This is a genomic window from Pantoea sp. NSTU24, assembly GCF_050157905.1.
Taxonomy (GTDB): Bacteria; Pseudomonadota; Gammaproteobacteria; order Enterobacterales; family Enterobacteriaceae; genus Pantoea.
In genome coordinates this window covers 2114171-2169801 of the sequence record NZ_JBKIWZ010000001.1, presented here as the reverse complement: position 1 = coordinate 2169801, position 55631 = coordinate 2114171, and the positions used below count along the sequence as shown (strand labels likewise).

Below are 55631 nucleotides of genomic sequence, written 5' to 3'. Positions count from 1 at the left end.
AGCCATCGCCCATAAACACGTAGGTGTGGTGGTCAACGATCTCATGATCCGGACGGTTAAACTGCGCCGCCAGGGTACGTTCAGCAATCGCTAAACCGACGGCGTTAGCCAATCCCTGGCCCAGCGGGCCGGTGGTGGTTTCCACGCCAGGGGTGTAGCCGATCTCCGGGTGGCCTGGCGTTTTGGAGTGCAGCTGACGGAAATTTTTCAGCTCTTCAATCGGCAGGTCGTAACCGCTCAGGTGCAGCAGGCTGTAGAGCAGCATTGAGCCGTGGCCGTTGGAGAGGATAAAACGGTCGCGATCGAGCCAGGCGGGATTGGTCGGGTTATGCTGAAGGAAGTCGCGCCATAACACTTCGGCGATGTCGGCCATGCCCATCGGAGCGCCGGGGTGGCCTGAGTTTGCTTTCTGTACCGCATCCATACTGAGTGCACGGATCGCGTTTGCCAGTTCTCTGCGTGAGGACATAAAGTTCTCCCTTATTAAGCATCAGGGCGGGAAAGTCCCGCCCGACTAAAATGAAGACTACAGGCGTGCGGCAAGCACATCTTCCAGCTTCTGCTGGTCAACGGCGAACTGACGGATGCCGTCAGAGAGTTTTTCCACCGCCATCGGATCCTGGTTATGTTCCCAGCGGAACTCTGCTTCGGAAAGCGGCGACGGCTGATGGAAGCCTTCCGTAGAAGGCGACAGTTTGCGCTCCAGCGGTGCATCGCTGTTCTGCAGCTCTTCCAGCAGGTTTGGCGAGATTGTCAGGCGGTCGCAGCCGGCCAGCGCCACAATCTGCTCCACTTTACGGAAGCTGGCGCCCATGATGATGGTGCTGTAACGGTGCTTTTTGTAGTAATCGTAGATACGACGCACGGATTTCACGCCCGGATCTTCATCCGCCACGTAGGGGTCCATCGGCTTACGTGAGTTATACCAGTCGTAGATACGGCCGACGAACGGGGAGATCAGGTAGACGCCCGCTTCAGCACAGGCACGCGCCTGGGCAAAGGAGAAGAGCAGCGTCAGGTTACACTGGATACCGTTCTTCTCCAGCTCTTCCGCCGCGCGGATGCCTTCCCAGGTGGAGGCCAGCTTAATCAGCACGCGGGAGCGATCAATGCCGTGCTCTTCATACATCCGAATCAGTTTTTCTGCTTTGGTCACACACATGCCACGATCGAAGGAGAGGCGCGCATCCACTTCGGTCGAAACACGGCCGGGTATGCTTTTCAGGATCTCCATACCGAGATTGATCGCCACTTTGTCGCTGGCGTTGATGATCTGCGTCTCTTTGCTGCCGCCCTGCTTTTTCGCGTACTCAATCGCATCGTCCATCAGGTGCTTATACCCTTCGAGACCGGACGCTTTCAGAATGAGTGACGGATTGGTGGTGGCATCTTCGGGGTGATACTGACGAATTGATTCGATATCACCACTATCAGCCACCACGGTGGTGAACTGTTTTAGGGCTTCTAGCTGGTTCATCTCTAAACTCCTTGAAAAGAAAAGTGACAGCGAACAGGGAGCACTTCAGGCCTCGCAGCCGGTCTGTGGCGGATTCTGCTACCGGTAACGTGAACCCATAACATTGCAACAGCGCGTTTCTGATGAAAATGCGGTTTCTCTGATTGTTGCGCGGCGAGGCGGTGCGAAGAAGCCGTCATGCGGTGTAAACCGTGGGGTGCGCCATATTCCATCCTTAAGCATAGCAGTCAGGACAAATGACGCAGGCAACACTGTAGCAATCCGTGCCCTGTTATTCGGGGGACGAAGCAGGGGAGAGCGGTAAGCGCAGCGCGGGGTCAGGCCCGCGCTGCGGCGGCAAAGGTGCTCAGAGGGGCAGGTTAAGCCAGTTTTTCACCGGCAGGAAATCGCGATAGAGGGCGGCTTCAGGCGAGCCTGCCTCAGGCTGATAATCATATTCCCAGCGCACCAGCGGCGGCATTGACATCAGGATTGACTCCGTACGGCCGCCGGTCTGCAGACCAAACAGCGTGCCGCGATCCCAGACCAGATTGAACTCGACATAGCGGCCACGGCGATAGAGCTGGAACTGGCGTTCGCGTTCGCCAAATGGGTGATCTTTGCGGCGCGCCACAATGGGTCGATAAGCATCGATAAAGCCACGGCCCACCGCCTGCATAAAGCTGAAGCTCTGCTCGAAGTCAGGCGTATTGAGATCGTCAAAGAACAGGCCGCCAATGCCACGCTGCTCATCCCGGTGCTTCAGGTAGAAATAGTCGTCACACCACTTTTTATAGCGCGGATAAACCTCCTCGCCAAAAGGCTGGCAGAGATCGGCGGCCGTCTGATGCCAGTGCAGCGCATCCTCTTCGAAGCCGTAAAATGGGGTCAGATCGAAGCCGCCGCCAAACCACCACACCGGATCGGCGCCCGGTTTCTCGGCGATGAAAAAGCGCACGTTGGCGTGGCTGGTGGGCACGTAGGGGTTGTTCGGGTGGATGACCAGCGACACGCCCATCGCTTCAAAGCTGCGACCGGCCAGTTCAGGACGGTGTGCTGTCGCCGAGGCCGGCATCTGATCGCCATGCACATGGGAAAAGTTTACGCCCGCCTGTTCAAACACGGCACCGTTGCGCAGGACGCGGCTCTGACCGCCACCACCACCGGGACGCTGCCAGCTATCCTCGGCAAACTGCGCACTGCCATCTTCAGCCGCCAGCTGGTTACAAATCTCATCCTGCAGGGCGAGCAGGAACGCTTTTACGCGGGAAATATCAGCCATCTTTTCGCTTATTGTCGGTTTAGTCTGAGCGGATTATACGCCAAACCGCGCCGCTTGCATGAGTGCGGCGCGAGGCAGGGCGCAAACCGGCCCGCCGCATCAGGCGTTGCGCCGGTCAAACTCATCAAAGTAGTTAACGATGCCGCTGGCAATCGCAGAGGCAATTTTCTGGCGGAATGCGGTGGTGCCGAGCAGCTGCTCTTCGCGCGGATTGGTAATAAAGGACGTTTCAACCAGCACCGACGGAATCGACGGCGATTTCAGCACTGCGAAGGCCGCCTGCTCCGTGTGCTGGCTGTGAAGGTGATGCACCGGACGGATCTGATCCAGCACATGCTTGCCCAGCGTCAGGCTGTTCCTGATGGTGTCGGTCTGCACCAGATCAAACAGAATCTGCTGCAGATAGTGATCCTGCTGCTGCGCTTTCACGCCGCCCACTTTGTCCGCGTCATTCTCGCGCTGGGAGAGATAACGTGCCATCGAGCTGCTGGCTCCGCGATTGGAGAGCGCAAACACGGAGGCGCCGCTGGCCTCGGGACTGGTAAAACCGTCAGCGTGGATAGACATAAACAGATGCGCGCCGTGCTGATGGGCGATCTCCACCCGCTGATAGAGCGGAATAAAGTGGTCGCTGTCGCGGGTCAGACGCACTTCGATACGCGGGTGGTTCTGAAGCTGGCGCTTCACGTTGCCGGCAATTTCCAGCACGATGTGTTTCTCTTCCGAGCCCTCTTCGCCAACGGCACCCGAATCGATGCCGCCATGGCCGGGATCGATCATCACGATGCGTTTACCCTTTTCAGGCGGGGAAGCCGGGCGCGGATGACGCGGGTGCTCTGTAAGAGCTGACGGCTCCCGGGCCTGAACTGCGCGCGGCGATAAAACGGCCAGAGCCAGTCCGGAAAGCAGTAACTGACGACGGTGAATCAAACGTTTAAGCAGATGCATGTGCGGGTCCGGTAACAAAAATCCTGCCGGTGTTATAGCCTAAGGCTCCGCTGCCTGCGATCACAGAACCATTTCAGGGCATTACTTTGTATTGCAGGCCGCAAACAGAAAATTTGCGCTTTTTTATTTGCTGCCCGTCAGACCAGGGTTGCGTGCAGCAGAGAATGCGTGATAATCAGCAAATTGTGCTTATTTACAGGTAAAGAAGATGGAAATCCGCGCCTTCCGCCAGGAAGATTTTGAAGAAGTGATCACCTTGTGGGAACGTTGCGATTTGTTACGGCCATGGAACGATCCGGAGCTGGATATCGAACGCAAAATGCAGCACGACCCCGATCTCTTTCTGGTCGCGGAAGTGGGCGGGGTGGTCGTCGGCACGCTGATGGGCGGTTACGATGGTCACCGCGGTGCGGCGTACTATCTGGCCGTGCATCCCGACTATCAGGGGCGTGGCTTTGCCAATGCCCTGATGAACCGTCTGGAGAAGAAGCTGATTGCGCGCGGCTGTCCGAAGCTGCACCTGATGATTCGGGAAGAGAACGATCAGGTGGTGGCCTTCTATGAGAAGCTCGATTATGAACCGGTGGATGCGCTGCTGTTTGGCAAACGCCTGATCGAAGATCGTGAGTACTAAACCGTCACCGCGCTATCTGCCGGACGAATATGACGCCAGAGGGCAGCTGCGGCTGCCGTTTCTTTTCTGGCTGATTCTGTTGCTTCAGGCGCGGACATGGCTGCTGCTGGTGATGGCCGGCGCGTCGCGTCAGCAGGGCAACGATCTGCTGACGCTCTTCTATCCGGATCGTCAGGCATTCTGGATCGGCCTGGCGCTGGGCCTGCCGGCGCTGGCCGGGCTGCTGCTGACCGGCTACCGTCTGCGCCTGCCGCGATTCTGGCAGCACTGGCGCAGTGTGCTCCTGCTGTCGCTGCTGGTGAACCTGATCTGGCAGGCCATGCAGTTTGTTCAGGGCGACCTGCTGAATTCGCCGCTGCCCCTGATGCTGACGCTGTTCGACCTGCTGGCGCTGCTCTGGCTGCATTTCAGCCAGCGCTGCCGCGACTGCTTTCTGCCCGAACATCATCTTAATTAAACTTTTTGGCGCTTTGCGACTCCAATCAGTTCCGCCTTTCCGGCCTCGTAATAACAGGAGTTTTCATGAAAGCTGTTCGTTCCACGTTACTGCTCGCCGCTGTGGTGTTGAGCGGCTGCGCCAGTTCGGGTTCCGGCGCAGACAGCAGCCAGCAGGTAAGCTGGTGGAATCCGCTCAGTTATCACTGGTCCTCGGCGCTGCCGTGGAACTGGTTCGGTGGTTCATTAACCGTGACTGAACAGGGTGTGGGCGGCCTGACAGGCTCGACCGCCATGAAAGAGGATGCGATCAATGCCGGGCTGAACGGCGACTATACCCTGCGTCAGGGGATGCGCAGCCAGAATGGCCAGGTGGTCTCTTTCTGGCAGGCGCTCAGTGACGGCAAAGTGAAGCTGGTGATTGAGGGACAGTCGCAGGTCGAGCGGATTGAGGTGATGGACAGCGCGATTGTCAGCCACGACGGCAGTAAAGTGGGTGACGCTTTCAGCGATAAGTTCACAAAAGCCTTCAGTAACTGCACCCTGGCCAGCGGCGCTGATGCGCGTGACGTGGCCTGTCGTGCGCCCGGCAGTCTGCACCTGACCTATCTCTATCATGGTGACTGGCATGGACCAGAGGGACTGATGCCTTCTGACGATACGCTGAAAAACTGGAAAATCAGCAAAATTATCTGGCAGCGTTAAGTGCCCGCTCGGTCAGCGCGCCACCCGTGTGGTGGCCGCTGACGCATCCCCGATCCTGTTCCCCACACCGCCTGTCACCGCCATCGGCTTTTGCTGAATTCAGCATAAACTCTGCCGCCGTCTTATGCTTTTTTCGACTTTGAAATCATCAAACGATATATAAAACCGTTACTCGTTTTCGCTGAGTTATAAATAAACTGATGCTTCAGCGGGTGAGATCCGCATCAAACTTTTTCAGGGTGCCAAATGACATTACAAGCGATGAATAAAGTCGTGAGCGGTATCGCGTTGTCGCTGAGCCTGGCTGGCGCAGTCAACGCCACTGAACTCCTTAACAGCTCTTACGATGTATCGCGGGAGCTGTTTGTTGCCCTGAATGCCCCCTTCGTTAAACAGTGGGACGCCACGCATCCTGCTGATCCGCTGACCATCAAGATGTCACACGCCGGATCGTCGAAACAGGCGCTGGCGATTCTGCAGGGACTGCGCGCGGATGTGGTGACCTATAACCAGGTCACGGATGTGCAGGTGCTGCACGATAAAGGCAACCTGATCGCCGCAGACTGGAAGAGCCGTCTGCCGAACAACAGCTCGCCTTTCTACTCCACCATGGCGTTTCTGGTGCGCAAAGGCAATCCAAAACAGATTCACGACTGGTCCGATTTAACCCGTGGCGATGTGAAGCTGATTTTCCCCAACCCGAAAACCTCCGGCAATGGGCGCTATACCTATCTGGCCGCCTGGGGTGCAGCGGATAAAGCGGACGGGGGCGATCAGGCTAAGACCCGCGCCTTTATGGCGCAGTTCCTGAAAAACGTGGAAGTATTCGACACCGGCGGCCGCGGCGCGACCACAACCTTTGCCGAGCGCGGGCTGGGCGATGTGCTGATTAGCTTTGAGTCGGAAGTAAATAACATCCGCAACCAGTACGGCAAAGATGAGTATGACGTCATCGTACCGAAAACCGATATTCTGGCGGAGTTTCCGGTTGCCTGGGTGGACAAAAACGTGGCCCTCAACAAAACCACAGCGGCCGCCAGTGCCTATCTGAACTACCTTTACACGCCTGAAGCGCAGAACATCATCACCCGCTACTACTACCGCGTGAATAACCCTCAGCTGATGTCGGCGCAGAAAGATCGCTTCCCTCAGACAGAGCTGTTTCGGGTAGAAGAGGCGTTTGGCGGCTGGGACAAGGTGATGAAGACCCATTTCGACAGTGGTGGCGAGCTTGACCAACTCTTAGCGGCGGGGCGCGAATAATGTTTGCAGCCAGCCATAAACGTGTTCTGCCTGGTTTTGGCCTCAGCCTCGGCACCAGCCTGCTCTTTACCTGCCTGATTCTGCTGCTGCCAATCAGTGCAGTCATTATGCAGCTGTCACAGATGACGCTGCAGCAGTACTGGGATGTAGTGACCAACCCGCAGCTAGTGGCAGCCTATAAAGTGACGCTGCTGTCGGCTGGCGTCGCCTCTCTGTTTAATGCGGTGTTCGGCATGCTGATGGCGTGGATCCTGACCCGTTATCGCTTCCCGGGCCGCGCGCTGCTGGATGGCCTGATGGATCTGCCGTTTGCGCTGCCGACCGCCGTGGCGGGTCTGACGCTGGCCGGCCTCTTCTCCGTCAGCGGCTGGTACGGACAGTGGTTCGCCCATTTCGACATCAAAATCTCCTACACCTGGATCGGTATCGCCATTGCGATGGCTTTTACCAGCATTCCGTTTGTGGTGCGTACCGTTCAGCCCGTGCTGGAGGAGTTAGGCCCGGAGTATGAAGAGGCGGCCGAAACCCTGGGCGCGACGCCGTGGCAGAGCTTCCGCCGCGTCGTGCTGCCGGAAGTGGCGCCGGCGCTGCTGGCAGGCACGGCGCTCTCGTTTACCCGCAGCCTGGGGGAGTTTGGTGCGGTCATCTTTATTGCGGGCAACATTGCCTGGAAAACGGAAGTGACCTCGCTGATGATTTTTGTCCGGCTGCAGGAATTCGACTACCCGGCGGCCAGCGCTATCGCGTCGGTTATTCTGCTGGCCTCGCTGATTCTGTTGTTTGCGATTAACACATTACAGAGCCGCTTTGGCCGTCGTCTGGGAGGTCACTAATGGCTGAGGTTTCGCAACTCAATCACGCGGCGCGTCAGCCGGTAAACTGGAGCAAATGGCTGTTGATTGGCATCGGGGCGCTGGTCTCGATTCTGCTGCTGGTGGTGCCAATGATCTCCATCTTCTGGGAAGCGCTGAATCACGGGCTGATTGCGGCCCTGAGCAATCTCTCCGACCCGGACATGCTGCACGCGATCTGGCTGACGGTAATGGTGGCGCTGATCACCGTGCCGGTTAACCTGGTGTTCGGCACGCTGCTGGCCTGGCTGGTGACGCGCTTTACCTTCCCGGGACGCCAGCTGCTGCTGACTCTGTTCGATATTCCTTTTGCCGTGTCGCCGGTGGTGGCCGGTCTGATGTATCTGCTGTTCTGGGGCGTCAACGGCCCGGCGGGCGGCTGGCTGGATGCCCACAATATTCAGATTATGTTTGCCTGGCCGGGTATGGTGCTGGCGACGGTATTTGTGACCTGTCCGTTTGTGGTGCGCGAACTGGTGCCGGTGATGCTGAGTCAGGGCAGTCACGAAGATGAAGCAGCGGTGCTGCTGGGCGCATCCGGCTGGCAGATGTTCCGTCGTGTGACGCTGCCGAACATTCGCTGGGCGCTGCTGTATGGCATTGTGCTGACCAACGCCCGTGCGATTGGTGAATTTGGTGCGGTCTCGGTGGTTTCGGGATCGATACGCGGTGAGACCTATACTTTGCCGCTTCAGGTTGAATTACTGCATCAGGACTACAACACGGTAGGCGCCTTTACTGCGGCCGCGCTGCTGACCCTGATGGCTATTGTGACGTTGTTTCTGAAAAGCATTCTGCAGTGGCGCTTAGAGCAGCAGCACAAACGTCTGCAACAGGAGGGAAATCATGAGCATTGAGATTAACAAGATCAACAAATCCTTTGGTCGCACCTCGGTGCTGAACGATATCTCTCTGGATATTGCCTCGGGTGAAATGGTGGCGCTGCTTGGCCCATCAGGCTCGGGTAAAACCACGCTGCTGCGCATTATTGCCGGGCTGGAGCATCAGAACAGCGGCCAGATCCGCTTTCATGGTAATGATGTCAGCCGCCTGCATGCGCGCGATCGTCAGGTCGGATTTGTGTTCCAGCACTATGCGCTGTTCCGCCACATGACCGTTTTCGACAACATCGCATTTGGTCTGACCGTTCTGCCTCGTCGTGAACGCCCTTCTGCGGCGGAGATCAGGCAGCGTGTCACCCGTCTGCTGGAGATGGTGCAGCTGGGCCATCTGGCAAACCGTTTTCCGGCGCAGCTTTCGGGCGGCCAGAAACAGCGAGTGGCGCTGGCGCGTGCGTTAGCGGTGGAGCCGCAGATCCTGCTGCTGGATGAACCTTTCGGTGCGCTGGATGCGCAGGTGCGAAAAGAGCTGCGCCGCTGGCTGCGTGAGCTCCATGAAGAGCTGAAATTTACCAGCGTGTTCGTGACCCACGACCAGGAAGAGGCGATGGAAGTCGCCGATCGCGTGGTAGTGATGAGTCAGGGCAACATCGAACAGGTCGGTACGCCAGACGATGTGTGGCGTGAACCGGCGACACGCTTTGTGCTGGAGTTCCTGGGCGAAGTGAATCGCTTTGATGGCGAGATCCAGGGATCGCAGTTCCACGTCGGCGCGCACCACTGGCCGCTGGGCTACACCTCTGCCCATCAGGGTGCGGTTGAGCTGTTCCTGCGTCCGTGGGAGATCGACGTGTCGCGCCGCAGCAGCCTGGAAACGCCTCTGCCGGTTCAGGTGCTGGAAGTCAGTCCGCGCGGCCACTTCTGGCAGCTGGTGGTGCAGCCTGCAGGCTGGCAGAGCGAACCGTTCTCGCTGGTGTTTGAAGGCGAGCAGACGGCCCCGATTCGCGGTGAGCGTCTGTTTGTGGGATTACAGCAGGCGCGCCTCTATAAGGGCGATAAGCCGCTGCGCGCAGTTGCCTTTGCGCAGAGCGCCTGATATTTTCACCTCAACAGCGGGCGGGAGTCTCACTCCCGCCTTTTTTTCGCCCCGCGTTTGTAACAGGCCAGGAACCACACCGTGACGACTCTTGAGAACACCATCGGCAATACGCCGCTGATCAAATTGCAGCGCCTGACGCCCGCCAACGGCAGTGAGGTCTGGCTCAAGCTGGAGGGCAACAATCCGGCCGGTTCGGTGAAAGATCGCGCGGCCTGGTCGATGATTCATCAGGCAGAACGGCGCGGAGAAATTTCACCTGGCGATCGGCTGATCGAAGCCACCAGTGGCAACACCGGCATCGCGCTGGCGATGATCGCGGCCATGAAAGGCTACCGTCTGCGTCTGCTGATGCCGGACAACATGAGTCAGGAGCGGCAGGATGCAATGCGGGCCTATGGCGCGGAGCTGATTCTGGTGCCGCGGGAGCAGGGCATGGAAGGCGCTCGCGATCTGGCGCAGGCGATGGCCGCACGCGGTGAAGGCCGGGTGCTGGACCAGTTCAACAATCCTGATAACCCACTGGGCCACTATCAGACCACCGGCCCGGAGCTCTGGCAGCAGTCGAACCAGCGCATGACCCATTTTGTTTCCAGCATGGGCACCACCGGCACGATCACCGGCGTCGGACGCTACCTCAAAGAGCAGAACAGCAGCGTGCAGGTGATCGGTCTGCAGCCCAGTGAAGGCAGCAGCATTCCGGGCATTCGCCGCTGGCCGTTGGCTTATCTGCCGGGAATCTACCGACCCGATCTGGTGGATGATGTGCTGGACATGACGCAGAAAGAAGCGGAAGAGACGATGCGTGAGCTGGCACGGCGCGAAGGGATTTTCTGCGGCGTCAGTTCAGGTGGCGCGGTGGCAGGGGCGCTGCGTATTGCCCGGGCCAATCCGGGCAGCGTGGTGGTGGCGATCGCCTGCGATCGCGGCGATCGTTATCTTTCAACCGGGCTTTATCATCAGTAACCCCGACTGAGACGGCAACAGACCTGTGCGCGTTTACGGCCCACAGGTTTTTTTTCGCCAGAATTGGCTGCGATGGAGATAATGAATCTGTAAGGATCGCGTAAATCCGGCTGCGTCAACGTCAGCTACAGGACAAAATAGCGCCAGTTCTGCTGAGAGATGACCATGAAAATTTTGCTTGTTGATGACGATGTTGAATTAGGCACGATGTTAAGCCAGTACCTGATTGCAGAAGGGTTCGACGCCCAGCTGGTTTTAACCGGCAACGCCGGAATAGAAGGGGCGCTGTCGGGCGCCTTCACCGCCCTGATTCTGGATATCATGCTGCCTGATATGAGCGGCATTGACGTGTTACGTCAGGTGCGCCAGAAAAGCCGCATACCGGTGATTATGCTGACCGCAAAAGGCGACAATATCGATCGGGTGATTGGTCTGGAGATGGGGGCGGATGATTATATGCCCAAGCCCTGTTATCCGCGCGAACTGGTCGCGCGTCTGCGTGCCGTGTTACGCCGTTTCGAAGAGCAGCCGCCGCAGCCAGAGTCGAAAGACCCGCTGCGCTGGGGCGAGCTTTCGCTTAATCCGGCTACCCGCATGAGTGAATGGCAGGGCAGACCGTTTGACCTGACGGCCTCAGAATTTAACCTGCTCGATCTGCTGATGCGGGCGCCGGACAGAGTGGTTTCAAAAGATGAGCTTTCAGAGAAGGGGCTGGGTCGCCCGCGTGAAGCCTATGACCGCAGTGTTGATGTGCATATCAGCAATATCCGTCAGAAGCTCAGTGCACTGACGGCAGACAGCGTTAACATCGAAACCGTCCGCAGCATCGGCTACCGCTTACGATGAGAAAAACTTACAGGGGACGCATGTTCTGGAAGATCTTTATCGGCTTCTGGATCGTGTTTGTCATTATGAGCCAGCTGATCTGGCTCGGTTTTACGCTTTCAGGTAAACGGCATGAGCCGCCGGAAATCGTCGCGATTCGGCGCATCGTCGATCTGCAGATGACCTCTGCCGCGTCGGTGCTGGAACGAAACGGGCCTGAGGCGTTGACAGCGATGCTGTCAGACTGGAATGAAGGCGACCGGCAGTTTTTCCACGTCACCCAGCAGTCGCCACCTTTGCCCACTGAGACGCGCATTAATCAGGCAATGCACGGGCGTTTCCCTGAAGAGGTGGTGCGCTGGGTGAAAGGCGCTGATGGCAAATTCTACCAGCTGCGCTACGACCTGGACGGCATCCGTAAAGACAGTACCATGACCAGGATGCAGCGCCGGTTTCTGAATATCCCTGAGCCAATGTTTATCTTTGCTGGTTCAGTGGGGCTGCTCTTCAGCCTGCTGCTGGCCTGGAATCTTACGCGTCCCCTGCGTCAGCTGCGTGAAGGCTTTTCCCGTGTCGCCGACGGAGATTTGCGTGTTCGACTGTTTCCGGTTATGCGCAGGCGACGCGACGAGCTCTCTACCGTTGCCGAAGCCTTTGATGCCATGGTGGAGCGGCTGGACACTCTGGTGCGCGCCCGTGAAGAGCTGCTGCACGATATCTCGCATGAGCTGCGTTCTCCTCTGGCGCGACTGCAGCTGGCCACCGGACTGGCGCGTCAGATGCCCGAAAATGTCAGCAGTTCCCTCGACCGCATTGATGAAGAGGCGCGCAGGCTGGATAAAATGATCGGTGAGCTGCTGACGCTGTCACGGGCCGAACATGAAAGCATCCCGGATGAGCAATATTTCGATCTGACTGGTCTGCTGCAGGCGGTGATCGCCGATGTTCGCTATGAAGCGCAGGTTCCGGGCGTGCAGGTAACGCTTCAGGTTGACGAGTGGGCAGATTATACCGTTCGTGGAAATGCAGAGCTGATACGACGCGCAGCAGAGAATGTGCTGCGCAACGCGCTGCGCTTTTCTCCGCCGGGGGGACAAATTGAGGTGCATCTGCGTCCGGATCAGCAGTGGCTGGCGATTCAGGTGCGCGATCAGGGTCCGGGCGTCGATGAGGAGAAACTCTCCAGCATCTTTGACCCATTTGTCCGGGTTAATTCACCGCTGATGGGAAAGGGATATGGACTGGGGCTGGCTATCGTGCGCAAAGTGATTCTGGCACATCATGGTGAAGTTGAGGCCGGAAATCATCCTGAAGGGGGACTGGAGCTCACACTGCGTCTGCCACACTGGCGGCCCTGAGAGGGCACAGCAGAAACAATAACGGCACCCGAAGGTGCCGTTATGCTACAGATAAACGCTTACTTTCTGATGCGAATCACCGGGGTTTCACCCACGGTCACCTGGCCAGACAGCTTGATCAGTTCCTTAATCTCATCCATGTTGGAGATCACAACCGGCGTCAGGGTTGATTTTGCTTTCTCTTCCAGCAGTGGCAGATCGAACTCGATAACCACATCGCCTTTCCTGACCTTCTGGCCTTCTTCAGCGATACGCTTGAAGCCTTCGCCTTTCAGTTCAACGGTATCGATACCGAAGTGTACGAACAGCTCAATGCCGTTGTCAGATTCAATCGAAAAAGCATGATTGGTTTCAAAAATCTTGCCGATAGTTCCATCAACAGGCGCAACCATTTTGTTGCCGCTGGGCTTGATGGCAATACCGTCGCCCACGATTTTTTCTGCAAACACCACATCTGGTACGTCTTCAATATTCACGATTTCGCCTGACAGAGGCGCTACGATATCAATCGTCCCAGCGCTATCCGTTTTTTCGCCAAAAAGTTTAGAAAACAAACCCATGATCTTCTCCTAAGCAGTAATTTGGGGCCAGCATCAGGCAGATTAGCAGAGCGTTTTTTCCTTAATGAACTTGTTAACCAGATTCATTAAATCTTCCGCTGTCGGTTGAGCCAGTGCCTGCTCTGCCAATGCTTTCGCATCTTCAAAGTTAGTATTACGAATAATTTTCTTGATGCCAGGGATAGAAATGGCACTCATGCTGAACTCGTCCAGCCCCATTCCCAGTAACAGTAGTGTAGCACGTTCATCACCTGCCAGCTCACCACACATGCCGGTCCATTTACCTTCAGCGTGAGATGCATCAATGACTTGCTTAATTAAGTTAAGCACAGACGGCGTCATCGGGTTGTACAGGTGTGAGATCAAATCATTACCACGATCGACCGCCAGAGTATACTGCGTCAGATCGTTTGTGCCGATACTGAAGAAGTCGACTTCCTTCGCCAGATGATGTGCGATGACGGCCGATGCGGGGGTTTCCACCATGATACCGACTTCAATACTTTCATCAAAAGCTTTGCCTTCTTCACGCAACTGCGCTTTCAGCAATTCCAGCTCGGCTTTCAGGCTGCGGACTTCTTCTACTGAGATGATCATCGGGAACATGATGCGCAGTTTACCAAAAGAGGAGGCGCGCAGGATGGCGCGCAACTGCGCATGCAGAATCTCTTTGCGGTCCATAGCGATACGGATTGCGCGCCAGCCGAGGAACGGGTTCTCTTCTTTCGGCAGGTTCATGTAAGGCAGATCTTTGTCCCCGCCGATATCCATGGTACGCACGATGACGGCCTGTGAACCCATTGCTTCGGCGACGGCTTTATACGCCTGGAACTGCTCTTCTTCGCTTGGCAGTGAGTCGCGGTCCATAAAGAGAAATTCGGTGCGGTAGAGACCCACGCCTTCTGCGCCATTACGTTCAGCACCGGCGATATCACGCACGGTACCGATGTTGGCGCAGACTTCAACCTGATGACCATCCAGCGTGACGGCTGGCAGATCTTTCAGCTTGGCTAGCTCATGTTTTTCCGACAGATACTGGTTCTGTACGGCTTTCAGCTCTTCCTGAATCGCTTCTGAAGGATTGACGTGAATCGTGTTGTTGACGCCATCCAGAATCAGGAAGTCGCCGTTTTTGATTGTGGTGGTGACGTTGCCGGTGCCGACAATGGCCGGGATCTCCAGCGAGCGCGCCATGATAGAGGTGTGTGAAGTACGGCCACCCAGGTCCGTAATAAAGCCCAGCACCTTTTTCAGGTTAAGCTGTGCAGTTTCTGACGGCGTTAAGTCTTTGGCCACCAGAATGGATTCTTCCTGAATCGCGCTCAGGTCAACGATATGCAGACCGAGAATGTTTTGCAGCAGACGCTTACCGATGTCGCGAACATCTGCCGCACGCTCTTTGAGGTATTCGTCATCTAACTCTTCCAGGGCTTTCGCCTGGCCATCAATGACCGAGTAGGCAGCGGCATCGGCTGACGCGTGATCTTTTTTGATCAGGTCGATGATTTCCTGCTCCAGCTCTTCATCTTCCAGCAACATAATGTGGCCTTCGAAGATCGCTGCTTTCTCTTCACCCAGGGTTTCACCCGCTTTGACGCGAATCGCTTCCAGTTGTGTAGCCGCTTTGCTACGGCCATCAAGGAAGCGCTGAACTTCCTGCTCAACCTGGTCATCAGAAATTTTCTTGCGATTGATGACGATTTCGTCTTCTTTCAGCAGCAGTGCTTTGCCGAAAGCGATACCTGGTGATGCTAAAATGCCTGAAATCATAACGCTACCTTTTAATCACGATGGCTGATGGGACTCTTTGCGGTGCCATTGTCGCGGGACACGTACTCTACGAAAGCAATAACGCGGACAGGTTGTCCGCGATCAAGATGTTTGCACTCAATGGCGCAGAGGAGTCGATTTGCTGGAGAGCTGAGCGGAGATTACTCCAGTTCAGCCATCAGTTTGACCAGATGTTCAACGGCTTTCTGCTCATCTTCACCTTCTGCAGAAAGTGTCACGACGGTGCCCTGAGTCAGACCCAGAGTCTGCAGTTTGAACAGGCTTTTCGCACTGGCTGATTTACCGTTAGAGGTCACAGTAATTTCTGACTGGAAAGCTTTGGCTTCTTTAACAAATTGCGCCGCTGGGCGAGTGTGCAGGCCGTTTGGTGCAGTAATGGTAACTTCTTGCTGGAACATTCTATTTCCCCAACGTTATCAGAATGAGTTTTATGGATCTAAAGTCTAGCCTGGAGCCTCTACTTTAGCCTGTGTCGGTGCGCGGGTATAGCATCCTGCTGACCAAAGACGCATCTGCGTCAATACGACAATCCGTTGCGTCTCAAAACCGATTCTACACGTCACCGGTTAATTATGCCGTGATTCGCCGTTTCACTGAATCCGTAAATCGATTCAGCTTGATCCACTTCAAACGCGGATTAATTTCAGGCATCGAAATAATTGGCAGTCTAAATACCAGAGCGGCATCACTGAAATCAATCTGCCGGGTGATGAAAGTGAGATCTGCGCCACAAAAAAGCACCCTTGCGGGTGCTTTTTTATTCATTTTAAGACTTTCGCCGCGACTAGGGCTGCAGCTCTTTTTCGGTGAAAAGATCGGCAAACAACGCAGTGCTCAGGTAGCGTTCACCGGAAGAGGGGAGGATGACGACAATATTCTTATTGGCGAAGGTTTCATCTTCCTGCAGCTTCAGCGCAGCGGCTACGGCAGCACCGGATGAGATACCCGCCAGAATACCTTCCTCTTCCATTAACCGGCGCGCCGTGCTGATTGCCTCTTCGTTGGTAATCGCCACGACGCGATCCACCAGGTTCAGCTCCAGGTTACCCGGAATAAAGCCTGCGCCGATGCCCTGAATCTTGTGCGGGCCCGGTTTAATCTCCTCACCCGCCATCGCCTGGGCAATCACCGGAGAGTCGGTTGGCTCAACCGCAACAGTAATCAGATCTTTTTTGCCTTTGGTGTTTTTAATGTAACGACTGACGCCAGTCAGCGTACCGCCCGTGCCGACACCGGCGATAAAGACATCAACTTCGCCATCGGTGTCTTCCCAGATTTCAGGCCCCGTGGTTTTTTCATGAATTTCCGGATTAGCCGGATTACTGAACTGCTGTAGCAGGACATATCTGTCCGGATCGCTGGCCACAATCTCTTCCGCTTTGCCGATAGCGCCTTTCATGCCTTTAGCACCTTCGGTCAGCACCAGCGTCGCGCCCAGTGCTTTCAGCAGCTTGCGTCGCTCCACTGACATGGTTTCCGGCATGGTCAGCGTCAGTTTATAGCCGCGTGCGGCCGCGACATAGGCCAGGGCGATACCCGTGTTACCGCTGGTCGGCTCTACCAGTTCAACACCAGGTTTCAGAATACCGCGTTTTTCTGCGTCCCAAATCATATTGGCACCGATACGGCATTTAACGCTGAAGCTCGGGTTACGGGATTCAACTTTCGCAAGGATGCGGCCGTTACCGATGCGGTTCAGTCGAACCAATGGCGTATGACCAATTGTCAAAGAGTTGTCTTCATAGATCTTACTCATAGCCTGCCCTTAACTGTATGAATTATTGGGAACCCTATGAGCATACCTGTTCTGCCTGGGGGCGGAAGGAAAGAAATCGTATATCTATATGTCACCCGGCAATAAGCCTCTCTGAAAAGAGCATAAGGCGTACTGCGGATTTCAGCGCACATCACGGCGAGCCAGCTGCGACCGATAACGATCCACCCACATGGCTGTCGCACCACAGACCGCTACCGGCATGATGACCAGATTCAGCACCGGGATCATCGTGAACAGACTGGTCAGTGCGCCAAACTGCATGTTGGCGGTTTTGTGCTGACGCAGGGCGTTACGCATCTGCCGGAAGGGAACTTTATGGTTGTCGAACGGATAGTCGCAATACTGGATAGAGAGCATCCAGGCGCTGAACAGGAACCAGAGCACAGGCGCAATAGTCTGACCAAAGCCGGGAATAAAGTAGAGCAGCAGCAGGCCCAGCGCACGGGGCAGGTAGTAACCCAGCTTCTGAAGTTCCCGCTTCATAATGCGCGGAACATCTTTCACCATTGCCGCCCAGCCATTGTCAGGCAGTGGCTTGCCGGTCAGACGTCCTTCAAGTTGCTCTGCCAGCAGGCCACAGAAGGGAGCGGCGATCAGATTGGCCAGTGTCGAGAAGAAGTAGCTGAACACCAGCACAATGGCAATGACGGACAGCGGCCACAACAGATAACTCAGCCATTGCAGCCAGTCGGGAATATGCGCCATCAGGCGTGGGATCCAGTCGCCCAGCCGATAAAACAGCCAGACGAAGGCCCCGCCCAGCATAATGATGTTGATCAGCAGTGGCATCACGACAAAGCGCCGGAGGCCAGGCAGACGCACCAGTTTCCAGCCCTGGTTAAAATAGTGCATGCCATTAAAATCTGAGACGGAATTCTCACGGGCCATAAAGCCATTTCTCCTGAAGGTGTGAAGGCGCGCTCACTATAACCTGGCTTTTTCTCCAGACCAGATGCCGTTTGGGCAAAAAAACAGCGAAAAAGCGTGGGTTGCCTATCTTATTTGTCAGAAAATAGTGCACAGACTTGCACTTGTGTAGCAGGGCAAATACAGTTAGAGGATAAAGTTTGCCGCGGTGGCAAGGTATTGGAACAACAGAGAATACAATGATGCAGGATTTGCGTCTGATATTAATCGTTGTTGGCGCGATCGCCATTATAGCGCTCCTTCTTCACGGACTGTGGACCAGCCGTAAAGAGCGTTCGTCAGTATTTCGCGATCGCCCGCACAAACGTCTGAAACAACGTGATGACCATGATGAGCAGGACCTGAAAGACGACGAAGATGACGGCGTCGGCGAGGTTCGTGTGCGTTCTGAACGCAGCGTACATCAGGAACCCCGTTTCGATGAGATTCGTGAGCCTCAGCCAGAAGCGCCGCGTAAGCAGGCGCCTGCTGAGCCTGCGCGTCAGCCTGCGCCACGTCCCGCACCGCAGCCCGAACCTGAGAGCGACCCGCTTTTCAGTTCAGCACCGCAGTCTGCGCCGCAGCCGCGTCCTGAACCGGTTCGTCAGCAGCCTGCCCCCGCTTTTGTCGCGCCACCCGTGCAGGCGGAGCCGCTGCTGGATCTCGACCCGCTGGAACCGGTACAACCTGCCCCGCAGTTCCAGGCAGAACCTGAGCCGCAGCCTGCACAGCCTGAAGCAGCTCCAGCCCCGGCTCCCGCGCCGAAAGCTGCAGCGGAAAAACCCAAAGAAGCGGTGCTGGTACTGCATGTCGCCGCCCACTCAGGCGGTGAACTGAATGGGGAAGCATTGCTGCAGGGTATTCTGCAGGCAGGCTTCCAGTTTGGCGAAATGAACATTTTCCATCGCCATCTTAGTCCGGCAGGCAGCGGGCCCGTGCTGTTCAGTCTGGCCAATATGGTGAAGCCGGGCTCGTTTAATCCTGATCTGATGACCGATTTCAGCACGCCGGGCATCTCTATCTTTATGATGGTGCCCTCGTATGGCGATGCGAATCAGAACTTCAAACTGATGCTGCAGTCGGCACAGCGTATTGCTGATGATGTCGGTGGCGTCGTGCTGGATGATGAGCGTCGCATGATGACGCCGCAGAAGCTGGAAACCTACAAAGCGCGAATTCGCGATGTGACTGGCGCCTGATCATTGCGCTAATCACTGTCTGAACTGTTAAAACAAACCCCCGCCTGTCGGGGGTTTTTTATCTGATGGGGCTTTATGAAATCCGTCCAGGATCACATCACCGAACTGCGCACCACGTTGCGCCATCACGAATATCTCTATCACGTCATTGATGCGCCGGAAGTGCCGGATGCTGAATATGATCGGCTGATGCTTGAACTCCGCCAGCTGGAAGAGGCGCATCCGGAGTTGATTACCCCGGACTCGCCAACTCAGCGCGTAGGGGCAGCCCCGCTGACGGTATTTGAGCAGGTGCGTCATGAGGTGCCGATGCTGTCGCTGGACAATGCCTTTGATGAAGCCACGTTTATGGCTTTCAACAAGCGGGTACAGGATCGGCTCAAGAGCAGCGATGACCTGACCTACTGCTGTGAACTCAAGCTTGATGGCGCAGCGGTCAGTCTGATGTATGAAAATGGCCTGCTGGTTCGTGCCGCAACGCGCGGCGACGGCACCACCGGTGAGAACATCACCGCCAATGTCCGCACCATCCGTGCGATTCCGCTGCGGCTGAAAGGTGACAATATTCCTGCCCGGCTGGAAGTACGCGGTGAGGTCTTTATGACGCAGCGCGGCTTCGAAAAACTGAACGAAGAAGCGCGCCGTACCGACGGCAAGATTTTTGCGAATCCGCGTAATGCCGCAGCGGGATCGCTGCGTCAGCTGGATCCGCGCATCACGGCCAGACGTCCGCTGACCTTTTTCTGCTACGGTTTTGGACTGCTTGAAGGTGGTGAAATGCCGCACAGCCACATGGGACGTCTGCAACAGTTCAAAGCCTGGGGCCTGCCGGTCAGCGATCGTATCAAGCTGGTACATAACGCGGAAGAAGCCCTGGCGTTCTACCGCGATATTGAGCAACAGCGGCCAACGCTCGGATTCGACATCGACGGTGTGGTGATCAAGGTCGATTCCCAGGCGCTGCAGGAGCAGCTGGGCTTTGTGGCGCGAGCGCCGCGCTGGGCGATTGCGTTTAAATTCCCGGCACAGGAGCAGCTGACCTGGGTGCGGGATGTTGAGTTCCAGGTCGGGCGCACAGGGGCGATTACGCCGGTTGCGCGTCTTGAGCCGGTGCAGGTGGCGGGCGTGATTGTCAGTAACGCGACGTTACATAACGCAGATGAGATAGAACGTCTGGACTTGCGAATCGGCGACCGGGTAGTGGTTCGCCGTGCAGGGGATGTGATCCCGCAGATAGTCAATGTCGTCACCGCCGAGCGCCCCGAAGAGACACGGGAAGTAATCTTTCCCACTCATTGTCCGGTCTGCGGATCCGAAGTGGAGCGGGTCGAAGGTGAATCGGTTGCGCGCTGCACCGGGGGACTGATCTGCGGTGCTCAGCGTAAAGAGGCGCTGAAGCATTTTGTCTCACGGCGGGCGCTGGACGTGGATGGCATGGGCGATAAGATTATCGACCAGCTGGTTGAGAAAGAGTATGTCAGCACGCCAGCTGACCTGTTCCGGTTGACGGCGGGCAAGCTGACCGGGCTGGATCGCATGGGGCCAAAATCGGCGCAGAATGTGGTCGATGCACTGGAAAAAGCGAAATCAACCACCTTAGCACGCTTTCTTTATGCACTGGGGATCCGCGAAGTCGGCGAAGCGACCGCAGCGAATCTGGCTAACCATTTTGGCGAGTTGCAGAAGGTTATGGATGCCGACCTTGACGCACTGATCGCGGTGCAGGATGTCGGCAAAGTTGTCGCGACTCACGTGCGCAATTTTATGGAAGAGGAGAGTAACCGCGAGGTTATCCGACAGCTGACGGAAGAGATCGGCGTGCACTGGCCGCAGGTGGTGGTGGTGAAGGCCGACGAGATCGACAGTCCGTTCGCTGGTAAAACCATTGTGCTGACCGGCTCACTGTCGCAGATGAACCGCGACGATGCCAAAGCGCAGCTGATCGCGCTGGGGGCTAAAGTCAGTGGCAGCGTTTCAAAGAAAACCGATCTGCTGATCGCTGGTGAAGCGGCCGGATCAAAGCTGGCGAAAGCGCAGGAGCTGGGCATCGAGGTGATCGATGAAGCCGAAATGATCCGTCTGCTGGGTGCCTGAGATGGATGAGCACCAGCTGGTGGCGATAGCCAACACGGCAATGCCGTTTGGCAAATACAAGGGGCGGATGCTGATCGAACTGCCGGAGCCTTATCTGCTCTGGTTCGCCCGCAGTGGCGACTTTCCATCCGGTCAGCTGGGTGATCTGATGCAGCTTACCCTGCTCATCAAAACAGAGGGCCTGGAAGGGTTAGTCAGACCGTTCCAGACCCGCAGCTAATTGTGCCCGCGCAGGCGGGCCCGATTACTTCTGTGACTCCATCACGGAACCTTTCACCTGCAGCGCCTGCTGCTTTTCGTTGGTCTTTTTGTAACGTCCGGCGATAAACGAACAGACCATCAGTTGCACCTGATGGAAGATCATCAGTGGCAAGACAATTATCCCTACCGTACTGGCCGGGAACAGGATGTTTGCCATCGGCACGCCATTCGCCAGGCTCTTCTTCGAACCACAAAACAGCACCACGATCTCGTCGGCGCGTTTAAAGCGGAACAGGCGCGACGCCAGCAGATTGATAATCAGGACTGCGGTGAGCAGCAGGAGCGAACCTGCGATGATCCACATCAGTGTCGTCAGTCCAACGCGATGCCAGATGCCATTGACCACCGCTTCACTGAAGGCGGAGTAAACCACCAGCAGAATTGAGGTCTGGTCGGTTTTACCAATCAGGCTGCGATGTTTCTCAACCCAGCCACCAATCCAGCGACGCGAGAGGTGGCCCAGTATGAACGGCACCATCAGTTGCAGCATAATCTTTCCGATCTGTTCCAGACCATCGCTGGGTGCGCTGCTGTGAATATCCATCACCAGATTGACCAGTAATGGTGAGATAAAGACACCCAGCAGGCTGGATGCTGAGGCGCTGCAGACGGCGGCCGCAACGTTACCCCCGGCCATGGAGGTGAATGCAATGGCAGACTGAACCGTGGCAGGCAGGATGCAGAGATAGATAAAGCCGGTGTAAATTTCCGGGCCAACATCGACCGGATGCCACCAGACCAGCAGCAGGCCCAGGGCCGGAAAGAGCACGAACGTACTGAACATGATCCAGAGGTGCAGCTGCCAGTGGCTGCTGCCCGCGATGATCTTTTCACGTGACAGCTTGGCGCCGTGCATAAAGAACAGCAGAGCTATGGCAGCCGTTGCCAGATAGCTGAAGATATCAACATAGATCCCTTTTGCGGGCAAAAAAGTGGCCAGCAGCACGGTGATGATGAGTTTCACCATCATCGGGTCGAGCTTTAAAAAACGCATTGTTAAAATCCGGTAAATTTTTCAATACCGCGATTGTGCGCGAAATGTTTTTAGAAATAAAATTGATTTATTAAATTAATCTATGAGTGAAATCGATGAATTATACCCTCCGGCAGCTTCGTACTTTCATCGCCGTCGCCCATTACGGGGGATTCAGTCAGGCGGGGCAGGCGATCGGCCTGAGTCAGTCGGCGGTCAGCCATAGCATTAAAGAGCTGGAGGCGGAAATTGGCGTTCGCTTGCTGGATCGCACTACCCGTGAAGTGATGCTGACTGAAGCCGGTAAGCAGCTGGCATCGCGCATGGAGCGGCTGATGGAAGAAATTCACACTACGCTGCTGGATATCCGCAGTTTTGGCGAGCAGCGCAGCGGCACGGTCAGAGTCGCGGCAAGCCAGACTATTTCGGCCCATCTGATGCCCCAGTGTCTGGCTGCCAGCCAGCATCACTTTCCCGACATCAAGGTTATCCTGCACGATCGTGCCCAGCACTGGGTGCTGCAGAGTGTGCGTAATGCGGAGGTGGATTTCGGGATCGTAATCGGTCCGCTTAGCGACACCGATTTCGACAGCATTGCGATTCTGGATGAGCCTTTCCTGCTGTTATGCCGTGAAGACGACCCACTGGCACAGGTGGAAAGGGCGAGGTGGTCGATGCTGGAAGGGCGCACGATGGTGCTACAGGATTACGCTTCCGGCAGCCGGGTACTGATTGATGCGGCGATGCGGAAGCAGAATGTCAACGCTGAAGTCGTTCAGGAGATAGGTCATCCCGCAACGCTGTTCCCCATGGTTGAAGTGGGGATTGGCATCAGTATTCTGCCCGCGCTGGCGTTGCCTCTGCCGGCCGACCGTGCATTAAAAGTGCGGCGGATTTATCCGGAAATTAACCGCAGTCTGACGCTGATAAAACGCAAGAACCGCTCGTTGACGCCTGCTGCTGAAGCCATCTGGCAGGAAGTGCGCCAGCAGGCAGCGCTGCTGGCGCAACAACGTGTAGCCAGGCCTGTGTTTTAGGATCAGATATAAACGTTCACCTGGTGGGTATCGGTTGGACGGTTAATACCGTCTGCCTTATTCTCACTGACGGCCATCGGATCACTTTTCGGCTGATCTTTCTCGGCCTGCGACTGTTCGAGCTGCGCAATCTGTGCCTGAATCATGGTGATTTGTGACTGATACATCTGCTGCATTTCTGCTTTCTGTTCGTCAGTCAGTTCTTTGTTGTCGGCCAGCTCTTTGACCTGCGTTAAGACGTTTTGAATCTGCTTATTCAGCGCAGAGATTTGTGAGGCGATACTGCCGCCACCGTTGTCACCGCCACTGACAGCACTGCTTAAAATTCCGGAAATTGAAGACATCATTTTCTCCCTGTAAGTCGTCATCTGGGTTATCGGCATGTAGCGGAACGACTTGAGCGGGCAGGGTGTTAAGATGACGTAAACGCGGCCGTGGCTTCAGAAACGAAAAAAGCGCCCTAAAGGCGCTTTCTTCTGAATGGGTGGGTCGTGCAGGATTGCCTTCGGCCCATCCGGGCCTCGCCCTGCGGGTGAGGCTGTCGCCTCAGCCTGAATCGCGGGCGATTCAGTCGGACCTGCTGCAGGTTCTCATCCTGCACGGTAAAATCTGTACTCTGGAAACGAAAAAAGCGCCTTAAAGGCGCTTTCTTCTGAATGGGTGGGTCGTGCAGGATTGCCTTCGGCCCATCCGGGCCTCGCCCTGCGGGTGAGGCTGTCGCCTCAGCCTGAATCGCGGGCGATTCAGTCGGACCTGCTGCAGGTTCTCATCCTGCACGGTAAAATCTGTACTCTGGAAACGAAAAAAGCGCCTTAAAGGCGCTTTCTTCTGAATGGGTGGGTCGTGCAGGATTGCCTTCGGCCCATCCGGGCCTCGCCCTGCGGGTGAGGCTGTCGCCTCAGCCTGAATCGCGGGCGATTCAGTCGGACCTGCTGCAGGTTCTCATCCTGCACGGTAAAATCTATACTCTGGAAACGAAAAAAGCGCCTTAAAGGCGCTTTCTTCTGAATTGGTGGGTCGTGCAGGATTCGAACCTGCGACCAATTGATTAAAAGTCAACTGCTCTACCAACTGAGCTAACGACCCGAAGTGGTGGGTGATGACGGGCTCGAACCGCCGACCCCCTCCTTGTAAGGGAGATGCTCTACCAACTGAGCTAATCACCCACTTCGTACTTCAGTACTGCATTAACAGGCAAGATATGGTGGGTGATGACGGGCTCGAACCGCCGACCCCCTCCTTGTAAGGGAGATGCTCTACCAACTGAGCTAATCACCCATATCTTCATACCTGTTCACTGCGGGCACCCTGTTAAGAGTGGTGGGTGATGACGGGCTCGAACCGCCGACCCCCTCCTTGTAAGGGAGATGCTCTACCAACTGAGCTAATCACCCCCGCTGTGTGGAGTCGCATTATAGGGATAGTTGATTTTGAGTCAACGCTTTTTAAAACATAAATGTGCGTTCGGTTTATTTTTAAACATCCTGTCGTGCTTTTAGCCAATATGCTGGTTTTACTGGCAGAAAAGCGTCTTTTCCCGGGGACCAACTGCCGGGCACGCATTGAGGATTCACCGTCAGATGCTAGAATGTGCCCACTGTTTTTCGCGTCTAACCTGTTTTTTGTCATCCAGACAAAGAACCCGCGCATCTAAGGCACAATTCAATGAAAATCAAAACACGCTTCGCGCCCAGCCCGACGGGCTATCTGCATGTTGGTGGCGCACGTACTGCACTTTACTCCTGGCTCTTTGCCCGTCATAACCAGGGCGAGTTTGTACTGCGTATTGAAGACACCGACCTGGAACGCTCCACGCCGGAAGCGATCGAAGCCATCATGGATGGCATGAACTGGCTGAGTCTCGACTGGAATGAAGGCCCTTACTACCAGACCAAGCGTTTTGATCGCTACAACGCGGTCATTGATGACATGCTGGAAGCCGGTACGGCCTATAAGTGTTACTGCTCCAGAGAGCGTCTGGACGCGCTGCGCGAAGCGCAGATGGCAAATAATGAAAAGCCGCGTTATGACGGCCGTTGCCGTGACAGCCATGAACACCATGCCGATGATGAGCCGTGCGTCGTGCGCTTCCGCAATCCTCAGGACGGTTCGGTAATCTTCGACGACCAGATCCGTGGGCCGATTGAGTTCAGCAACCAGGAACTGGATGACCTGATTATTCGCCGTACCGATGGTTCGCCAACCTACAACTTCTGTGTAGTAGTAGATGACTGGGATATGGGGATCACCCACGTTATTCGCGGTGAAGACCATATCAACAATACGCCACGTCAGATCAATATCCTGAAGGCGATTGGTGCGCAGGTTCCGGTCTATGCCCACGTTTCAATGATTCTGGGCGATGACGGTAAAAAACTCTCCAAACGTCATGGCGCGGTCGGGGTAATGCAGTATCGCGATGATGGCTATCTGCCAGAAGCGCTGCTCAACTACCTGGTGCGTCTTGGCTGGTCACATGGCGATCAGGAAATCTTCAGCGTCGCCGAAATGGCAGAGCTGTTTACTCTGGATGCCGTCAGCAAGTCTGCCAGTGCGTTCAACACCGAAAAACTGCAGTGGCTGAACCACCATTACATTAATGCGCTGCCGCCGGAATATGTAGCAACCCATCTGCAATGGCATATTGAACAGCAAAATATTGATACCCGTACCGGCCCCGAGCTGGCGAAGCTGGTAACGCTGCTGGGCGAACGCTGCAAAACGCTGAAAGAGATTGCGGGGTCCTGCCGCTACTTCTATGAAGACTTTGCTGAGTTTGACGCCGATGCGGCGAAGAAACATCTTCGTCCGGTGGCGCGTCAGCCGCTGGAAGTGGTACGTGATAAGCTGGCTGCCATCACGGAATGGACAGCAGAAAACGTACATCAGGCTATTCAGAGCACTGCAGATGAGCTGGAGGTCGGGATGGGCAAAGTCGGCATGCCACTGCGTGTCGCCGTGACCGGTGCCGGTCAGTCACCTGCTCTGGATATCACTGTCGAGGCGATCGGCCGCAGCCGTAGCGTGGCCCGTATTGAGCAGGCACTGGCCTTTATCAGTGAGCGGGAAGCGCAGGCGTAATCCACACAGCCGGAAGCATTACGCTTCCGGTTTTTTTATGCTTCACCAATTCCCAGTCGCTGTAACACGCCTTTAATCCCTTCACGTAAGATTAATGCGGTGAGTTGATCCTGCTCATCCTGACTCATTTGCTGGACAGAACTTATCAATAACGCAGGTAACGAATTCGTGACGGCGCCATAAGTTGCGGCGGGTTCGTTGAGATTGCGGGTTGACTGAATAAAACTTTTCACGCGTTCATCGATATGGATCAGACGCGCCTTGCCGCCCTGTACGCCGGGCTTCGGCGTGGTTGTCCAGTTCTCCCGCTTGATCCATTTATTTACCGTTTGCCGACTGTAACCCGTTTCTGCAGCCAGCTCTTCGGGAGTAAGCCATTCCTTTTTCACGATGCTGTCCCTGTTCAATACATTAGCGGTACATATTACAGCAAAACGTAACGTGAGAAAGTAACTGAAGCTGAAATTGCCTTTTGTCACCGGACAAAAGGCAAAACAGGATTACTGCGGATTACTGACAGGTTCAGCGGCGGGACGGAAGGCCAGGAAATAGGCCAGACCGACGAAGACAGCACCACCCACGGCATTCCCCAGGAAAACCGCAACAAAGTTAGGCAGATATTCTGCCCAGCTCATCTGGCCGGCAAAAATAGCGGCAGGGATGATAAACATGTTAGCGACGACGTGCTGGAAGCCGATAGCGACGAACGCCATGACCGGGAACCACATCCCAAAAATCTTGCCGACCATATCTTTACTGGCAAAGGCCAGCCATACCGCCAGACACACCAGCCAGTTACAGCCGATACCGGAAATAAAGGCGTGCAGAAAATCGGCATGGACTTTGGCAGAAGCAATCGCCACGGTTTTCTTAAGATAGTCACCTTCGGTCATGCCCAGCATGTGTCCAAAGAACCAGGCCACGGCCACGCTGCCGACGAAGTTAGCCAGGGTGACCCAGAACCAGTTGCGCACCACGCTCGTAAAGCGGATACGACGGGCAAACCAGGCGACGGGTAAGGTCATCATGTTGCCGGTCAGCAGTTCACCGCCAGCCAGCACGGTCATGATGATCCCGACCGGGAACACCGCCGCGCCTAACAGGCCGCTAAAGGAGCCCCATTCGGCGGGCAGGGAGTTAATGACATGAAGATCCAGCAGGAAGCCGGTCGCAATAAATGCGCCTGCCATAAAGCCAAGAATCAAGAGGGTGCTGACAGGTGAACGGCTTTTAGCCACGCCTGACTGGATCGCCAGTTGGGCGATTTCTTTAGGTGTATGCAGCGACATAGTATCTCAGTAATTTTTTATGATTAAGGGGATGTAAACGCCTGGTGGACGCGGGATGCGCGGGAGAAGGTCCCGGCTGCCACTAAGTTAGCGGGCTAAGTTTTGCATGTGAAAAAGCCGAAGACAAGAAAATTCCTATAACATATTTAACCGGGAATTAACCTGAGGGCAGTCTGAATAACAGTTCAGACCCGCTATTTATTTAAGCGACACGATTTTCCCCTGCGGCATGCTACTGAAAACCAGCAGGTTGCCGCCTTTTTCAGCGATCAGACACAGAATGTGAATTTGCCGTTGACACCCAGGAGGCGGTTTCATATTATGCCGTCCGTCGCTTAACGCGATAGTTTTTCGGTTCGGGGCTATAGCTCAGCTGGGAGAGCGCCTGCATGGCATGCAGGAGGTCAGCGGTTCGATCCCGCTTAGCTCCACCAAACTTCTTCCCAAAAGTTTGGCACTGAAAAACGATTCCAGATGTGGGGGTATAGCTCAGCTGGGAGAGCGCTTGCATGGCATGCAAGAGGTCAGCGGTTCGATCCCGCTTATCTCCACCATTTTTCTGACACGTCGCTGTCAACCTTCTGCTTATCACTCATCATTTCGCTGCTTCGCGCGAATCTTAATCGTTGTCGTGGACTCTTTCTGCTGCAGGTTATTTGCCGTGCTGACTGTCGTCTCAGGCAGGGCACAGTGCTATCTGTGGCATAGTGTTAAAACGCGCGCGCAGCGTCAGCGAGAAAGGGCAGAAAGGGATTCAGGCGGGCAAAGAGAAACAGAAGAGAAGGGCGAGACCGGCTCGCCCTTTGACGCTCAGAATCGTGCTCAGAAAGCCAGAACCAGACCGGCGATAGCGGCAGAGAGCACGCTGACCAGGGTTGAGCCGTAGAGCAGCTTCAGACCAAAGCGGGAAACCACGTTGCCCTGTTCTTCGTTCAGGCCTTTAATCGCACCGGCCACAATCCCGATAGACGAGAAGTTCGCGAACGACACCAGGAACACGGACAGAATCCCTTCTGAGGTCGGCGACAACTGACCGGCAATTTTCTGCAGATCCATCATGGCAACAAACTCATTTGAAACCAGCTTGGTCGCCATAATACTGCCGACCTGCAACGCTTCGCCAGACGGCACGCCCATCATCCAGGCAAACGGATAGAAAACATAGCCGAGAACGCCCTGGAAGCTGATGCCGAAGATCAGGTCAAACAGCGCATTCAGACCGGAAATCAGCGCGATAAAGCCGATCAGCATCGCGGCTACGATAATGGCGACGCGGAAACCGGCCAGAATGTATTCACCCAGCATCTCAAAGAAGCTCTGACCTTTATGCAGATCCTGCAGCTGCAGATCGTCTTCGTTCTCGACGCGGTAGGGGTTAATCAGCGACAGCACGATAAAGGTACTGAACATGTTAAGTACCAGCGCGGCGACCACATACTTCGGCTGTAGCATGGTCATATAGGCCCCGACGATAGACATCGATACGGTCGACATCGCGGTCGCGGCCATGGTGTACATGCGACGCTGTGACATCTTGCCCAGGATATCTTTATAGGCGATGAAGTTTTCTGACTGTCCCAGTATCAGTGAACTTACGGCGTTAAAAGATTCCAGTTTTCCCATACCATTGACTTTCGACAGCACCGTACCGATAGCGCGGATGACCCACGGCAGGATACGGAAATGCTGCAAAATACCGATCAGGGCAGAGATAAAGACGATAGGGCAGAGTACATTCAGGAAGAAGAAGGCCAGGCCTTTGTCGCTCATGTTGCCGAAGACAAAGTTGGTTCCCTGCGCGGCATACTTCAGCAGATGGTCGAAGAAGCCGGCAAAACCTTTAACAAAGCCCAGTCCCGCTTCGGAGTTCAGGAAGAACCAGGCGAGTACAATCTCAATAACAAGAAGCTGTATAATGTAGCGAACGCGAATGCATTTACGATCGTGACTCACCAGCAGGGAGAGTATCCCGACCACCACCAGTGCGAGAAGAAACTGCAAAATATGGGACATGATTGCTCCAAATTTGAGGAGGATTGTATTTTGCTGCGTATTCTATGTAACGCGTTACTTAAAAACGAGATCTGAACCACAATATAAGTATTCGCTATCGCTATATTTTCCAGAAAAGTTCCAGAGATCACGTCCTGTTTACAGATTATTCACTTCAGATATCCACATAATCATTGTCTATATTTTACACGAGGCGTAGAGTGACACTATTGCTCACATTTTTAGCAATCACGTCCTTTACTGTAAGGTATAGCAATGGCTATACTTTATAGCAGCATCTATTACACCGATAACAATAAACTAATTTCACTTGCACAGGTTAACCCCTAAGCTTGTCGGGGCAGGCCAATCGTCGACAGGGTACCGGATATGTTTGAGAGTCGTACCGCCGAGCGTGCCGCTCGCGGAGTCAGAAAAGTCAAACTCGCCTTGCTGGGCCCCGCCTTTATTGCCGCTATCGGCTATATCGATCCGGGCAACTTTGCGACCAATATTCAGGCGGGCGCGGCCTATGGCTACAAGCTGCTCTGGGTCGTAGTATGGGCCAACATTATGGCCATGCTCATCCAGCTGATGTCCGCCAAGCTGGGTATCGCCACGGGCAAAAACCTTGCGGAACACATCCGCGATCGCTTTCCCCGTCCCGCCGTCTGGTTCTACTGGGTACAGGCGGAAATTATTGCGATGGCAACCGATCTGGCGGAGTTTATCGGGGCCGCCCTGGGCTTCAAGCTGCTACTGGGCATCTCATTGATGCAGGGTGCAGTGCTGACCGGGATCGCCACCTTTCTGATTCTGATGCTGCAAAGCCGCGGGCAGAAGCCGCTTGAGCTGGTAATTGGCGGATTGCTGCTGTTTGTAGCGGCAGCTTATATCGTCGAACTTGTCTTCTCGCAGCCCAACATCCGCGAACTGGTTACCGGCATGGCTGTGCCTGCATTGCCGACATCGGATGCCGTCCTGCTGGCGGCGGGCGTGCTGGGTGCCACCATCATGCCGCATGTCATCTATCTGCACTCCGCGCTGACACAGGGCAAGAGCGAGGACAGTAAAGGACAGCGTTACTCCTCGACCAAACTGGATGTGGCTATTGCGATGACTATCGCCGGCTTCGTCAATCTGGCGATGATGGCAACCGCCGCTGCGGCTTTTCACTTCAGTGGTCACAGTAAAATTGCTGAACTTGACCAGGCCTACCTGACGCTGCAGCCGCTGCTGGGCCAGGCGGCGGCAACGGTATTTGGCCTGAGCCTGGTGGCTGCGGGCTTATCCTCAACGGTGGTGGGCACCCTGGCGGGACAGGTAGTGATGCAGGGCTTTATCCGCTTCCATATCCCGCTCTGGGTACGGCGTACCGTGACCATGCTGCCCTCCTTTATTGTGATCTGGGCAGGCTGGGACCCGACAAGGGTGCTGGTTATGAGCCAGGTGCTGCTGAGTTTCGGTATTGCGCTGGCGTTGATACCTCTGCTTGCCTTTACCGGCAATCGCGAGCTGATGGGTGAGGAACTGGTTAACTCCCGCCTGATGCAGAATACCGGGCGACTGATTGTCGTGCTGGTGATTGCGCTGAATCTCTACCTGCTGGTGGGAGAAGCGCTCGGGCTGTAAGAGGCCTGAAAAAAACGCCCGGTTTGCCGGGCGTTTTAGTCAGTGACGATCGTGGCCGTGGGGGCCAGGACCTCCGGGGCCGTGAGGCCCAAAACCGTGCGGGCCGGGGCCGCGATGGTCATGACGATCCCAGCGATGCTGGTGTTCCCAGCGACGTTCACGGTCGCGCTCATGCCAGCGACGCTCACGTTCCCACTGCTGGCGACGACGCCACTCTTCATGACGCCACCAGCGCCGTTCGTTGTAGGTGTAGCGGTCATTCCACCAGCGTGGTTCACGCCAGCGTCCCCCATCCCAGTAGTAACCCCGACGATCGCGATCGCCAAGATTCAGGGTGACGCCGGGGGCCAGAGTAATAGAGGCACTGGAGGCCTGGGCTGTGTGGTGTGCCAGCGGCGAAAGCAGTGCCACCAGGGCAGCAAAAATAAGCGCTCTTTTCATTATATTCTCCTCATCAACAGTGTAATGCTGTTGCGGCGCAGTGAGCCTGCGTAGTGCTGTGATTACCTCACTATTGTGTCGGAAAATTGTGAGGAAATTGGGGAGAAAAAGGGGATTGAGACTATTCTGGCGGGAAAATGCCCGACCTGTGCCGGGCGGTAAACGCATTAAAGCAGGGCCGCATCAATCGCCGACAGCTCACTGTCGCTGAACTGACGGCGGGTGAGCATCGCCACCGCGTCATCAATCTGCGCCGTTTTACTGGCACCAATCAGCACCGAGGTCACACGCTCATCGCGCAGCACCCACGCCAGCGCCATCTGCGCCAGCTTCTGTCCGCGCTGTTGAGCGATCAGGTTCAGCTTACGCACCTTTTCCATCTTCTCTTCGGTCAGCTGGCTCTCGTTCAGGAATTTGCTGCCGCTGGCCGCGCGTGAATCTTCCGGGATGCCCTGCAGATAGCGGTCGGTGAGCACGCCGCCCGCCAGGGGTGAGAAGGCGATACAACCGACACCCGTCTCTCCCAGGGTCTGAAGCAACCCCTGCTCAGGCGTGCGCTCAAACATCGAATAGCGCGGCTGGTGAATCAGGCAGGGCGTGCCGAGGTCGCGCAGAATGGCAATCGCCTGCGCAGCCCGATCTGCCGGATAGTTAGAGAGGGCCACATAGAGCGCCTTGCCCTGACGCACCACATGGTCCAGCGCGCGCATCGTCTCTTCCAGTGGCGTGTCGGGATCGGGACGGTGATGATAGAAAATATCGACATACTCCAGCCCCATGCGCTTCAGGCTCTGATCCAGACTGGCAACCAGATACTTGCGCGAACCCCAGTCGCCATAGGGCCCTGGCCACATGGTATAGCCCGCTTTGGTGGAAATAATCAGCTCATCACGGTGAGCTCGAAAATCTTCACGCAGGATCCGGCCAAAATTCTCTTCTGCGGAACCCGGTGGCGGCCCGTAGTTATTGGCCAGGTCGAAGTGCGTAATGCCCTGGTCAAAAGCGTGACGCAGCAGAGCACGGCTGTTATCGACCCGGGTCGCGTCACCAAAGTTATGCCATAGCCCCAGCGAAACGGCGGGCAGTTTAATTCCGCTGCGACCGCTGCGGCGGTATTCCATCTGTTGATAGCGATCGGGATGAGGAAAAGAGGACATTCAGCGCTCCAGGTAAAAAACGGGAAAATGTGCCAGAACGCTCTCAGTGTATACGGTTACACGCAGTGACAGCGCGCTGCAGTTCGCGTTTTTACAGAATATTCTGCCAGCGTAACGCCCGCGTTCCAGGCATTGCGGCTGAGGAAATGTGCCGCTCGCCTCGCTAATTGAATCGTCTGTCAGATACTTAAGCCAACTCTTCCCTGAAAGGAATGCGCTATGTCCACGTTCACTGTTGGAGATTACCTGCTGACCCGTCTGCAGGAGATCGGTATCAGGCATCTGTTTGGCGTACCGGGCGACTACAACCTGCAGTTTCTCGATCGGGTTATCGCACATCCGGTCATCAGCTGGGTGGGCTGTGCCAACGAACTGAATGCCGCTTACGCAGCGGATGGCTATGCCCGCTGCAACGGCGCAGGCGCGTTGCTGACCACTTTTGGTGTCGGCGAGCTCAGTGCAATTAACGGTATAGCAGGCAGTTATGCGGAGTATCTGCCGGTGATTCATATCGTCGGCGCCCCGGCGACCCAGGCGCAGCGCCAGGGCGACTGTGTGCATCACTCGCTGGGTGATGGCGATTTTCAGCATTTCATCCGCATGGCTGGGGAGGTAAGTGCAGCCACGGCACAGCTCACCGCCGATAACGCCACGGCGGAAATCGATCGGGTGATCGCAAGTGCGCTGCAGGCCCGCCGCCCCGGCTATCTTTCGATCGCCGTCGACGTCGCGGCCCAGGAAATTGCCCCGCCAACGCAACCCCTGCAGACCGCGCAGCCCGCATCGGCGGCGGTTCGTCGTGCGTTCCGCGAGGCGGCGGAACGTCTGCTGGCACCGGCTGCGCGTGTTTCTCTGCTGGCTGACTTTCTGGCGCTGCGCTGGCAGCAGCAGTCTGCCCTGGCCGCCCTGCGCAGAGAGCGTGCCATTCCCTGTGCTTCGCTGCTGATGGGGAAAGGGGTCGTGGATGAACAGCAGCCCGGATTTGTCGGCACCTATGCCGGTGAAGCGAGTGCCGATCAGGTACGCGAACAGATAGAGCAGGTGGATGTGGCAATCTGCGTCGGGGTGCGTTTCACCGATACCCTTACCGCCGGTTTCACGCAGCAGTTTGATGCGGCACGCCTGATCGATCTGCAGCCGTTCAGCGCCACGGTGGGCGGTGAGGATTTTGCGCCGCTGTCGATGGCCGACGCGCTCGCTGAAATGCTGCCGCTGTTCGAGCGCTATGGCGCGCAGTGGCACGCCGCCGCCGCGCTGCCTGACCAGCCGTCCGCTGAACCGGCGGCCGCGATCAGCCAGCACGCTTTCTGGCAGGCGATGCAGCGCTTTTTGCAGCCAGGCGATCTGATCGTAGCCGATCAGGGCACCGCCGCCTTTGGTGCCGCGGCGCTGAGACTGCCTTCGCAGGCGCAGCTGCTGGTCCAGCCATTATGGGGCTCAATCGGCTATACTCTTCCGGCAGCGTTTGGCGCACAGACCGCCCATCCCGATCGCCGGGTGATCCTGATTATCGGCGACGGTTCGGCGCAGCTGACCATTCAGGAACTGGGTTCAATGCTGCGCGATCGGCAGCCGGTGATACTCTTTTTACTGAACAATGAAGGCTATACTGTCGAACGCGCGATTCATGGCGCTACGCAGCGCTACAATGATATCGCGCAGTGGGACTGGACGGCCCTGCCGCACGCCTTTAGCCTGCAGAAGCAGGCGCAGAGCTGGCGCATCAGTGAAACGGTGCAGTTAGATGAGGTGATGGCGCGGTTGTCTGCACCTCAGACGCTGTCGCTGATTGAAGTGATCATGCAGAAAGCGGATCTGCCGCCGCTGCTTCGAAAAGTCACTGCCTGCCTGAATCAACGCAACGGCGGCTAAGATTCAGATAGTTGCCGCTGTGCAGGGTGGCCTATCGCGGTTAGGCTGTAGCGCACCTGAGTAAGACGCTCACCAATCGCACCGGTGAGCGTTGTTGTTTTATGGGCAGAAATTTATAGTGTCCTCCAACTCTTAAGACCCCAAGCGGAGCAACAGAAGAATGACAACCTATGCCTTGGTCGGCGATGTCGGCGGTACTAACGCGCGCCTCGCCCTTTGTGAGGTGGAAAGCGGCAGCATCACCCAGGCCAAAACATTCTCAACATCAGAATACGACAGCCTCGAAGCCGTCATCCGCCACTATCTTGATGAACAACAGCAGGATGTTAAAGATGGCTGTATTGCCATTGCCTGCCCGATTACCGATGACTGGGTTGAAATGACCAACCATGACTGGGCGTTTTCCACGCGCAAGCTCAAAGAAAACATCGGTTTTGAACACCTGGAAATCATTAACGACTTCACCGCGGTATCCATGGCGATCCCGATGCTGACCGCCGATAACGTGATTCAGTTTGGCGGCACCGCGCCGGTTAAAGACAAGCCTATCGCGATTTATGGGGCCGGAACCGGACTGGGCGTGAGCCATCTGGTGCACGTTGACAAGCGCTGGGTAAGCCTGCCGGGCGAGGGCGGCCATGTCGATTTCGCGGCAAACAGTGAAGAAGAAGATCAGATTCTGGAAGTGCTGCGCGAAGAGCTGGGCCATGTTTCAGCCGAACGCGTGCTGTCAGGCGCCGGTCTGGTTAATCTCTATCGGGCGATTGTGAAAGTCGATAATCGCGTGCCGGAAAACCTGAAGCCGAAAGATGTGAGCCAGCGTGCGCTGGATGACAGCTGCATCGACTGCCGTCGTGCCCTGTCGATGTTCTGCGTCATCATGGGCCGTTTCGGTGGCAATCTGGCGCTGAATCTCGGCACCTTTGGCGGTGTCTATATCGCGGGCGGCATTGTGCCTCGCTTCCTGGAGTTCTTTAAGGCTTCCGGCTTCCGGGCGGCCTTTGAAGATAAGGGACGCTTCCGTGACTATGTTGCCAGCATCCCGGTCTATATGATCACGCACGATCAGCCTGGCCTGCTGGGCGCGGGCGCGCATCTGCGTCAGACGCTGGGTCGCATTCTCTGATCCTGCCTTATCCCGCATGAGTTTTCGATCCGCCCTGTCTCACAATGTCGGATCGGAAACTCTGCGCCGCGGTTTTTTTCTCTGCCTGGGCGCATTGCCTACAGACGCATCAGCTGTCGGAACTGCTTCACCCTGCTGCGGCTGACGGGCACCTGAAACTCCAGATCGCGCAACTTCAGCAGATAGGTATTGTTGAACCATGGCTCAATTTCGCGAATTTTACTGAGGCTGACGCAGTAGGAACGATGGCAGCGGAAAAACTGCTGTTCCGGCAGCCGGGAGCAGAACTCGGTGATGTTCATCGACATGACGTAAGATTCGCGCCGCGTGTAGACAAACGTCAGCTTTTCATGCGCTTCCACATAGTAGATATCGTTCACGTCTGTGACGATAATCCGCTCATCCTTGATCAGATTTACCGTCTGCGGCGCGGAGGCGGCGTGAAGCGGATTGACCGCCTGCTGCACCTGGGCTGTGGCCTCCAGCTTATTGAGCATGGTCACGATCCGCGATTCCTGATAGGGCTTGAGTATGTAATCAAACGCCTCCAGCTCAAACGCCTCTACCGCATGCTCTTTCCACGCAGTAATAAACACAATCAGCGGTTTATGCGCAAACTGATGAATATTCTGCGCCAGCAGCATACCATCCAGTGAGGGGATATTGATGTCGAGGAAAATGACATCAACCCGATGCTGCTGCAGATATTTCAGCACGTCGAGGCCATCGTCGAAACAGGCCTCAATCTCAATTTTGCTATGATGCTGGATCATCCAGCTCAGCTCCTGCTGCGCCAGGAATTCATCTTCCACAATAATGGCTTTCATAACAGATTCTCCGCCAGACGCTGGCCATTCTTGCTTAGCGTAAAGGCTATCTCGGTGCCTGGCTGATGCCGTACGATCTGCAAGCCCTGGCCCGACAGCAGTTTAACCCGGTGGTGAACATTGAGCAGGCCGATTTTATTGCCGGGCATCTCATTGCGCGCCACCCGCGCCATCACGTCATCGCTGATGCCGTGGCCGGTATCCCGCACCGCGATCTTCACCCGATCGCCCAGATCCCGCACGCTCAGCGTCACCACGCCTTTGCCCTTGCAGGGCTGAATGCCGTGCACGATGGCATTCTCCACCAGCGGCTGGATCAGCAGGCTTGGCAGCAGAAAATGCAGATCGTCATCGACGTCATAGATCATCGTCAGCTTGTCACCAAACCGTGCCTGCTCAATGGCGATGTAATCTTTGACCTGCCAGAGCTCCTTACGGATGTCGATCAGCTCGTCGTCATTCAGCTCCAGGTTGTAACGCAGATAGCGCGACAGGTTAATCACCAGCTGGCGGGCGGTGTCGGGATTAAGCCGGACGGAGGAGGAGATTGCATTCAGCGCGTTAAACAGAAAATGGGGATTTATTTTGCTCTGCAGCGCGCGCAGTTCCGCTTTATTGGCCATCTCGCGCAGCTGCTCCGCGCGTGACACCTCAAGCTGGGTGGAAATAATTTGCGACAGGCCGATCGCCATCTCCTTCAGCGAACCGGTGATGCGGTAGGCGCGGCGGTAGTAAATTTTCAGCGTGCCGGTCACTTTGCCTTTCTCCCAGAGTGGGATCACGATCATCGAATGGATATCTTTAGTGCGGTGCGCTTCATCGTTGTTTTTGATAATAATCTTGCCGCTGGCGATCGACTGCGCCGTGGTGGGGCTGATGCCATCATCTCCATGCTGGTAGTTGTGTTCGCCGTAGCCGACATAGGCCAGAATCTGCTTTTTATCCGTCATCGCGACGGCATCGGCCTTAATCTCCCGGCGGATAATGTCACAGATGTTGCGCAGCGAGTCGCTGTTGACCTGCCGGAACAGCGGCAGGGTTTTGTTGGCGATCTCCAGCGCCAGCTTGGCCTGTCGGGCGGCGATTGCCTCTTTCTCACCCTCCACGCTCTGCACCAGCAGCACGATAATGCCGATGCTGGAGGCGCCGAGGATCATCGGCAGGGCAATCTCCGACACGATCGCCAGCCCGAGTGAAGTGGGACGCGCCCACAGAACAATCAGCAACATCGTCAGGGCTTCACACAGCATGCCGCCGAGGATACCGGCCTGCCAGCGATGCTCCTTTACTACCCGGCGGTTAATGCTGCCCGCCACGATTCCGGCAATGATGCTGGTGATCAGGCAGGGCACTGAGGTCACGCCGTGAATGTCGATCAGAAAGCGGTGCAGGCCGGCAATGCTGCCGGTCGCGATGCCGACCCAGGGACCAAACAGGATACCGCCGGCCATCACGGCGATCACCCGCACGTTCAGCAGCGAGCCGTCGACATTCACACCCGACCAGGTACTGAACAGCGCAAACAGGGAAAAGATGGCGGTCACCGCGATTTTCTCCGCACGGGTATGTTCATCTTTCTGCAGCAGCTGACGAAACGGGCGGGTACGCGTCAGAAAGAACAGGCAGATCAGCATCAGGGCGGCGCGATCAAACACTGCCAGTAACATCGTAAAGTGGGAGGACACGGGCGACTCATCGGCAATGGAAAGTCTCGCTATGATAAAAAATGTGATCGGGAACCGCCAGCGTCCTGATGACACAGGCCGGGATAGCCTGTTTCAGATCAATATTCAGGGCATCTGGACGAAAAGGGGAAATGTTGAGTCAGCATAAGGGGAACCGTTTTCCCGTTGCCAGGGCTGGTCGGTGTAATCGCGTTTTGCTATGTTGCGCGATAACGCACTTCAGCGACCGCTGGAAAATTGCGCCCATCGGGAGCCGCACATGCAACTTTTTACCCCCAGACTGATCCTGAGCAAACTGCAGCCGGAAGACTGGCAACTGTTCCGCGCCGTGCATGAAGATCGTGACACCATGACCTGGGTCAGCGAAATTCCGGACGAAGCGGATATCCGCCAGCGTTTCACCGAGCGTCTTGCCCCCTGGCAGGCGAGCAGCTTTCACATGCTCTGCCTGGTGGCGCGCCGACGGGATAATGGTGAGCCGATTGGCCTGTTTGGCTGTAGCCCCGAGTGGGTGCCGCATCGCCAGGCGGAGGTCGGCTACATGCTGCTGCATCGCCACTGCGGCCAGGGCTATGGCAGTGAGGCGCTGGCCGCGCTGTGCCAGTTTTTGTTCGATGCCGATTTTCACAAACTCAAGGCGATGGTCATTGAGGGAAACTGGGCATCCCGCCGTATTCTGGAGAAAAACGGTTTTCAGCTTGAGGGAACGCTACGGGATAATTATCTGCTGAACGGCTGCTGGGTGAACGATTGGCTGCTGGGACGGCTGAATCCGCAACAATAAAAATATTTTCCGCCACACTCGACAAAATGATCCTCAGCACGTTATGTTCGTAACGGGTCACCACCGTGACCCGCGTCGCTCGGACGGTCCGGGCGCTTACGTAATCCAGAGGTTCTCATGGCTGATAACAGCACACCCCGTCGTTTCTCGCGTATTGATCGTTTACCCCCTTACGTTTTCAACATCACCGCTGAATTAAAGATGGCTGCGCGCCGGCGCGGCGAAGATATCATCGATTTTTCGATGGGTAATCCGGATGGGGCGACCCCGCCGCACATCGTGGAAAAACTATGCCAGGTGGCACAGCGTGACGATACTCACGGCTACTCCACCTCACGCGGTATTCCGCGTCTGCGGCGGGCGATATCGCGCTGGTACGCCGACCGCTATCAGGTGGAGATCGATCCCGAATCAGAGGCAATTGTGACCATTGGCTCCAAAGAGGGGCTGGCGCATCTGATGCTGGCGACGCTGGACCACGGGGATACCGTGCTGGTGCCCAACCCCAGCTATCCGATTCATATCTATGGCGCGGTGATCGCCGGGGCGCAGGTGCGCTCGGTGCCGCTGGTCGCGGGCGTCGACTTCTTCAACGAGCTGGAACGTGCGATTCGCGAAAGCTATCCCAAGCCAAAAATGATGATTCTGGGCTTTCCTTCTAACCCGACGGCGCAGTGCGTGGAGCTGGACTTTTTCGAGCGGGTCATCGCGCTGGCGAAACAGTATAACGTGCTGGTGATCCACGATCTGGCCTACGCCGACATCGTTTACGATGGCTGGAAAGCGCCGTCGATCATGCAGGTGCCAGGCGCACGCGACGTCGCCGTCGAGTTTTTCACGCTGTCAAAAAGCTACAACATGGCGGGCTGGCGTATCGGTTTCATGGTTGGCAACAAAGAGCTGGTTGCCGCGCTGGCGCGGATCAAAAGCTACCATGACTACGGCACCTTCACACCGCTGCAGGTGGCAGCGATTGCGGCGCTGGAGGGGGATCAGCAGTGCGTACGCGATATTGCAGAGCAGTATAAACGGCGGCGCGATGTGCTGGTGAAGGGTCTGCATGAGGCGGGCTGGATGGTAGATAATCCGAAAGCGTCCATGTACGTCTGGGCAAAAATTCCTGACCACTATGCGCATCTGGGATCGCTGGAGTTTGCTAAGCATCTGCTGCAGGAGGCGAAAGTCTGTGTTTCACCGGGTATCGGCTTTGGCGACTATGGCGATACACACGTACGTTTTGCGCTGATCGAAAACAGCGATCGTATTCGTCAGGCGGTGCGGGGGATTAAAGCGATGTTCCGTGCTGATGGTGTCCTGCCAGGCAGTCTGAAAGCAGAAGAAGCAGAGTAACGGCCCGCAGGGGCGACTCAGAGGTCGCCCCGTAGCGGCACTGTCGCGCCATTACTTCAGCAGCAGAACGAAGGTTCCGAACCAAAGTAACGCGAAAAATGATATTCCCATCAAGGCATATTTCACAAAACAACTCCTCTGAGCGGTTACGATGATGGCGATCCCAGACCAGTGCAACGCGAACAGACAGGGAATCGAGGTCGCCACTGTTTTCTCTGGCTGCCTCGCTTCCGGGTTGATCTGAATAACTCAGAACAGGATCGTGCGCTAATTTACGCGGAATCCGGACCAATTGAAATAGGTCCGTTCTGAGATATTGCTCACAATTTCAGTTCACGTCTATTTTGGGAATTGCCGACATGCCGACACGTAACTGGGCCAGATGCTGTTGGTCACTATCCAGCACAATTTTCACCGGCAGACGCTGAACCACTTTAGTGTAGTTGCCTGTCGCGTTATCGGGTGCAATGGCAGAAAAAGTTGCCCCGGTTGCCGGAGCGATACTGTCTACATGGCCGGTAAAGGTCAGGCCTGGCAGCGCATCCACCTGCACCGTGACCCGCTGACCCGGACGCACATCGCTTAACTGCGTTTCAAGATAGTTAGCCGTGATGTAGGTCTGTTGCAGGGGCACCACCGCCAGCAGACGGGTACCGGCCGAAACAAATGCCCCGGTACGCACCGTGCGCTGACCGACCATTCCATCAACCGGCGCGGTAATCCGGGTATAGGAGAGATTCAGTCTGGCCTGATCGACGCTGGCGTTTGCTGCGGCGACATCGGCTTCCGCCGAACGTACCGCAGCCTTGAGCACACCTACCTGTTTCATGGCCGACGCCAGCGCTGCCTGACTCTGATGCACAGCCGCCAGGGCTGAACGCTGATTTGAGCTGGCTTTTTGCTGGTCGTCGGCGGCCACCGTGCCGCTTTTATAGAGGCGATTGTAGCGATCGGCGCTCTGCCCGGCATACTGTGCGGACGCCTGGCTGGCTGCCACGCTGGCCCTCTGCTGATCAATAACTGACTGCTGCTGTTCCAGTTGCGCCTGGCTGCTCAGCAGCTTCGCCTGACTCACCTGCAGATCGGCTTTGGCACTTTCCAGTGCGACCCGGTAATCGCGATCGTCCAGGGTGGCCAGTAGCTGGCCTGCTTTGACCGGCTGATTGTCCTGCACCTCAACGCGGCTGATATAACCCGATACCCGGGGAGCAACCAGCGTGTAATCGGCGTTGACGTAAGCATCGTTGGTTCGATGATCGTTTCCGCTCATCAGTGACCAGACCACAAAGGCCAGAGCCAGGAGCACCAGCAACAACAGGCTCAGCAGCAGGGTTCTTTTTAATTCGAAAGCACGCATATTCACTTATTCCGGAAGGGGGGTTGAATCAAAGTCTGCGGTGGCCAGACCCGTTTGGGCAGGATGGCGGTCAGCACTAACAGGCAGGCGGCGAAGCCAATCAGCATCAGCCAGCTGTCGCTCAGGCCGAGCACCGTCGCCTGATGTCTCACCAGAGTGGCGAAACCGCTGAGATTGTCACTGGCGCTGATGCTGCCATCCGGCAGCAGCGGCAGGCTGCGACTGGCCTGTGCAGCCGTCGGCGCGGTCATCAGCCAGCTGTGGCCGGCCGCCTGATTGATCAGGACGCTGGAGTGAAATTGCTCACGGTGTGAGAGAAAAACCTCAACCAGCGTGGAGGCGGCGATGCTGGAAAACCCGCGCACGGTGTTAAACATCGCTGATGCGAAGGGGCCTTCAGGCGGCGCGACCACGCTGGTGGCACTCATCAGTATGGGCAGAATGATCATCGGCTGTCCGAATGCCTGCAGGATCTGTAACAGCCAGAAATTCTGTCGCGCCCAGTCACTGGTGATCTGTGTGCCAAGCAGGCAGGCGATGACCAGCAGGCCGACGCCTGCCGTCAGCACCCAGCGGCAGTCAATCCAGCGGATATTGAGCAGGGCAGCAATCAATGGTGCGATCAGCAACTGCGGCAGGCCGACCGCCAGTGCCAGCGGCGCAAACTCAATCGGGCGAAAACCGCTGACCTGCGCAAAATAGACCGACGGCAGCGCCGAGCCGGACAGCCCGAGAATCAGTACGCAGGCCAGTCCCAGCAGCCCGTGCGCCAGATTGGGGCGCCGGAGCATCTGCAGTCTGAACAGCGGCAGTGGGTGAAACCATTCATTGATCAGGAACACCAGCAGCAGCGGCAGTGCGGTCAGCAGCATACCGGCAATCAGCGGCGAATTCAGCCAGTCGAGGCGTTCACCCTGCGTCAGCACCAGAACCAGCAGCGCCACACTGCTGCAGCCTGTGGCCATGCCAAACAGGTCGATCTGCTGAAAGCGTTCCGTCCGCAGCGAATCCTGAGGCAGCCCCCAGCCGATCAGCAGCATCGCAATCAGCATGCCGGGCACCACCTGCCAGAACACCATTATCCAGCTGACCTGATCGGTCCACAACGACGCCAGCGAAGCCGCCATGTTGGGACCGAACGTGGCGGTAAGGGCATAGCCCGCCAGACCAAATAGCTTAAACGGCGGCGGCAGGAAGCGCAGGGCAACGGTCATCAGCATCGGCGGTAAGGCGCCACCAAAGAGCCCCTGCAGAACACGCAGGCTGATAAACAGCGTGGGATCCGGCACCAGCGGCAGCAGGAATCCGGTCAGCATAAAGCCCGCAGAGACGCCAAGCGTAAAACGCCGCAGCGACAGGGTGACGGCAAACCAGGGCGCGATCATCATGGCAGCCACTTCGGCCGCCTGATAACCGGAAATAATCCAGCTACCCTGATCGTTGCCGATGCCGATAGCGGCACGGATATCGGCCAGGGCGATATCACTGACGCGATCGTTCAGCCCGGAGGTCAGGGCGGCGATAAGCACACCGACCAGGCCGAGCGCCAGTCGCAGTGTAAATGGGTGGGGGGCCGGCGCAGACGCAGGCGGGCTATTCATTGCAGGCGATCTCATTATTGTGATGCAGTGTACTGCGATGTGATACAGGGTGTAATATTACATACCGGTATGCTGTATTGCAATGTGGTACAGGGTGTAAAACGTGCGTCATTCGCGCTACAGTAAGGCAGCTCAAACAGGACGACGCTATGGCACATCAACCCTCCAGCCGTGAGGATGAAAAATCGGGCGGTATTCAGGTCATTGCCCGCGCGGCAAAAATTCTTAATGCCCTTGGCGAGCAGCCGGGCGGCATGAGCCTGGGCGAGATCGCGCAGGCGGTCGCGCTGCCCCGCTCAACGGTCCAGCGTATTGTCGCTGCGCTCGACAGCGCAGAACTGGTGCGCAGCACCGGTGCAGGCGGCTTACGTCTGGGGCCGGCGCTGTTAAAACTGATCTCCAGCGTTCACACCGATGTGGTCGATCTGGTCAGCCCGCTGCTGGAAAAACTCTCCTCTGATACCAACGAAACCGTCTCACTGGCGCGAGCCAGCGGCAGCCAGCTGGCGATTATTCACCATGTGGTGGCGTCGCGTGAGCTGCGGGTCGTGCCGCACATGGGACTTAATCTGCCGCTCTACAGCACCTCCGGTGGCCGGGCATTGCTGGCGCTGGAGTGTGAAAAAGATGTGCGGACGATCGTCGGTGAGGCCTGGCAGGAGTTAACCGATATGACGGTGAAAACGCTGCCGCAGTTGCTGGAGCTGATCAGAGAAGTGCGCGAAACCGGTATCGCCGTTGATCGGGGGAAACGCTGGAAGGTGTCTCGACCATGGCGTTTGCGCTGGATACGCTATTTGGTCGTTTTTCTGTCTCTTTGCTGGTGCCCTCTGCCCGTTTTCTGCGCCATGAAGCGCGTTTTCGTGACGAGATGCTGAAGTGCAAAGAGGCGCTGATGCGTGAAATCGGCAAAGTCGCCGCGATTGAAGGATAAGCCCCTGATGAAAACCCTGCTGATGGCTATCGACCACTCTCCGATAGCGGAAAAAGTGGTCGCGTTAACGATTGAAGAGGCGCTGGCGCATCGCGCCAGCGTCGTGGTGCTCTGCTGTGTCGATCCGGCCTACTCCTCCTGCAATCAGCCGATGGAGATCGATGCAGGTGAAGACCCGGCCGATTTTGTGGCGGCGCAGGATGAACAGAATACGGCAGAAATGGCGGTTCGCCATGCGCTGGCACCACTGCTGCGTGCGGGTATCGATGCACGAGGCATGATTCTGGCGGGCGAGGCGGCTGATACCATCGTAACCCAGTCGCAACAGCTCAAGGCCAGTATGATTATTATGGGGCGACGTCATCTCTCTTCGTTCAACCGGCTGTTAAAAGGCTCAGTCAGTGCGTCGGTTATTGAACGCGCTCACTGTCCTGTGCTGATTGACGTGCGTAAGGATTAATCCCGCAGTATGAATTCACTGCCTGTTATGACGCTGGCGGCATTTGCGCTGCTGGCGCTGATCGTCATTGTGCTGATTAAAACGACCCGGCTGCGCCTCTGGCAGGGGCTGATCATTTTTCTGCTGCCACTGATCCTGGCCAATCTGCTCTGGTTCAGCTGGGTCGCGCCGCAACGGCTGCAGGCTGCTCAGCGCGAGCAGGCGGTCAGCCAGCTGACAAAGATGCCCGGCTTTCGGGTGCTGCAGACGCAGGAGCCGACGCTCTGGCTGCTGCTCACGCAGGAACTGACGCGGCGTATCCGCGCCGGTGAACCGGCAGAAAAGGCAACGGGAGAACTGCGTGGCTGGCTGATTGAGGTAATTAATCAGCGGCTGATGCGCGGCACGGATGCAGCTGTCGTCAATTACATCAGTGTCTCTGTTGAAGAGATGCAGGCGCTGAACCGGATCGATCCGGTCCTCTGCTTCCGTTATCTCTATCCGCAGGTGAGTGGGGGCATTAATCTGCAGACGACGCTGTCACCGGCGCTGAATCGCAAAGAGGCGGAAGCGATGGAGCAGCTGCTGCTGAACAGCCCGCCACCTGAACAGCCACTGGATAAGACGCAGGCGCAGGACGATCTGCAAACGATCACAGGCCAGCTTTATCAGAAGTGGGGCGACAGGCTGCAGCAGCTGAACATGCCTGCTGACACCGCCGTAGATCGCTCCTCGCTGTGTGCCATGTCAATCGATCTCTACAGTGCGATTCTCGCATTACCTGACAAGCGCGCCGCCAACCTGTTACGTAGAATGATTGCAATAAGTGGCCAGTAACGGGCAGCAATAGCGGGCGAAAAAAAGCCCGCTAAACGCGGGCAGGGAAGAGAGAGGCAGAGTCTTTTTATTGGCATTTCCTGGTGTGGTGCAGTCTTCGTTGTGTCTGAATTCATACTGTCATCTTTCTGATGATAGTAACAGCCATTTAATCGTATTGAATCAATCGGTAAAAGTTTCGAAATATTCGGTTTTCGCGTATTTATCCTATAGATGCGTGACAGGCTGCGTCTTAAACTGCGCGGCAACGTGAGGACAATCTGATGAAAAAATTAATTACCAGCGCGGTCGCGCTGATGTTGCTGACAGGCTGTACTGCCAGCAAGCCCGGGGCATTTGAACGTGTAGATGAAGATCCGATCTCAAATACTGTGCAGTATCGTTTCGACCCACTGAAGGTCAATCGTGATGCGATGGATATCGACCTGGCGAATTACTGCAACAATAAAGGATTTGATAAAGTCGAGGCGCTGCCTGCGCAGGAGAGTCATATTCCGGGCCTGCAGAAGGCGTGGTTCCAGTGTAATTATGCGCTGAAAAGCTAAATAAAACGGGCGGGATAATTATCCCGCCCTTAATGAACATTTCTTTTATTTTATGCTGTGTGACATCTTTGCCCGTCAGTGGCGATGGTGACCGCCATGATACCCACCGTGATAGCCTCCATAGTAGCCTCCGTGATACCCGCCGCCACCTCCCCGGTGCCAGCCATTTTCATGTCGGGGACTGATGATACACCCGCTTAATAACGTCATCAGTGCAACGACCGAAGCGACTTTGATTAATCTCTTCATCGGAAGTCTTCTCCTCTTTTCCGGTGAGATTAACACTACGCTGAAAAAGTGGAGTGAAGATGCAGGCTTTGTAGAGTTATTTAAGAAGATATGACGAAATATTTCAATGTGCTGAATTTTGCGGCAAACAGAAATAAGAAAATAAGAATGGGCTGAATAATAAATACTATCAGAGAGAATAATCCCAAAATCAAGCGAAAATAATCTTCACCTGAAAACTTTTACAACTACATTATTAGCATGTCAGTTCAACAGGAGAGAAACATGGCGCATGACGTGAAACATATACTGGCTTTGCAGGCGGAGCTGGGCGAGTGTCCGCTCTGGTCGGTCAGGGAACAGGTGCTGTGGAGTGTTGATATTCTGGCACCCGCCATTCACCGGTTTGATCCGGTCAGCGGCGATTTACAGACCTTTCCGCAGGCGGAACACGTGGGCTGCATCGGTCTGCGCGAGGAAGGGGGAATTATCGCCGCTTTGCGCAGCGGTGTCTGGCTGCTGGATGCGCAGGGTAAACCAGAGAAAAAGATTGCCGACAATCCCGGGGAGGTCGCGCGGAGCCGCTTTAACGATGGTCGCGTCGATCCATGGGGAAACTTCTGGTGCGGCAGCTTGTGGGAACCGCAGGATAAAAATGGGGGGCTGCTGTGCCGCGTCACGCCGGATCTGAAACTGGAGGTGAAAGCGCGCGACATCAAAATTTCCAACGGACTGGCCTTCTCACCTGACCGGCGCTGGATGTATCATAGCGACACGCCGAATGAGGCGCTCTACCGCTATCCGTTAGATGAGCAGGGCGAACCGGGCGAACGTACGCTGTTCCGCCGTTTTGACGCCAGCGGCGGCTTACCGGATGGCGCGGCGGTGGATAGCGAAGGCTTCTACTGGTCAGCACAGTTTAACGGCGGACGCGTGGTACGTATCGATCCTCAGAGCGGAGAGATCGTTGAGGAGATTTTGTTGCCGGTGAAGTGGCCGACGATGGTGGCTTTCGGCGGTGCCGATCTCAAAACGCTGTTTATAACCAGTTCGCGGGAAGATCGCACGGAAGAGGAGCTGGCGCGCTATCCGCACTCCGGCGATATCTTTGCGGTGGAAGTGGCCGTCGCAGGTATGGCAGAGCCGCTGTTCCGCGGCTAGAGAGACGGGCCGCGCGAGGCGGCCCCTGTTGTTTAATGACGCTGCAGAACCGGCGCTACCGCCACTGAACGCTGCGGTAAGCGGATGGTAAGTGACAGGAACAGAGAGATAACCAGCAGCGTCATGATCAGGCTGAAGGTCACGGTAAAACCGCCAAACAGTGAGGCGACCAGAGAACCCAGCACGCTGCCGATACCAAATCCCAGATAGAGCAGCCCGTAATTTTTGGTCAGGTTGTTGAGACCGAAGAAGTCACTGACCAGCGACGGGAACACCGTGATGGTTCCGCCAAAACTGAAAGCGACACAGGCGAGCGAGAGAAAAAAGGTCATCTCGTTCATCCGGGTAAAGAGCAGCACGCTCATGCCGATCAGCGATACCATCTGCGCCAGCGAGATTACCCGGATACGCAGCATTTTGTCAGACAGCACGCCCAGTATCAGACGGCCGCTCAGATTCGCAATGGCGATCACGGTGACGGCGCTGGCGGCACTCTGTGTGGAGAGATGCACCAGACCTTCACCGATATCTTTGGCAACGCCGATCACATAGAGTCCGCTCATACAGGCAGTCAGAAACATCAGCGCCAGCATCCAGTACTGCGGCATACGGACGGACTGGGCCAGCGTGTAATCCCGCGCAGGCTGTTGTTCCTGATGACGCGGACTCTTTTCCTGCACAGGCGCATCATGCATCAGCAGTGCCCCGAGGATGATCATCGACATCGCCATCACGCCCCAGATCATGAAGGTCTGCTCCAGACCGACCGTCGCCAGCAGGGCGCCGCAGATAAATTTGAATCCCAGGCTTCCCAGGCCATAGGCGCCAATGGCACAGGCGGAGATCATCCCTTTGCGTTCCGGGAACCACTTTACGCAGTTAGAGAGCGTCATCAGATAGCCCGCACCATCAGCCAGACCGACCAGCAGGCCAGCGCTCAAATAGAGCATCATCAGGTTATCTGCCTGCGACGTCAGCCAGAATCCCAGCGCCATCAGCACGCCCGCGCCCATCGCTACGCGGCGTACCCCAAACCGTTCCTGCAATTTACCGGCCAGCGAGGAGGCGATGGCCAGACCTAAACTCAGCAGGCCAAATGAAAAAGCAACCTCACTGATGGGCGCATCCAGCTTTTGCGACAGCTGGCCGTTGAACAAACTCCACGTATAAACTGACCCCAGTGCAAACTGAGTGATAACGGTACCGAACAATGTAAGCCAGCGCGAACGCTGGAAAGAAACCTGCTGAGTCTGGTTCACTATTCATCTCTCCCATCCGGGAATCCGGAAACTGCGGTCAGCATAATGCAGTAACTCGCGTGCGCAGGTGGCAAAGGTATGAACGGAACGGATCGGGGAATGAAATGCCATTCATACGGTATGAATGGCATTGCGTGGTACAACACGGCGCGGCAGGGTTGCACAGAAAGTAACCAAAAAAGCAGCTTAATCAGGAAGCGTAACTACCCGTAAAATATTGTTTCAGCGCGTCGGTTCTCTGAGCAGGCTCACGGATTATTTGCCAGGCTAACAGTTCACTTAACAGGAGGAAATATGAAAGACCGGACATATGAATCCACCACCAGTGAGGATGAGGTTTGCTGCATCATCGGTCAGGCCGTGATTGAACTGAGTACAGAACAACAGCCGGTGACCAAATCGACGCTGGCACTGAAACTGCTGTCGATGGCCGACCGCGATAATGACGACGAGCGTGTTCTGCTCTACTGGATCGCCCGTAAGGCGGTCAATCAACCACAACAACTTCTCCAGCAGCAGCGGGCATAATGCTCCTCCGGATGCGGGCTACTGACCGCCTCTTTGTCAGACAGCGATACGGCGACGGCTTGCCGGCCAGCGGGCAAACATCACGAGATTGCCCAGCAGAATCATGACAAGGCCAGGGATGGCGCTGGCATGCCACTCATATCCTTCATAGCGTGTAGAAAGCGCCAGCGCCACCAGCGGAAACAGCACTGTCGTATAGGCTGCCTGACTGGCACCAATCCGCCCCACCAGCGTAAAGTAAGCGCCGAAGCCAAGTACCGATCCTACAATAGCCAGATAAGTCAGCGCCCCCAGCCACTGCATATTCCATGTGGGTTGCAGCGAAACGCCCTGCAATAGCGACATCAGGGCCATCATCAGCGCGCCATACAACATGCCGTAACTGTTGGTCGTCAGCACGTCACGTTGTAACCGCTGGTGCCGCTGACTGATCATATTACCGAATGAGAAGCCCAGCGTACCCAGCGCACTCAGACCGATGCCCCATATCAGCCCGGCCGACGCTTCTGTGCTGCGCAAATCGTGCCAGAACAGCGCAACGATGCCGGTCATCCCCAGTGCGATTGCCGGGATCAGGCGTACGGAAGGGCGCTGACGGAAGAACAGCCAGCCATTGATGGCGTTATACATTACCGCCATCGAGAAAATGACCGATTCCAGACCGCTGCTGATATAGGCGGACGCAGAATAAAAACAGACAAAATTGAAGCCAAAAACGCAGCAGCCCTGCAACAGACAAAAAAGATGGTCGCGCAGCGTCAGCCTGTGAAGGCGTTTTATCAGCTTAAGCAGCAGTAACATCACCAGCGAAGCCAGCAAAAAACGCCAGAACACCGCAACGGTTACGGCGCCCATGCCCGCAGACTGTTGCGCGTAGATCGCAATCCAGGTCGTTCCCCAGATCAGCACGACAGAGAGATATAAAAACAGATTCATCGCCGGATTCCCCTCCATAAAACACTGAGTGTGCGCCCGACACCGCCACTGCGCTTGCAATGAATTGCGGCGGTTTTGCAAAATCTTGCGCATTTTTAACCTCTGTTCCGCTACGGCCTGTTTTCTGACGGGCACACACCGTAAACTGGCACTCTGTTTGAACTGAACTGACACGCCGATGAGCCCATACCAGACCTTTGACATGCTGCAGCGCCACAAAGCCCAACTGCGTGATCAGGTGCAGCTTCAGAGCGGCATTCAGCTGGCAGCCTGGTTTAACAGCGGCGATCGTGTGACCAACCACAGCGATCATCACACGCTGAGCCTCTATGTCGCGGGCGGTTATGACACCTGGCATAAAACACCGCATGGCTGGCGCAACGGCGGCGCGCCGGATCGTTTCTGTCTGATGCCTGCCGGAACAGAGTCCACCTGGGATCTGCGCGCCGATCTCGCCTTTGTGCATCTTTATTGCAGTGAGGCGCATCTGCGACAGCTGGCCGAACGGGTCTGGGACCGCAGTCCGGCACAGTTAACGCTGGATGAGAAAATCTTTTCGACGGACGACCGTATCACCCAGCTCTATCGACACTTTCTGCTGAGCAGTGACTGGCAACAGCCCGCCAGTCAGTTAACGCTGAGCAGCGCCTCTACACTGCTGCTGACTCATCTGTTACAACACTACAGCGAAGTTAACTGGCAGCTGCCTCAGGTGCGGGGAGGGCTGGCTCCTGTGGTCCTGCGGCGGGTGCTCGATTTTATCGATGCCCATCTCGACCAGCCTTTAACGCTCTCTGTGCTGGCACACGAAGCGGCACTGAGTGAGTTTCACTTTGCGCGTATGTTCCGTCATACCACTGGCGAAGCGCCGCACCAGTTTGTGATGCGACGCCGGATGGATCGTGCGCGGATGCTGCTGGAACGTCCCGATCTGACCCTGACCGCCATCGCCTTACAGTGTGGCTTTCACTCGTCAGCCCACTTCAGTCACCGTTTCCGCCAGGTGTATGGAACCACGCCATCCGCCTGTCGCCGGGCACTCGGCTAATCTTTTTGTTTATGTATCAATATCGGGCAGGTTTTCTTCAGGGGGCGGGTATGACGCTATTCAGTAGCTTAAAAGTTTTAATAAAACCTGCTTCAGGAAAAACAGGCTGCTTTAATTCTGATGCCGGTTTGTAAAACTACGCTATTATTTTGGTACTACTCTGCCATCAGCGTTGCGGGTGTAATTTTTATCGCTAATGTTTATAAACTCTTTTCCATTGATGCTGCCTCTGACAACTAACGCTATCCTGTTATATACACATTTCCTGTGCTCGCCATGTGTATCATCAAAGCAGGTGTAATCATCAATTGAACCCTCTCTGGTTCAGGTAGGTAATTGTTCATTTAGTCTGAGGTGGATAGTTGCTACTTCATACTGATGACACTTTTTTGCCATTAACGTAAGTTCTTTATCAGTGATGCGCCTGTACGATGATTGAGTATCACGAATACCTTAAAACAAGCGAGATAATTTATCCATGGTTCAGCCTGTGCTTTGTGGCGTAGGCATTGTTCAATGCTTTCACTGATGCAAAGCGAGTGATTCAGGAACGCAGGCGTCACGATAAATCTCTTAAAGTCCTGGTGCAATGCTCATCAGCTGAAAACACCACCGGCTGAAATCAGAGTCCATGCAGAATATCACTGCTAAAGGCTTTACGACCGTAAAAAAGTAAATATTATGGTAAGAGTGCTTTCAATGGCATGAAACTTATTGCTGTAGTAAATCATCGTCACTGCTGACATGCCACTTATAAGAACCCCAATATCTCACCAGCTACCAGGCATTGCTACTACTTGATTTTTTCGAGCTTAGGCCGCATGTCCCTGGCTTGCTATGAAGGGGAAGATTGTTCTTTTCAGGGAGGAAATATGAGATTCAAATGCGCACTTTTATTACTGTCATCTCTAACTTCATTTGCAGCCCGGGCTGATCCTGAAACTTCAGCCAGGGATTTGTGCGAAATGGAGTGGCGAATAACAGACAAGTCATCCTCTACAAAGCTTAGTGTCCAGCAGATAGTGCTCGATGAAATTAAGGCGTTTAAAGCAAACGGCCATTCACTTTCTGAATACTCGATAGACGAACAAGACTTCATAAAAGTATCAGTAGAAGGTGGGGAAAGTTTCAGGAAGATGATCGGAAAAATGACCACTCCATATCCAGAAGCCAGAGATTTTTTCAGGGAAAGAATGATGCCGTTGTGTATTAAAAATGTTTTAAAAAGTATTAACAAGACTTCATGACTTATCCCTGATGTACAGACTCAAGGCTCGCTTCGGCGGGCTTTTTTGTATCCTGAGTCGCCGCTGGTTCCCACCTCGCACCCAGCGTATATCAACGCGCGGCTCATTTAGGTTTAGGCTGAAAACGGTTAACGTTATGTTTTTATATGGGTTTTGGGATGAAGTGAGGTGGGTACAGGTCGCCATGGTGTCCCCTGCAGGAATCGAACCTGCAACTAGCCCTTAGGAGGGGCTCGTTATATCCATTTAACTAAGAGGACAGCGGCGTGCAGTATAGCGAAACAGGGCGGGAGATTCACCAGGTTGCCGTGCGTTTGCTCATTCCGTCAGCAATCGGCCAGTTTGCCTGAGCATGAAGGCACGGCGTGGCGGAAATCGTCATATCAAGCATAACGGTGAGTGTCGGGTTGCAGAGGCGGGAAGTCACCGGCTGAGACAGGGCGTGCCGCCAGCGCGGGGTTGGGCCTTACCGCGCCGTTAACCTCTGCGGCAGCCTGAACAGCCTGGTTGCCGTATCATCTGAAAGGCAGACAGGCCCGCTAACGTGGCGCTGTCTGCCTGATCGTTATTCCGCTTTCTCCTTTTTTTTCTCCTTTTCTTCACTCTGGCGGCGTTTCTCCTGCTTCCGCTTTTCAGCTTTGGCCTTCGCCACGGCGGCTTCACTCATGTCATTGCGGATCTGCGCATGACTGATCAGCGCAAAAATCAGCGTGCCGCCGGTGATGTTGCCGAGCAGGGTCGGCAGGGCAAACGGCCAGAAGAACTCCTGCCAGCTTATACTGCCACTGAACACCAGATAGAGCACTTCTACCGATCCCACGACGATATGTGCCAGATCGCCCAGCGCAACCAGCCAGGTCATCATCACAATCACCAGCAGCTTGGCCCCGCCCGCAGACGGGAACATCCAGACCATGGTGGCGATAATCCAGCCGGAAATCACCGCATTGGCAAACATCTCCCCGGGCGTATTCTCCATTACCTTCATACTGATTTCCGTAAACGCCTGACGGGTTGCTTCATCAAATATTGGCATCTCATCAAAGGCCAGCGCACCCAGCGCCGTGCCAATCAGGTTGCCCAGCAGAACAATTCCCCATAAACGTAACAGCAGTCCGGCATTACCCCATGTTGGCTTGTGCATCACCGGTAATACGGCTGTCACGGTGTTTTCAGTAAAAAGCTGCTGGCGGGCCATGATGACGATAACAAAACCAAAGGTATAGCCGAGGTTTTCCAGCAGGAAGGCACCCGGAACGCCTTCAAGATGAACCTGAAATATGCCTTTCGCCATCAGTGACGCGCTCATGGAAAGGCCCGCCGCAATCGCGGACCAGAGCAGCGCCATACCATCGCGTTCCAGCTCTTTTTCCCCATCCTGGCGGATCTCTTCATGGATCGCCGCGGCGCGGGAGGGAAGTGCCTCCTCATCGACTTCGATTTCAGTGCCCTGTTCTTTCTCTTCACTGTCTACGTCGTTAGGACCCTGTTCATTACCTGATGAAGGCTTCATATTTTCTCCTGGTGATAGTGCTGTCGCGTAATAAGCGTAGCCTTTTTTCATCTGCCGATATTGTTACGGCTGATGCGAATAAGCGTAACAATCTTTTACGGAACTGCATTTTTATTCAGATACCTGCGGATACCGCACGAATAAGCCGCTGAGCGTAAAACTGAGCGGTGGCTCACACTTCGGCCCACAGCAACATTGTGGTAATATCCCGGCCACTTTTTAGCTGGTGCGATTCCCCCCAGATGTTGGAAATCATTACGCTCACTTGTGCTTATGACGAACGTTCGCTATTCCGGCGGCTCTCATTCCGCGTTTCCGCAGGTGATATTGTGCAGATCGAAGGGCCCAACGGCGCAGGCAAGACCTCGCTGTTGCGTCTGCTGGCGGGCCTGAGCCGCCCGGAGGAGGGCGAAATACGCTGGCAGCAGCAGCCGATTCTGCGGCAGCGTGAAACCTGGCATCAGGTGATGCTCTACCTGGGTCATCATCCGGGTATCAAAGGCGTACTCACGGCGCTGGAAAATCTGCGCTTCTTTCATCCCGACTGCAGTGACGCGCAAATCTTTGCGGCACTGGAGGCAGTCGATCTCACGGGAGAAGAAGAGGTGCCGGTCAGCCGTTTATCGGCAGGACAGCAGCGTCGCGTGGCGCTGGCCCGGCTCTGGCTCAGCCAGGCGCGTATCTGGATCCTCGACGAGCCGCTCACCGCCATCGACAAGGCGGGTGTGGAAAAATTAATGGTGCAATTTGCCCGTCATGCCGATAACGGGGGCGCGGTGATTCTGACCACCCATCAGGATCTGCCTGCGGCGGCGCGGGTGCGTAAAATCCGTCTCGGCGATGAGGAGGCTGACTGATGCTGTTTCGCCTGATCCAGCGTGAGCTACGCATCGCCTTTCGCGGCGGGGCAGATGTGATTAATCCGCTCTGGTTTTTCCTGATTGTGATTACGCTGTTTCCGCTGGGGATCGGCCCTGATCCGCAGCAACTGGCGCGCATTGCACCGGGCGTCGCCTGGGTGGCTGCCCTGCTGGCATCGCTGCTGGCGCTGGAGCGGCTGTTTCGTGACGACTTCAGCGACGGGTCACTGGAGCAACTGGCGCTGACGCCCACGCCGCTGCCGGTCATCGTCATCGGCAAAGTGGTGGCGCACTGGCTGGTGACCGGCGTTCCGCTGATCGTCCTGTCGCCGCTGGCCGCGCTGCTGCTGTCGCTGGATATGAACGGCTGGTGGGTGATGGCATTAACACTGCTGCTCGGCACGCCGACGCTGAGCTTTCTCGGCGCCATTGGCGTGGGGCTGACCGTAGGCTTACGGCGCGGCGGCGTGCTGCTGAGCCTGCTGGTGCTGCCGCTGGCGATTCCGGTCCTGATCTTTGCCAGCGCGGCGATGGAGGCGGCCAGTCAGGGGTTACCAACCGGCGGCTATCTGGCGATTCTCGGCGCGATGCTGCTGGGCAGCGCCACGCTCTCACCGTTCGCTACGGCGGCGGCGTTACGCATTAC

55 protein-coding genes, 7 tRNA genes, 3 other RNA genes and 1 pseudogene (2 of these 66 running past the window's edge) are annotated in these 55631 nt (G+C 55.9%); 32 read left to right on the top strand and 34 right to left on the bottom strand.

The genetic code is table 11. The features are described 5' to 3' along the window. The 4 genes from tkt to amiA all read right to left on the bottom strand — a co-directional run. A protein-coding gene (gene tkt, locus ACLHDD_RS10275) for a transketolase (protein ID WP_427104036.1) crosses the window boundary here: on the bottom strand, positions 1-469 show its start. Its footprint begins 1532 nt before the window's first position; 469 of the gene's 2001 nt are visible here — the first part of the coding sequence; its start codon is at positions 467-469; its stop codon lies beyond the left edge, outside the window. Between the two features lie 57 nt (positions 470-526). Further along, positions 527-1477, bottom strand: a complete 951-nt coding sequence (gene tal / locus ACLHDD_RS10270) for a transaldolase (protein WP_427104035.1) — start codon at positions 1475-1477, stop codon at positions 527-529. Between the two features lie 346 nt (positions 1478-1823). Continuing rightward, a complete protein-coding gene (hemF, locus tag ACLHDD_RS10265; RefSeq protein WP_427104034.1) occupies positions 1824-2738 on the bottom strand; it encodes an oxygen-dependent coproporphyrinogen oxidase in 915 nt (304 codons plus the stop codon). A 99-nt stretch (positions 2739-2837) separates the two neighbouring features. Continuing rightward, entirely contained in the window at positions 2838-3686 is an 849-nt protein-coding gene (amiA, locus tag ACLHDD_RS10260) for an N-acetylmuramoyl-L-alanine amidase AmiA (RefSeq protein ID WP_427104033.1), read from the bottom strand. 208 nt (positions 3687-3894) lie between these two features. Between amiA and ACLHDD_RS10255 the strand changes: the two genes are divergently transcribed. The 10 genes from ACLHDD_RS10255 (at position 3895) to ACLHDD_RS10210 (ending at position 12658) form a co-directional block, all read left to right on the top strand. Further along, complete coding sequence (locus ACLHDD_RS10255) at positions 3895-4320, top strand: GNAT family acetyltransferase (RefSeq protein ID WP_111139352.1); 426 nt, start codon at positions 3895-3897, stop codon at positions 4318-4320. Beyond that, a complete protein-coding gene (locus ACLHDD_RS10250) occupies positions 4310-4777 on the top strand; it encodes a DUF2919 family protein (protein ID WP_427104032.1) in 468 nt (155 codons plus the stop codon). The genes ACLHDD_RS10255 and ACLHDD_RS10250 overlap by 11 nt, the downstream gene beginning before the upstream one ends. Positions 4778-4842: 65 nt before the next feature. Beyond that, complete coding sequence (locus tag ACLHDD_RS10245; protein ID WP_427104031.1) at positions 4843-5460, top strand: RpoE-regulated lipoprotein; 618 nt, start codon at positions 4843-4845, stop codon at positions 5458-5460. Positions 5461-5706: 246 nt separating this feature from the next. Next, positions 5707-6723, top strand: a complete 1017-nt coding sequence (locus ACLHDD_RS10240; protein ID WP_427104030.1) for a sulfate ABC transporter substrate-binding protein — start codon at positions 5707-5709, stop codon at positions 6721-6723. After that, positions 6723-7556: a sulfate/thiosulfate ABC transporter permease CysT gene (gene cysT, locus ACLHDD_RS10235; protein ID WP_111139356.1), complete on the top strand. Its 834-nt coding sequence runs from the start codon at positions 6723-6725 to the stop codon at positions 7554-7556. Before ACLHDD_RS10240 ends, cysT begins: the two co-directional genes overlap by 1 nt. After that, a complete protein-coding gene (cysW, locus tag ACLHDD_RS10230) occupies positions 7556-8431 on the top strand; it encodes a sulfate/thiosulfate ABC transporter permease CysW (protein WP_111139357.1) in 876 nt (291 codons plus the stop codon). Before cysT ends, cysW begins: the two co-directional genes overlap by 1 nt. Continuing rightward, positions 8421-9509 carry a sulfate/thiosulfate ABC transporter ATP-binding protein CysA gene (gene cysA / locus ACLHDD_RS10225; protein WP_427104029.1) on the top strand — a complete coding sequence of 363 codons (1089 nt, stop codon included), beginning with the start codon at positions 8421-8423 and terminating at the stop codon, positions 9507-9509. The genes cysW and cysA overlap by 11 nt, the downstream gene beginning before the upstream one ends. 81 nt (positions 9510-9590) lie before the next feature. Then, positions 9591-10475 carry a cysteine synthase CysM gene (cysM, locus tag ACLHDD_RS10220; RefSeq protein WP_427104028.1) on the top strand — a complete coding sequence of 295 codons (885 nt, stop codon included), beginning with the start codon at positions 9591-9593 and terminating at the stop codon, positions 10473-10475. A gap of 165 nt (positions 10476-10640) precedes the next feature. After that, positions 10641-11321 carry a response regulator transcription factor gene (locus ACLHDD_RS10215; protein WP_427104027.1) on the top strand — a complete coding sequence of 227 codons (681 nt, stop codon included), beginning with the start codon at positions 10641-10643 and terminating at the stop codon, positions 11319-11321. Beyond that, positions 11318-12658 (top strand): ATP-binding protein, encoded by a 1341-nt coding sequence (locus ACLHDD_RS10210; RefSeq protein WP_427104026.1) that lies wholly within the window; start codon positions 11318-11320, stop codon positions 12656-12658. Before ACLHDD_RS10215 ends, ACLHDD_RS10210 begins: the two co-directional genes overlap by 4 nt. 59 nt (positions 12659-12717) lie before the next feature. Here the strand turns inward: ACLHDD_RS10210 and crr are convergent, their stop codons facing one another. The 6 genes from crr to cysZ all read right to left on the bottom strand — a co-directional run bounded on the left by crr (position 12718) and on the right by cysZ (position 17674). Beyond that, positions 12718-13218, bottom strand: coding sequence for a PTS glucose transporter subunit IIA (gene crr / locus ACLHDD_RS10205; RefSeq protein ID WP_427104025.1), 501 nt, complete (start codon positions 13216-13218; stop codon positions 12718-12720). A 42-nt stretch (positions 13219-13260) separates the two neighbouring features. Further along, on the bottom strand, positions 13261-14988 hold the full coding sequence (ptsI, locus tag ACLHDD_RS10200) for a phosphoenolpyruvate-protein phosphotransferase PtsI (protein WP_427104024.1): 1728 nt from the start codon (positions 14986-14988) through the stop codon (positions 13261-13263). 161 nt (positions 14989-15149) lie between these two features. Beyond that, entirely contained in the window at positions 15150-15407 is a 258-nt protein-coding gene (ptsH, locus tag ACLHDD_RS10195; protein WP_003848868.1) for a phosphocarrier protein Hpr, read from the bottom strand. A gap of 172 nt (positions 15408-15579) precedes the next feature. Next, complete coding sequence (locus tag ACLHDD_RS10190) at positions 15580-15774, bottom strand: hypothetical protein (protein WP_427104023.1); 195 nt, start codon at positions 15772-15774, stop codon at positions 15580-15582. Between the two features lie 19 nt (positions 15775-15793). Beyond that, complete coding sequence (cysK, locus tag ACLHDD_RS10185) at positions 15794-16765, bottom strand: cysteine synthase A (protein WP_427104022.1); 972 nt, start codon at positions 16763-16765, stop codon at positions 15794-15796. A 141-nt stretch (positions 16766-16906) separates the two neighbouring features. Next, positions 16907-17674 (bottom strand): sulfate transporter CysZ, encoded by a 768-nt coding sequence (cysZ, locus tag ACLHDD_RS10180; protein WP_427104021.1) that lies wholly within the window; start codon positions 17672-17674, stop codon positions 16907-16909. Positions 17675-17892: 218 nt separating this feature from the next. On the opposite strand from cysZ, the gene zipA reads away from it, so the two are divergent. From zipA to ACLHDD_RS10165, 3 genes are all read left to right on the top strand, one after another. Then, on the top strand, positions 17893-18891 hold the full coding sequence (zipA, locus tag ACLHDD_RS10175) for a cell division protein ZipA (RefSeq protein WP_427104020.1): 999 nt from the start codon (positions 17893-17895) through the stop codon (positions 18889-18891). A 75-nt stretch (positions 18892-18966) separates the two neighbouring features. Beyond that, the gene (gene ligA / locus ACLHDD_RS10170) at positions 18967-20985 is read left to right on the top strand and encodes an NAD-dependent DNA ligase LigA (protein ID WP_427104019.1); all 2019 of its coding nucleotides are present in this window, start codon (positions 18967-18969) and stop codon (positions 20983-20985) included. Between the two features lies 1 nt (position 20986). Next, positions 20987-21205, top strand: a complete 219-nt coding sequence (locus ACLHDD_RS10165) for a DUF3820 family protein (protein WP_427104018.1) — start codon at positions 20987-20989, stop codon at positions 21203-21205. Positions 21206-21229: 24 nt separating this feature from the next. Here ACLHDD_RS10165 and ACLHDD_RS10160 read toward each other — a convergent pair whose 3' ends face one another. After that, positions 21230-22240 carry a bile acid:sodium symporter family protein gene (locus ACLHDD_RS10160; protein ID WP_427104017.1) on the bottom strand — a complete coding sequence of 337 codons (1011 nt, stop codon included), beginning with the start codon at positions 22238-22240 and terminating at the stop codon, positions 21230-21232. A gap of 95 nt (positions 22241-22335) precedes the next feature. On the opposite strand from ACLHDD_RS10160, the gene ACLHDD_RS10155 reads away from it, so the two are divergent. Continuing rightward, on the top strand, positions 22336-23256 hold the full coding sequence (locus ACLHDD_RS10155) for a LysR family transcriptional regulator (protein ID WP_427104016.1): 921 nt from the start codon (positions 22336-22338) through the stop codon (positions 23254-23256). A gap of 2 nt (positions 23257-23258) precedes the next feature. Here ACLHDD_RS10155 and ACLHDD_RS10150 read toward each other — a convergent pair whose 3' ends face one another. The 8 genes from ACLHDD_RS10150 to ACLHDD_RS10115 all read right to left on the bottom strand — a co-directional run bounded on the left by ACLHDD_RS10150 (position 23259) and on the right by ACLHDD_RS10115 (position 24650). Continuing rightward, positions 23259-23600, bottom strand: a complete 342-nt coding sequence (locus tag ACLHDD_RS10150) for a FlxA-like family protein (protein WP_427104015.1) — start codon at positions 23598-23600, stop codon at positions 23259-23261. 138 nt (positions 23601-23738) lie between these two features. Next, positions 23739-23871: non-coding RNA, RtT sRNA (locus ACLHDD_RS10145), on the bottom strand. A 43-nt stretch (positions 23872-23914) separates the two neighbouring features. Next, positions 23915-24047: non-coding RNA, RtT sRNA (locus ACLHDD_RS10140), on the bottom strand. A gap of 43 nt (positions 24048-24090) precedes the next feature. Beyond that, a non-coding RNA gene (locus ACLHDD_RS10135) (RtT sRNA) lies at positions 24091-24223 on the bottom strand. A gap of 43 nt (positions 24224-24266) precedes the next feature. Beyond that, positions 24267-24342 (bottom strand) — tRNA-Lys (locus ACLHDD_RS10130). A 4-nt stretch (positions 24343-24346) separates the two neighbouring features. Next, positions 24347-24422 (bottom strand) — tRNA-Val (locus tag ACLHDD_RS10125). 36 nt (positions 24423-24458) lie between these two features. Then, positions 24459-24534, bottom strand: a tRNA-Val gene (locus tag ACLHDD_RS10120). A 40-nt stretch (positions 24535-24574) separates the two neighbouring features. After that, positions 24575-24650: transfer RNA gene (locus ACLHDD_RS10115), tRNA-Val, on the bottom strand. A gap of 271 nt (positions 24651-24921) precedes the next feature. On the opposite strand from ACLHDD_RS10115, the gene gltX reads away from it, so the two are divergent. After that, a complete protein-coding gene (gene gltX / locus ACLHDD_RS10110) occupies positions 24922-26337 on the top strand; it encodes a glutamate--tRNA ligase (protein WP_427104014.1) in 1416 nt (471 codons plus the stop codon). A 35-nt stretch (positions 26338-26372) separates the two neighbouring features. Here gltX and ACLHDD_RS10105 read toward each other — a convergent pair whose 3' ends face one another. Continuing rightward, on the bottom strand, positions 26373-26726 hold the full coding sequence (locus ACLHDD_RS10105) for a YfeC-like transcriptional regulator (protein WP_427104013.1): 354 nt from the start codon (positions 26724-26726) through the stop codon (positions 26373-26375). Positions 26727-26837: 111 nt separating this feature from the next. Next, positions 26838-27626, bottom strand: coding sequence for a formate/nitrite transporter family protein (locus ACLHDD_RS10100; RefSeq protein WP_427104012.1), 789 nt, complete (start codon positions 27624-27626; stop codon positions 26838-26840). A gap of 358 nt (positions 27627-27984) precedes the next feature. Here ACLHDD_RS10100 and ACLHDD_RS10095 point away from each other — a divergent pair. Further along, positions 27985-28060 (top strand) — tRNA-Ala (locus tag ACLHDD_RS10095). 44 nt (positions 28061-28104) lie between these two features. Further along, a tRNA-Ala gene (locus ACLHDD_RS10090) sits at positions 28105-28180 on the top strand. 268 nt (positions 28181-28448) lie between these two features. Here ACLHDD_RS10090 and ACLHDD_RS10085 read toward each other — a convergent pair. Further along, the gene (locus ACLHDD_RS10085) at positions 28449-29639 is read right to left on the bottom strand and encodes a NupC/NupG family nucleoside CNT transporter (RefSeq protein WP_427104011.1); all 1191 of its coding nucleotides are present in this window, start codon (positions 29637-29639) and stop codon (positions 28449-28451) included. A gap of 369 nt (positions 29640-30008) precedes the next feature. Here ACLHDD_RS10085 and ACLHDD_RS10080 point away from each other — a divergent pair, with 369 nt between their 5' ends. Continuing rightward, positions 30009-31250, top strand: coding sequence for an Nramp family divalent metal transporter (locus tag ACLHDD_RS10080; protein ID WP_427104010.1), 1242 nt, complete (start codon positions 30009-30011; stop codon positions 31248-31250). Between the two features lie 39 nt (positions 31251-31289). Here ACLHDD_RS10080 and ACLHDD_RS10075 read toward each other — a convergent pair whose 3' ends face one another. Together ACLHDD_RS10075 and mgrA are read right to left on the bottom strand one after the other, a co-directional pair. After that, a complete protein-coding gene (locus ACLHDD_RS10075; protein ID WP_313653720.1) occupies positions 31290-31691 on the bottom strand; it encodes a DUF2502 domain-containing protein in 402 nt (133 codons plus the stop codon). A 167-nt stretch (positions 31692-31858) separates the two neighbouring features. Continuing rightward, on the bottom strand, positions 31859-32848 hold the full coding sequence (mgrA, locus tag ACLHDD_RS10070) for an L-glyceraldehyde 3-phosphate reductase (RefSeq protein ID WP_427104009.1): 990 nt from the start codon (positions 32846-32848) through the stop codon (positions 31859-31861). A gap of 219 nt (positions 32849-33067) precedes the next feature. Between mgrA and ipdC the strand changes: the two genes are divergently transcribed. Beyond that, a complete protein-coding gene (gene ipdC / locus ACLHDD_RS10065; RefSeq protein WP_427104008.1) occupies positions 33068-34720 on the top strand; it encodes an indolepyruvate decarboxylase in 1653 nt (550 codons plus the stop codon). Positions 34721-34880: 160 nt separating this feature from the next. Next, positions 34881-35846, top strand: a complete 966-nt coding sequence (glk, locus tag ACLHDD_RS10060; RefSeq protein WP_279768440.1) for a glucokinase — start codon at positions 34881-34883, stop codon at positions 35844-35846. A gap of 98 nt (positions 35847-35944) precedes the next feature. Here the strand turns inward: glk and ACLHDD_RS10055 are convergent, their stop codons facing one another. Next, entirely contained in the window at positions 35945-36673 is a 729-nt protein-coding gene (locus tag ACLHDD_RS10055) for a LytR/AlgR family response regulator transcription factor (RefSeq protein ID WP_427104007.1), read from the bottom strand. Beyond that, positions 36670-38340 (bottom strand): LytS/YhcK type 5TM receptor domain-containing protein, encoded by a 1671-nt coding sequence (locus ACLHDD_RS10050; protein ID WP_427105194.1) that lies wholly within the window; start codon positions 38338-38340, stop codon positions 36670-36672. The genes ACLHDD_RS10055 and ACLHDD_RS10050 overlap by 4 nt, the downstream gene beginning before the upstream one ends. 277 nt (positions 38341-38617) lie before the next feature. Between ACLHDD_RS10050 and ACLHDD_RS10045 the strand changes: the two genes are divergently transcribed. Continuing rightward, the gene (locus ACLHDD_RS10045; protein ID WP_427104006.1) at positions 38618-39142 is read left to right on the top strand and encodes a GNAT family N-acetyltransferase; all 525 of its coding nucleotides are present in this window, start codon (positions 38618-38620) and stop codon (positions 39140-39142) included. Positions 39143-39259: 117 nt separating this feature from the next. Further along, positions 39260-40492: an alanine transaminase gene (gene alaC, locus ACLHDD_RS10040; RefSeq protein WP_427104005.1), complete on the top strand. Its 1233-nt coding sequence runs from the start codon at positions 39260-39262 to the stop codon at positions 40490-40492. 51 nt (positions 40493-40543) lie between these two features. Here alaC and ypdK read toward each other — a convergent pair whose 3' ends face one another. The 3 genes from ypdK to ACLHDD_RS10025 form a co-directional block, all read right to left on the bottom strand. Then, positions 40544-40618: a membrane protein YpdK gene (gene ypdK, locus ACLHDD_RS10035; protein WP_099257831.1), complete on the bottom strand. Its 75-nt coding sequence runs from the start codon at positions 40616-40618 to the stop codon at positions 40544-40546. 202 nt (positions 40619-40820) lie between these two features. Continuing rightward, the gene (locus tag ACLHDD_RS10030) at positions 40821-41849 is read right to left on the bottom strand and encodes an HlyD family secretion protein (RefSeq protein ID WP_427104004.1); all 1029 of its coding nucleotides are present in this window, start codon (positions 41847-41849) and stop codon (positions 40821-40823) included. A gap of 2 nt (positions 41850-41851) precedes the next feature. Next, positions 41852-43450: an MFS transporter gene (locus ACLHDD_RS10025; protein ID WP_427104003.1), complete on the bottom strand. Its 1599-nt coding sequence runs from the start codon at positions 43448-43450 to the stop codon at positions 41852-41854. 149 nt (positions 43451-43599) lie between these two features. Between ACLHDD_RS10025 and ACLHDD_RS10020 the strand changes: the two are divergent. The 4 genes and pseudogenes from ACLHDD_RS10020 to ACLHDD_RS10005 all read left to right on the top strand — a co-directional run bounded on the left by ACLHDD_RS10020 (position 43600) and on the right by ACLHDD_RS10005 (position 46205). Then, positions 43600-44384: pseudogene (locus ACLHDD_RS10020) on the top strand (IclR family transcriptional regulator). Between the two features lie 7 nt (positions 44385-44391). Further along, complete coding sequence (locus ACLHDD_RS10015) at positions 44392-44844, top strand: universal stress protein (protein WP_427104002.1); 453 nt, start codon at positions 44392-44394, stop codon at positions 44842-44844. A 9-nt stretch (positions 44845-44853) separates the two neighbouring features. Further along, entirely contained in the window at positions 44854-45660 is an 807-nt protein-coding gene (locus ACLHDD_RS10010) for a hypothetical protein (RefSeq protein WP_427104001.1), read from the top strand. 263 nt (positions 45661-45923) lie between these two features. Then, on the top strand, positions 45924-46205 hold the full coding sequence (locus ACLHDD_RS10005; protein ID WP_427104000.1) for a hypothetical protein: 282 nt from the start codon (positions 45924-45926) through the stop codon (positions 46203-46205). A 75-nt stretch (positions 46206-46280) separates the two neighbouring features. On the opposite strand, the gene ACLHDD_RS10000 is transcribed toward ACLHDD_RS10005, so the two are convergent. Next, the gene (locus tag ACLHDD_RS10000) at positions 46281-46454 is read right to left on the bottom strand and encodes a hypothetical protein (protein ID WP_427103999.1); all 174 of its coding nucleotides are present in this window, start codon (positions 46452-46454) and stop codon (positions 46281-46283) included. A 264-nt stretch (positions 46455-46718) separates the two neighbouring features. Here ACLHDD_RS10000 and ACLHDD_RS09995 point away from each other — a divergent pair, with 264 nt between their 5' ends. After that, positions 46719-47594: an SMP-30/gluconolactonase/LRE family protein gene (locus tag ACLHDD_RS09995; RefSeq protein WP_427103998.1), complete on the top strand. Its 876-nt coding sequence runs from the start codon at positions 46719-46721 to the stop codon at positions 47592-47594. Positions 47595-47626: 32 nt separating this feature from the next. Here the strand turns inward: ACLHDD_RS09995 and ACLHDD_RS09990 are convergent, their stop codons facing one another. Next, positions 47627-48853 carry an L-lactate MFS transporter gene (locus ACLHDD_RS09990; RefSeq protein WP_427103997.1) on the bottom strand — a complete coding sequence of 409 codons (1227 nt, stop codon included), beginning with the start codon at positions 48851-48853 and terminating at the stop codon, positions 47627-47629. Between the two features lie 294 nt (positions 48854-49147). Here ACLHDD_RS09990 and ACLHDD_RS09985 point away from each other — a divergent pair, with 294 nt between their 5' ends. Beyond that, entirely contained in the window at positions 49148-49381 is a 234-nt protein-coding gene (locus tag ACLHDD_RS09985) for a hypothetical protein (protein ID WP_427103996.1), read from the top strand. Positions 49382-49417: 36 nt separating this feature from the next. Here ACLHDD_RS09985 and ACLHDD_RS09980 read toward each other — a convergent pair whose 3' ends face one another. Next, entirely contained in the window at positions 49418-50317 is a 900-nt protein-coding gene (locus tag ACLHDD_RS09980) for a DMT family transporter (protein WP_427103995.1), read from the bottom strand. Positions 50318-50495: 178 nt separating this feature from the next. On the opposite strand from ACLHDD_RS09980, the gene ACLHDD_RS09975 reads away from it, so the two are divergent. Both ACLHDD_RS09975 and ACLHDD_RS09970 read left to right on the top strand, forming a co-directional pair. Further along, positions 50496-51365, top strand: a complete 870-nt coding sequence (locus tag ACLHDD_RS09975; RefSeq protein WP_427103994.1) for a helix-turn-helix domain-containing protein — start codon at positions 50496-50498, stop codon at positions 51363-51365. 872 nt (positions 51366-52237) lie between these two features. Beyond that, a complete protein-coding gene (locus ACLHDD_RS09970; RefSeq protein ID WP_427103993.1) occupies positions 52238-52612 on the top strand; it encodes a hypothetical protein in 375 nt (124 codons plus the stop codon). A gap of 185 nt (positions 52613-52797) precedes the next feature. Here ACLHDD_RS09970 and ACLHDD_RS09965 read toward each other — a convergent pair. Both ACLHDD_RS09965 and ACLHDD_RS09960 read right to left on the bottom strand, forming a co-directional pair. Then, positions 52798-52872 (bottom strand) — tRNA-Arg (locus ACLHDD_RS09965). A 305-nt stretch (positions 52873-53177) separates the two neighbouring features. Next, positions 53178-54125, bottom strand: coding sequence for a formate/nitrite transporter family protein (locus ACLHDD_RS09960; RefSeq protein WP_427103992.1), 948 nt, complete (start codon positions 54123-54125; stop codon positions 53178-53180). A gap of 242 nt (positions 54126-54367) precedes the next feature. Between ACLHDD_RS09960 and ccmA the strand changes: the two genes are divergently transcribed. Continuing rightward, positions 54368-54982, top strand: a complete 615-nt coding sequence (gene ccmA / locus ACLHDD_RS09955) for a cytochrome c biogenesis heme-transporting ATPase CcmA (protein ID WP_427103991.1) — start codon at positions 54368-54370, stop codon at positions 54980-54982. Continuing rightward, positions 54982-55631, top strand: the 5' portion of a protein-coding gene (gene ccmB / locus ACLHDD_RS09950) for a heme exporter protein CcmB (RefSeq protein WP_427103990.1). 10 nt of this gene lie beyond the right edge of the window; 650 of the gene's 660 nt are visible here — the first part of the coding sequence; the start codon lies at positions 54982-54984; its stop codon lies off the right edge, out of view. The genes ccmA and ccmB overlap by 1 nt, the downstream gene beginning before the upstream one ends.

Coding starts and splice junctions, on each gene's coding strand:
- tal (WP_427104035.1), bottom strand. CDS start 1,477: ATGAACCAGCTAGAAGCCCTAAAACAGTTCACCACCGTGGTGGCTGAT.
- hemF (WP_427104034.1), bottom strand. CDS start 2,738: ATGGCTGATATTTCCCGCGTAAAAGCGTTCCTGCTCGCCCTGCAGGAT.
- amiA (WP_427104033.1), bottom strand. CDS start 3,686: ATGCATCTGCTTAAACGTTTGATTCACCGTCGTCAGTTACTGCTTTCC.
- ACLHDD_RS10255 (WP_111139352.1), top strand. CDS start 3,895: ATGGAAATCCGCGCCTTCCGCCAGGAAGATTTTGAAGAAGTGATCACC.
- ACLHDD_RS10245 (WP_427104031.1), top strand. CDS start 4,843: ATGAAAGCTGTTCGTTCCACGTTACTGCTCGCCGCTGTGGTGTTGAGC.
- ACLHDD_RS10240 (WP_427104030.1), top strand. CDS start 5,707: ATGACATTACAAGCGATGAATAAAGTCGTGAGCGGTATCGCGTTGTCG.
- cysT (WP_111139356.1), top strand. CDS start 6,723: ATGTTTGCAGCCAGCCATAAACGTGTTCTGCCTGGTTTTGGCCTCAGC.
- cysW (WP_111139357.1), top strand. CDS start 7,556: ATGGCTGAGGTTTCGCAACTCAATCACGCGGCGCGTCAGCCGGTAAAC.
- cysA (WP_427104029.1), top strand. CDS start 8,421: ATGAGCATTGAGATTAACAAGATCAACAAATCCTTTGGTCGCACCTCG.
- ACLHDD_RS10215 (WP_427104027.1), top strand. CDS start 10,641: ATGAAAATTTTGCTTGTTGATGACGATGTTGAATTAGGCACGATGTTA.
- ACLHDD_RS10210 (WP_427104026.1), top strand. CDS start 11,318: ATGAGAAAAACTTACAGGGGACGCATGTTCTGGAAGATCTTTATCGGC.
- crr (WP_427104025.1), bottom strand. CDS start 13,218: ATGGGTTTGTTTTCTAAACTTTTTGGCGAAAAAACGGATAGCGCTGGG.
- ptsI (WP_427104024.1), bottom strand. CDS start 14,988: ATGATTTCAGGCATTTTAGCATCACCAGGTATCGCTTTCGGCAAAGCA.
- ptsH (WP_003848868.1), bottom strand. CDS start 15,407: ATGTTCCAGCAAGAAGTTACCATTACTGCACCAAACGGCCTGCACACT.
- ACLHDD_RS10190 (WP_427104023.1), bottom strand. CDS start 15,774: ATGAATAAAAAAGCACCCGCAAGGGTGCTTTTTTGTGGCGCAGATCTC.
- cysK (WP_427104022.1), bottom strand. CDS start 16,765: ATGAGTAAGATCTATGAAGACAACTCTTTGACAATTGGTCATACGCCA.
- cysZ (WP_427104021.1), bottom strand. CDS start 17,674: ATGGCCCGTGAGAATTCCGTCTCAGATTTTAATGGCATGCACTATTTT.
- zipA (WP_427104020.1), top strand. CDS start 17,893: ATGATGCAGGATTTGCGTCTGATATTAATCGTTGTTGGCGCGATCGCC.
- ligA (WP_427104019.1), top strand. CDS start 18,967: ATGAAATCCGTCCAGGATCACATCACCGAACTGCGCACCACGTTGCGC.
- ACLHDD_RS10165 (WP_427104018.1), top strand. CDS start 20,987: ATGGATGAGCACCAGCTGGTGGCGATAGCCAACACGGCAATGCCGTTT.
- ACLHDD_RS10160 (WP_427104017.1), bottom strand. CDS start 22,240: ATGCGTTTTTTAAAGCTCGACCCGATGATGGTGAAACTCATCATCACC.
- ACLHDD_RS10155 (WP_427104016.1), top strand. CDS start 22,336: ATGAATTATACCCTCCGGCAGCTTCGTACTTTCATCGCCGTCGCCCAT.
- ACLHDD_RS10150 (WP_427104015.1), bottom strand. CDS start 23,600: ATGTCTTCAATTTCCGGAATTTTAAGCAGTGCTGTCAGTGGCGGTGAC.
- gltX (WP_427104014.1), top strand. CDS start 24,922: ATGAAAATCAAAACACGCTTCGCGCCCAGCCCGACGGGCTATCTGCAT.
- ACLHDD_RS10100 (WP_427104012.1), bottom strand. CDS start 27,626: ATGTCGCTGCATACACCTAAAGAAATCGCCCAACTGGCGATCCAGTCA.
- ACLHDD_RS10085 (WP_427104011.1), bottom strand. CDS start 29,639: ATGTCCCATATTTTGCAGTTTCTTCTCGCACTGGTGGTGGTCGGGATA.
- ACLHDD_RS10080 (WP_427104010.1), top strand. CDS start 30,009: ATGTTTGAGAGTCGTACCGCCGAGCGTGCCGCTCGCGGAGTCAGAAAA.
- ACLHDD_RS10075 (WP_313653720.1), bottom strand. CDS start 31,691: ATGAAAAGAGCGCTTATTTTTGCTGCCCTGGTGGCACTGCTTTCGCCG.
- mgrA (WP_427104009.1), bottom strand. CDS start 32,848: ATGTCCTCTTTTCCTCATCCCGATCGCTATCAACAGATGGAATACCGC.
- ipdC (WP_427104008.1), top strand. CDS start 33,068: ATGTCCACGTTCACTGTTGGAGATTACCTGCTGACCCGTCTGCAGGAG.
- glk (WP_279768440.1), top strand. CDS start 34,881: ATGACAACCTATGCCTTGGTCGGCGATGTCGGCGGTACTAACGCGCGC.
- ACLHDD_RS10055 (WP_427104007.1), bottom strand. CDS start 36,673: ATGAAAGCCATTATTGTGGAAGATGAATTCCTGGCGCAGCAGGAGCTG.
- ACLHDD_RS10050 (WP_427105194.1), bottom strand. CDS start 38,340: ATGTTACTGGCAGTGTTTGATCGCGCCGCCCTGATGCTGATCTGCCTG.
- ACLHDD_RS10045 (WP_427104006.1), top strand. CDS start 38,618: ATGCAACTTTTTACCCCCAGACTGATCCTGAGCAAACTGCAGCCGGAA.
- alaC (WP_427104005.1), top strand. CDS start 39,260: ATGGCTGATAACAGCACACCCCGTCGTTTCTCGCGTATTGATCGTTTA.
- ACLHDD_RS10030 (WP_427104004.1), bottom strand. CDS start 41,849: ATGCGTGCTTTCGAATTAAAAAGAACCCTGCTGCTGAGCCTGTTGTTG.
- ACLHDD_RS10025 (WP_427104003.1), bottom strand. CDS start 43,450: ATGAATAGCCCGCCTGCGTCTGCGCCGGCCCCCCACCCATTTACACTG.
- ACLHDD_RS10015 (WP_427104002.1), top strand. CDS start 44,392: ATGAAAACCCTGCTGATGGCTATCGACCACTCTCCGATAGCGGAAAAA.
- ACLHDD_RS10010 (WP_427104001.1), top strand. CDS start 44,854: ATGAATTCACTGCCTGTTATGACGCTGGCGGCATTTGCGCTGCTGGCG.
- ACLHDD_RS10005 (WP_427104000.1), top strand. CDS start 45,924: ATGAAAAAATTAATTACCAGCGCGGTCGCGCTGATGTTGCTGACAGGC.
- ACLHDD_RS10000 (WP_427103999.1), bottom strand. CDS start 46,454: ATGAAGAGATTAATCAAAGTCGCTTCGGTCGTTGCACTGATGACGTTA.
- ACLHDD_RS09995 (WP_427103998.1), top strand. CDS start 46,719: ATGGCGCATGACGTGAAACATATACTGGCTTTGCAGGCGGAGCTGGGC.
- ACLHDD_RS09985 (WP_427103996.1), top strand. CDS start 49,148: ATGAAAGACCGGACATATGAATCCACCACCAGTGAGGATGAGGTTTGC.
- ACLHDD_RS09980 (WP_427103995.1), bottom strand. CDS start 50,317: ATGAATCTGTTTTTATATCTCTCTGTCGTGCTGATCTGGGGAACGACC.
- ACLHDD_RS09975 (WP_427103994.1), top strand. CDS start 50,496: ATGAGCCCATACCAGACCTTTGACATGCTGCAGCGCCACAAAGCCCAA.
- ACLHDD_RS09970 (WP_427103993.1), top strand. CDS start 52,238: ATGAGATTCAAATGCGCACTTTTATTACTGTCATCTCTAACTTCATTT.
- ACLHDD_RS09960 (WP_427103992.1), bottom strand. CDS start 54,125: ATGAAGCCTTCATCAGGTAATGAACAGGGTCCTAACGACGTAGACAGT.
- ccmA (WP_427103991.1), top strand. CDS start 54,368: ATGTTGGAAATCATTACGCTCACTTGTGCTTATGACGAACGTTCGCTA.